Annotated in this window: 57 protein-coding genes and 1 pseudogene (2 of these 58 cut by a window edge); 34 read left to right on the top strand and 24 right to left on the bottom strand. The window is 63.7% G+C overall.

What is annotated here, in order from left to right; genetic code table 11:
* Positions 1-322, top strand: partial view of a very short patch repair endonuclease gene (locus tag FJ957_RS20815; protein WP_140834719.1) — the 3' portion only. It extends 134 nt beyond the left edge of the window; 322 of the gene's 456 nt are visible here — the last part of the coding sequence; its start codon lies beyond the left edge, outside the window; the stop codon is at positions 320-322.
* The gene (locus FJ957_RS20810; RefSeq protein ID WP_210243250.1) at positions 319-1,566 is read left to right on the top strand and encodes a type II restriction endonuclease; all 1,248 of its coding nucleotides are present in this window, start codon (positions 319-321) and stop codon (positions 1,564-1,566) included. Before FJ957_RS20815 ends, FJ957_RS20810 begins: the two co-directional genes overlap by 4 nt.
* 5 nt (positions 1,567-1,571) lie before the next feature.
* Here FJ957_RS20810 and FJ957_RS20805 read toward each other — a convergent pair whose 3' ends face one another.
* Positions 1,572-2,345: a hypothetical protein gene (locus FJ957_RS20805; protein ID WP_140834717.1), complete on the bottom strand. Its 774-nt coding sequence runs from the start codon at positions 2,343-2,345 to the stop codon at positions 1,572-1,574.
* Positions 2,346-3,094: 749 nt separating this feature from the next.
* Positions 3,095-4,447: a DNA (cytosine-5-)-methyltransferase gene (gene dcm / locus FJ957_RS20800; RefSeq protein ID WP_281407688.1), complete on the bottom strand. Its 1,353-nt coding sequence runs from the start codon at positions 4,445-4,447 to the stop codon at positions 3,095-3,097.
* 326 nt (positions 4,448-4,773) lie between these two features.
* Between dcm and FJ957_RS20795 the strand changes: the two genes are divergently transcribed.
* Both FJ957_RS20795 and FJ957_RS20790 read left to right on the top strand, forming a co-directional pair.
* Positions 4,774-5,202, top strand: coding sequence for a hypothetical protein (locus FJ957_RS20795; protein WP_140834713.1), 429 nt, complete (start codon positions 4,774-4,776; stop codon positions 5,200-5,202).
* A gap of 80 nt (positions 5,203-5,282) precedes the next feature.
* Entirely contained in the window at positions 5,283-5,987 is a 705-nt protein-coding gene (locus FJ957_RS20790) for an SOS response-associated peptidase (RefSeq protein WP_140834711.1), read from the top strand.
* On the opposite strand, the gene FJ957_RS20785 is transcribed toward FJ957_RS20790, so the two are convergent.
* Complete coding sequence (locus FJ957_RS20785; RefSeq protein ID WP_140834710.1) at positions 5,984-6,169, bottom strand: hypothetical protein; 186 nt, start codon at positions 6,167-6,169, stop codon at positions 5,984-5,986. The genes FJ957_RS20790 and FJ957_RS20785 overlap by 4 nt on opposite strands.
* A 239-nt stretch (positions 6,170-6,408) precedes the next feature.
* Here FJ957_RS20785 and FJ957_RS20780 point away from each other — a divergent pair, with 239 nt between their 5' ends.
* The 4 genes from FJ957_RS20780 to FJ957_RS20765 all read left to right on the top strand — a co-directional run bounded on the left by FJ957_RS20780 (position 6,409) and on the right by FJ957_RS20765 (position 7,824).
* Complete coding sequence (locus tag FJ957_RS20780) at positions 6,409-6,603, top strand: hypothetical protein (protein WP_140834708.1); 195 nt, start codon at positions 6,409-6,411, stop codon at positions 6,601-6,603.
* A gap of 37 nt (positions 6,604-6,640) precedes the next feature.
* Positions 6,641-6,781 (top strand): hypothetical protein, encoded by a 141-nt coding sequence (locus tag FJ957_RS20775; RefSeq protein ID WP_246685902.1) that lies wholly within the window; start codon positions 6,641-6,643, stop codon positions 6,779-6,781.
* A 23-nt stretch (positions 6,782-6,804) separates the two neighbouring features.
* Positions 6,805-7,098, top strand: coding sequence for a hypothetical protein (locus tag FJ957_RS20770; RefSeq protein ID WP_140834704.1), 294 nt, complete (start codon positions 6,805-6,807; stop codon positions 7,096-7,098).
* A 213-nt stretch (positions 7,099-7,311) separates the two neighbouring features.
* Positions 7,312-7,824 carry a GNAT family N-acetyltransferase gene (locus FJ957_RS20765; RefSeq protein ID WP_246685901.1) on the top strand — a complete coding sequence of 171 codons (513 nt, stop codon included), beginning with the start codon at positions 7,312-7,314 and terminating at the stop codon, positions 7,822-7,824.
* On the opposite strand, the gene FJ957_RS20760 is transcribed toward FJ957_RS20765, so the two are convergent.
* Entirely contained in the window at positions 7,816-8,850 is a 1,035-nt protein-coding gene (locus FJ957_RS20760) for an NAD(P)-dependent oxidoreductase (protein WP_181180646.1), read from the bottom strand. The genes FJ957_RS20765 and FJ957_RS20760 overlap by 9 nt on opposite strands.
* A gap of 148 nt (positions 8,851-8,998) precedes the next feature.
* Between FJ957_RS20760 and FJ957_RS20755 the strand changes: the two genes are divergently transcribed.
* On the top strand, positions 8,999-9,403 hold the full coding sequence (locus tag FJ957_RS20755; protein WP_140834700.1) for a GNAT family N-acetyltransferase: 405 nt from the start codon (positions 8,999-9,001) through the stop codon (positions 9,401-9,403).
* A 77-nt stretch (positions 9,404-9,480) separates the two neighbouring features.
* On the opposite strand, the gene FJ957_RS20750 is transcribed toward FJ957_RS20755, so the two are convergent.
* The gene (locus FJ957_RS20750; protein ID WP_140834698.1) at positions 9,481-12,168 is read right to left on the bottom strand and encodes a replication endonuclease; all 2,688 of its coding nucleotides are present in this window, start codon (positions 12,166-12,168) and stop codon (positions 9,481-9,483) included.
* Between the two features lie 900 nt (positions 12,169-13,068).
* On the opposite strand from FJ957_RS20750, the gene FJ957_RS20745 reads away from it, so the two are divergent.
* The 10 genes from FJ957_RS20745 (at position 13,069) to FJ957_RS20705 (ending at position 18,536) form a co-directional block, all read left to right on the top strand.
* Positions 13,069-13,278 (top strand): hypothetical protein, encoded by a 210-nt coding sequence (locus FJ957_RS20745; protein WP_140834697.1) that lies wholly within the window; start codon positions 13,069-13,071, stop codon positions 13,276-13,278.
* An 84-nt stretch (positions 13,279-13,362) separates the two neighbouring features.
* On the top strand, positions 13,363-13,884 hold the full coding sequence (locus tag FJ957_RS20740) for a hypothetical protein (protein WP_140834695.1): 522 nt from the start codon (positions 13,363-13,365) through the stop codon (positions 13,882-13,884).
* A gap of 131 nt (positions 13,885-14,015) precedes the next feature.
* Complete coding sequence (locus FJ957_RS20735; RefSeq protein WP_140834693.1) at positions 14,016-14,402, top strand: hypothetical protein; 387 nt, start codon at positions 14,016-14,018, stop codon at positions 14,400-14,402.
* 97 nt (positions 14,403-14,499) lie between these two features.
* Complete coding sequence (locus FJ957_RS20730) at positions 14,500-15,093, top strand: hypothetical protein (protein ID WP_140834691.1); 594 nt, start codon at positions 14,500-14,502, stop codon at positions 15,091-15,093.
* Between the two features lie 50 nt (positions 15,094-15,143).
* Entirely contained in the window at positions 15,144-15,470 is a 327-nt protein-coding gene (locus FJ957_RS20725) for a hypothetical protein (RefSeq protein WP_140834689.1), read from the top strand.
* Positions 15,471-15,712: 242 nt separating this feature from the next.
* A complete protein-coding gene (locus tag FJ957_RS31875; protein WP_181180645.1) occupies positions 15,713-15,874 on the top strand; it encodes a hypothetical protein in 162 nt (53 codons plus the stop codon).
* Positions 15,871-16,131: a hypothetical protein gene (locus FJ957_RS20720; protein ID WP_140834687.1), complete on the top strand. Its 261-nt coding sequence runs from the start codon at positions 15,871-15,873 to the stop codon at positions 16,129-16,131. Before FJ957_RS31875 ends, FJ957_RS20720 begins: the two co-directional genes overlap by 4 nt.
* 31 nt (positions 16,132-16,162) lie before the next feature.
* Positions 16,163-16,678: a hypothetical protein gene (locus tag FJ957_RS20715; protein WP_140834685.1), complete on the top strand. Its 516-nt coding sequence runs from the start codon at positions 16,163-16,165 to the stop codon at positions 16,676-16,678.
* 14 nt (positions 16,679-16,692) lie between these two features.
* Positions 16,693-16,914, top strand: a complete 222-nt coding sequence (locus tag FJ957_RS20710; protein ID WP_140834683.1) for a hypothetical protein — start codon at positions 16,693-16,695, stop codon at positions 16,912-16,914.
* Between the two features lie 1,289 nt (positions 16,915-18,203).
* Positions 18,204-18,536 carry a hypothetical protein gene (locus FJ957_RS20705; RefSeq protein ID WP_140834681.1) on the top strand — a complete coding sequence of 111 codons (333 nt, stop codon included), beginning with the start codon at positions 18,204-18,206 and terminating at the stop codon, positions 18,534-18,536.
* A 357-nt stretch (positions 18,537-18,893) separates the two neighbouring features.
* Here the strand turns inward: FJ957_RS20705 and FJ957_RS20700 are convergent, their stop codons facing one another.
* Both FJ957_RS20700 and traD read right to left on the bottom strand, forming a co-directional pair.
* Entirely contained in the window at positions 18,894-20,963 is a 2,070-nt protein-coding gene (locus FJ957_RS20700; protein WP_140834676.1) for a DotA/TraY family protein, read from the bottom strand.
* 4 nt (positions 20,964-20,967) lie between these two features.
* Entirely contained in the window at positions 20,968-21,279 is a 312-nt protein-coding gene (gene traD, locus FJ957_RS20695; protein WP_140834670.1) for a conjugal transfer protein TraD, read from the bottom strand.
* Between the two features lie 453 nt (positions 21,280-21,732).
* Between traD and FJ957_RS20690 the strand changes: the two genes are divergently transcribed.
* Genes FJ957_RS20690 through FJ957_RS20675 form a run of 4 tightly spaced genes read left to right on the top strand, consistent with a single transcriptional unit; the run spans position 21,733 to position 24,641 of the window.
* Positions 21,733-21,975 carry a hypothetical protein gene (locus FJ957_RS20690; RefSeq protein ID WP_140834665.1) on the top strand — a complete coding sequence of 81 codons (243 nt, stop codon included), beginning with the start codon at positions 21,733-21,735 and terminating at the stop codon, positions 21,973-21,975.
* The gene (locus FJ957_RS20685; protein ID WP_140834660.1) at positions 21,975-22,286 is read left to right on the top strand and encodes a hypothetical protein; all 312 of its coding nucleotides are present in this window, start codon (positions 21,975-21,977) and stop codon (positions 22,284-22,286) included. The genes FJ957_RS20690 and FJ957_RS20685 overlap by 1 nt, the downstream gene beginning before the upstream one ends.
* A 1-nt stretch (position 22,287) precedes the next feature.
* A complete protein-coding gene (locus tag FJ957_RS20680) occupies positions 22,288-24,177 on the top strand; it encodes a MobA/MobL family protein (RefSeq protein ID WP_140834655.1) in 1,890 nt (629 codons plus the stop codon).
* On the top strand, positions 24,174-24,641 hold the full coding sequence (locus FJ957_RS20675) for a hypothetical protein (RefSeq protein ID WP_140834650.1): 468 nt from the start codon (positions 24,174-24,176) through the stop codon (positions 24,639-24,641). Before FJ957_RS20680 ends, FJ957_RS20675 begins: the two co-directional genes overlap by 4 nt.
* Here the strand turns inward: FJ957_RS20675 and FJ957_RS20670 are convergent.
* On the bottom strand, positions 24,568-25,800 hold the full coding sequence (locus FJ957_RS20670) for a GGDEF domain-containing protein (protein ID WP_140834645.1): 1,233 nt from the start codon (positions 25,798-25,800) through the stop codon (positions 24,568-24,570). The two genes, FJ957_RS20675 and FJ957_RS20670, sit on opposite strands and share 74 nt — an antisense overlap.
* Before the next feature lie 203 nt (positions 25,801-26,003).
* Between FJ957_RS20670 and FJ957_RS20665 the strand changes: the two genes are divergently transcribed.
* Positions 26,004-26,561, top strand: a complete 558-nt coding sequence (locus FJ957_RS20665) for an AAA family ATPase (RefSeq protein ID WP_140834639.1) — start codon at positions 26,004-26,006, stop codon at positions 26,559-26,561.
* 92 nt (positions 26,562-26,653) lie between these two features.
* Here FJ957_RS20665 and FJ957_RS20660 read toward each other — a convergent pair.
* The 3 genes and pseudogenes from FJ957_RS20660 to FJ957_RS20650 all read right to left on the bottom strand — a co-directional run.
* A pseudogene (locus FJ957_RS20660) lies at positions 26,654-27,295 on the bottom strand (magnesium chelatase domain-containing protein); the annotation flags it as partial.
* 167 nt (positions 27,296-27,462) lie between these two features.
* Positions 27,463-29,118, bottom strand: a complete 1,656-nt coding sequence (locus tag FJ957_RS20655) for an ABC transporter substrate-binding protein (RefSeq protein ID WP_140834634.1) — start codon at positions 29,116-29,118, stop codon at positions 27,463-27,465.
* Complete coding sequence (locus tag FJ957_RS20650) at positions 29,118-30,050, bottom strand: nucleoside hydrolase (protein WP_246685907.1); 933 nt, start codon at positions 30,048-30,050, stop codon at positions 29,118-29,120. Before FJ957_RS20650 ends, FJ957_RS20655 begins: the two co-directional genes overlap by 1 nt.
* Before the next feature lie 225 nt (positions 30,051-30,275).
* Here FJ957_RS20650 and FJ957_RS20645 point away from each other — a divergent pair, with 225 nt between their 5' ends.
* The gene (locus tag FJ957_RS20645) at positions 30,276-31,283 is read left to right on the top strand and encodes a LacI family DNA-binding transcriptional regulator (RefSeq protein WP_140834630.1); all 1,008 of its coding nucleotides are present in this window, start codon (positions 30,276-30,278) and stop codon (positions 31,281-31,283) included.
* 218 nt (positions 31,284-31,501) lie between these two features.
* On the opposite strand, the gene FJ957_RS20640 is transcribed toward FJ957_RS20645, so the two are convergent.
* From FJ957_RS20640 to FJ957_RS20625, 4 genes are all read right to left on the bottom strand, one after another.
* Complete coding sequence (locus tag FJ957_RS20640; RefSeq protein WP_140834628.1) at positions 31,502-32,254, bottom strand: glycosyltransferase family 4 protein; 753 nt, start codon at positions 32,252-32,254, stop codon at positions 31,502-31,504.
* Positions 32,255-32,630: 376 nt separating this feature from the next.
* Positions 32,631-33,584: a glutathione synthase gene (gene gshB / locus FJ957_RS20635; RefSeq protein ID WP_140834626.1), complete on the bottom strand. Its 954-nt coding sequence runs from the start codon at positions 33,582-33,584 to the stop codon at positions 32,631-32,633.
* Positions 33,585-33,809: 225 nt separating this feature from the next.
* Positions 33,810-34,184, bottom strand: a complete 375-nt coding sequence (locus tag FJ957_RS20630; protein WP_140834624.1) for a GtrA family protein — start codon at positions 34,182-34,184, stop codon at positions 33,810-33,812.
* Positions 34,184-35,188 carry a glycosyltransferase gene (locus tag FJ957_RS20625; RefSeq protein ID WP_140834621.1) on the bottom strand — a complete coding sequence of 335 codons (1,005 nt, stop codon included), beginning with the start codon at positions 35,186-35,188 and terminating at the stop codon, positions 34,184-34,186. Before FJ957_RS20625 ends, FJ957_RS20630 begins: the two co-directional genes overlap by 1 nt.
* 126 nt (positions 35,189-35,314) lie before the next feature.
* On the opposite strand from FJ957_RS20625, the gene FJ957_RS20620 reads away from it, so the two are divergent.
* The 8 genes from FJ957_RS20620 (at position 35,315) to FJ957_RS20585 (ending at position 44,599) form a co-directional block, all read left to right on the top strand.
* Entirely contained in the window at positions 35,315-37,111 is a 1,797-nt protein-coding gene (locus FJ957_RS20620) for a GtrA family protein (protein ID WP_140834616.1), read from the top strand.
* A 256-nt stretch (positions 37,112-37,367) separates the two neighbouring features.
* On the top strand, positions 37,368-38,717 hold the full coding sequence (locus FJ957_RS20615) for an EAL domain-containing protein (RefSeq protein WP_140834816.1): 1,350 nt from the start codon (positions 37,368-37,370) through the stop codon (positions 38,715-38,717).
* Between the two features lie 152 nt (positions 38,718-38,869).
* Positions 38,870-39,637: an SDR family oxidoreductase gene (locus FJ957_RS20610; RefSeq protein WP_140834611.1), complete on the top strand. Its 768-nt coding sequence runs from the start codon at positions 38,870-38,872 to the stop codon at positions 39,635-39,637.
* Positions 39,634-40,566: a 2-dehydro-3-deoxygalactonokinase gene (locus FJ957_RS20605; RefSeq protein WP_246685900.1), complete on the top strand. Its 933-nt coding sequence runs from the start codon at positions 39,634-39,636 to the stop codon at positions 40,564-40,566. Before FJ957_RS20610 ends, FJ957_RS20605 begins: the two co-directional genes overlap by 4 nt.
* Positions 40,566-41,204, top strand: a complete 639-nt coding sequence (locus FJ957_RS20600; protein ID WP_140834600.1) for a 2-dehydro-3-deoxy-6-phosphogalactonate aldolase — start codon at positions 40,566-40,568, stop codon at positions 41,202-41,204. The genes FJ957_RS20605 and FJ957_RS20600 overlap by 1 nt, the downstream gene beginning before the upstream one ends.
* Positions 41,204-42,076 carry an SMP-30/gluconolactonase/LRE family protein gene (locus FJ957_RS20595; protein ID WP_140834597.1) on the top strand — a complete coding sequence of 291 codons (873 nt, stop codon included), beginning with the start codon at positions 41,204-41,206 and terminating at the stop codon, positions 42,074-42,076. Before FJ957_RS20600 ends, FJ957_RS20595 begins: the two co-directional genes overlap by 1 nt.
* 112 nt (positions 42,077-42,188) lie before the next feature.
* Complete coding sequence (locus FJ957_RS20590) at positions 42,189-43,247, top strand: D-alanine:D-lactate ligase-like protein (protein ID WP_140834595.1); 1,059 nt, start codon at positions 42,189-42,191, stop codon at positions 43,245-43,247.
* An 83-nt stretch (positions 43,248-43,330) separates the two neighbouring features.
* Entirely contained in the window at positions 43,331-44,599 is a 1,269-nt protein-coding gene (locus FJ957_RS20585) for a low temperature requirement protein A (protein WP_210243249.1), read from the top strand.
* A 107-nt stretch (positions 44,600-44,706) separates the two neighbouring features.
* Here FJ957_RS20585 and FJ957_RS20580 read toward each other — a convergent pair whose 3' ends face one another.
* From FJ957_RS20580 to FJ957_RS20540, 9 genes are all read right to left on the bottom strand, one after another.
* On the bottom strand, positions 44,707-44,994 hold the full coding sequence (locus tag FJ957_RS20580; RefSeq protein ID WP_040986451.1) for a DUF1330 domain-containing protein: 288 nt from the start codon (positions 44,992-44,994) through the stop codon (positions 44,707-44,709).
* A 229-nt stretch (positions 44,995-45,223) separates the two neighbouring features.
* Positions 45,224-45,907 carry an orotidine-5'-phosphate decarboxylase gene (gene pyrF / locus FJ957_RS20575; protein ID WP_246685906.1) on the bottom strand — a complete coding sequence of 228 codons (684 nt, stop codon included), beginning with the start codon at positions 45,905-45,907 and terminating at the stop codon, positions 45,224-45,226.
* 23 nt (positions 45,908-45,930) lie between these two features.
* Positions 45,931-46,527 carry an NADPH-dependent FMN reductase gene (locus FJ957_RS20570; protein ID WP_140834592.1) on the bottom strand — a complete coding sequence of 199 codons (597 nt, stop codon included), beginning with the start codon at positions 46,525-46,527 and terminating at the stop codon, positions 45,931-45,933.
* Positions 46,528-46,599: 72 nt separating this feature from the next.
* Positions 46,600-47,202, bottom strand: coding sequence for a phospholipid N-methyltransferase PmtA (gene pmtA / locus FJ957_RS20565; protein ID WP_140654565.1), 603 nt, complete (start codon positions 47,200-47,202; stop codon positions 46,600-46,602).
* Between the two features lie 164 nt (positions 47,203-47,366).
* Complete coding sequence (dnaJ, locus tag FJ957_RS20560; protein WP_140834590.1) at positions 47,367-48,497, bottom strand: molecular chaperone DnaJ; 1,131 nt, start codon at positions 48,495-48,497, stop codon at positions 47,367-47,369.
* 202 nt (positions 48,498-48,699) lie between these two features.
* Positions 48,700-50,616 (bottom strand): molecular chaperone DnaK, encoded by a 1,917-nt coding sequence (dnaK, locus tag FJ957_RS20555; RefSeq protein ID WP_140641989.1) that lies wholly within the window; start codon positions 50,614-50,616, stop codon positions 48,700-48,702.
* Positions 50,617-51,079: 463 nt separating this feature from the next.
* A complete protein-coding gene (locus FJ957_RS20550) occupies positions 51,080-52,048 on the bottom strand; it encodes a substrate-binding domain-containing protein (protein WP_140834587.1) in 969 nt (322 codons plus the stop codon).
* 18 nt (positions 52,049-52,066) lie between these two features.
* A complete protein-coding gene (locus tag FJ957_RS20545; protein WP_140641985.1) occupies positions 52,067-53,362 on the bottom strand; it encodes an ABC transporter permease in 1,296 nt (431 codons plus the stop codon).
* On the bottom strand, positions 53,359-54,939 hold the full coding sequence (locus FJ957_RS20540) for a sugar ABC transporter ATP-binding protein (RefSeq protein WP_140834585.1): 1,581 nt from the start codon (positions 54,937-54,939) through the stop codon (positions 53,359-53,361). Before FJ957_RS20540 ends, FJ957_RS20545 begins: the two co-directional genes overlap by 4 nt.
* A 219-nt stretch (positions 54,940-55,158) precedes the next feature.
* On the opposite strand from FJ957_RS20540, the gene FJ957_RS20535 reads away from it, so the two are divergent.
* Positions 55,159-55,182: the 5' end (the start) of a LacI family DNA-binding transcriptional regulator gene (locus FJ957_RS20535; RefSeq protein ID WP_140709223.1), read on the top strand. It continues 996 nt past the right edge of the window; only the first 24 of its 1,020 coding nucleotides appear in the window; the start codon lies at positions 55,159-55,161; its stop codon lies beyond the right edge, outside the window.

The following is a 55,182-nucleotide window of genomic DNA, read 5'->3' as shown; positions in this document are numbered from 1 at the left end:
GCTGCCGGGCAAGCCGGACATGGTGTTTCCACGCTATCGGGCGGTGCTCTTCGCTCACGGATGTTTCTGGCATGGCCACGACTGCCATCTCCATAGGCTGCCATCCACGAGGACGGAATTCTGGGCGGCGAAGGTAGAGCGGAACCGCCTTCTCGACGCGAGAGCGTTGGACGCGCTCGACGGGCTCGGCTGGCGGCGGGGGGTCGTCTGGGAGTGCAGCCTGAGGGGCCGGAGCCGTCTCGACCTTCAGGATGTCATTGCAACATGTTCCATGTGGCTGCGTTCCGACATCCCGCGCATGGAAATACGGGGACGGGAATGACGATCCGGCGGGGGCTCCTTTCCAACCATTTCGAGGGTGTGGCCGTGAAGCGGCTGGCGGCAGTGGATGCCAATCCCGAATCCTCGAATCAGCACGAAGTCACTGGGTCCGAACCTCTTGTCCGAATCCTCGGCCGGGACGACCGGAAGTTTCCGCGCGGCGGTGAGGACAACCGCTTCCCTGCGACGTACATCTGGCTCGCCGGCGAGCAGGAGGCTCTTTCCGAGGAAGGCTGGCTGTCCTGGTACGACTCGCGCCGAAACGATCCGAAGAGGAGCGCGGAATGGCGCCTGTACTACCAGGGCAATGCCGTGACCGCGATGATGACACCGGGCGACATCCTGTTTCTTGCCAGGAAGCCTGACGACCATCTCCTGTTCATCGTAACTCCGGATGGGGGAACGATCCGCAACCAGCTCCTGTGGCTCTTCGGACTGGACGAGCAGATCGGCCTGCGGTTCGAGTCGCAGGAGATCGGCAGGGACAACGATGCGGAGCTCGACTTCGCAGCCCGGTACATCCTGGATGAACTCGGTATCGAGCCCGCCGAGCCGGAAGCCGACAGGCTGGATGGCCTGATCGACAAGTTCGGCCTGAAGTTTCCCACGACAAGCGTTTTGTCGGGGCTGGCTCGAATGTCCCTTCCAGACGTGAACGCGAAGGACAGCCCCGACGAAGCGCTGGTTCTGTGGATGGAGCGTGAGGAGCAGCTTTTCCGCCGATTGGAACGCCGCATCGTGGCGGACAGGATCAGGGAGGGATTCGCCACGGCGGACGGGGCGGATGTCGACGGCTTCCTTGCGTTCTCCCTCAGCGTCCAGAACCGCCGCAAGGCGCGGGCGGGTGCGGCCTTGGAGCACCACCTGGCCGCCGTCTTCGAAGCCCACGACATCCGGTATGCGCGAGGGGCGGAGACCGAGAACCGCAATAGGCCGGATTTCCTGTTCCCTGGACAGGCCGAGTATCGTGACCAGGCATTCCCGCCCAGCCGCTTGACCATGCTGGGAGCGAAATCGACCTTGAAGGACCGCTGGCGGCAGGTCCTTTCAGAAGCCGTCCGGATCGACAGGAAGCATCTCCTCACTCTCGAACCTGGCATATCCGAGAACCAGACCGACGAAATGCGCGCCAAGCTGCTCCAGCTCGTGGTGCCGCGAAGGCTTCACCAGACTTACAGGCTGACGCAGCAGGCTTGGCTGATGGACGTTTCCGGGTTTCTCATTCTGGTTGCCGATCGACAGTAGTGGAATCAGAGAGCCATGCTTGACCGGCCGATGACCCGCTTAATGTCGGCTCCGAACTTGCTCAGGGAACGGTAGAGATCGGTGCCGTTGATGTTGACCGCGTGCTTTTCCGTCCCAGCGCCTTTTACGTGGCTCATGACGGCATCGTGTGTCTCGTCTGGCATGTAGATGGCCGAGAAGCCCATCCGTTTGTAGAGTGCCATTCGGCTTTCGGTCCAGAACTCGTCTGGCTCCTTGAAGAACCCGAAGCCGATTCCTTCAATTGCGTTAGAAGAATACAACAGTCGTTCCCGTGCCGCCTCGCTCTTGACGGAGACGACGAGATTCGTCGGCGCACACGGGATCAGGATGTCACCGAAGGCGCGCAGCGCGTTCATCTTGCCTTCGTTCAGCAGGACATGGCCGGGCATTGTCCAGACGGGCCATTTATCCGCGTCGAGTTCCATCGGTGGTATCCCGACGGAGCGCAGGACTTCGCTGCACAGGAATTCCATGATTGTGCCGCCGTCCCCTCCAGATTTCAGCGGCGGCGGATCGAATGGTGGACCCTTGTGGGGATGCTGAATGAGGAACGCGTCGTGGACGTTATTCGAGTCGATCCGGCTCTTCAGCGTTATCTCGCAGAAGTGGACCATCGCCCGCGCCGTGGCTGCGACATCGATCTGGTTGAACAGGCACGGACAGTGGTTCAGAAGGCGCCGTAGCAGTCCTGCATTAACCGGAGGGGTGCCCAGGTGGGCGGCCGGACTGGTCGGCGCCTTGTTGAAGGTCGCATCCATGAACGCGATCAGGGCAACCCTGTCTGTCGGCCGGACCCTCATTGTCGGGAGATTGACAACATCAGCCCATGTCCCAGGCGATGCGCGCATCGGGCAGTATGGATGGTGACAGTCCATGTAACCTCTTCGGTTCGATCTGGCACCATTAAGTGATTCATCCAGGCTGGGGTAGATCCTTTGCCAAGGCCGCCGATTCCCGGCGACCCAATGTCCGCGCCGATCCGAGAATCGCGCTCTATGACCCCTCCAGGCGCGACAGATTATTGCGCGAAGGCCAGAATCCACCAGATTCCGACCGTCAGGCATGCCCGCCTTTTTTCTTCAAAGGACCGCTCGTCGGATGCCCTCGGTCCCGCGTCCAGGCTTTCGCCGTCGCTATGCTGACGCTCCTGCGGGTGCACGGACGGGAGGGAACTGCCGCCCCCCTGTGAGCCATTCGGCTCAGCCGCCCATCTGGGTCGTTAACCGATTTCGCGGCCGCGAATTTACTCTGGCATCGTCCCGGCAATGTCGTCCTGCCGGACGTGCCGATGCCTCCGTTTTATACGCTGCTCTTTTGAGTAGGCGGGCAGGCAAAGAAAAACCCGCCACGGTGGGCGGGCCTTCCTCTTTTACGGTCATCGCGTCCCCGCTGTACCGTATCCCCATCGTGCTAGGTCGGCCTGCACAGGTCAAGCGACATCGCCCAGGCCTTCCTCTTTTTCATGTATCCCGGGGGAGCCGCGCAGCGGCGGGGGCTTGGCCCCTCTTTACGCTGCCACCGCCTTGACTCCCGCAGGAGGCACCGCTTCCACCTTCCTGCCTCGCTTCGGCTCCGCCTGCCATTCCCGATAAAGCCGCAGTGCCGCGCGAAGGTCCGAGCGAGTCCCTGTCGGCAGCGCGGCGAAGGCCTCTGCCGTATCGAGTGCCGCAAGCTCCGCCGCCGCATCCGCGAAGGTGCGCCCACCGAGCAGGCGCCGCGCGCGATTGACCCTGCTCTTGGCATTCCGGATAGCCTGCTTCGAGAAGCCCCGCGACCGACGCAGCCATTCTCCGAAACGCCCCTGAATCTCCGGAATGGATTCCCCGGCTTCGCGCGCCAGGATCACCCCGCCGATGGCCTCCGCCATCGGCGCGGGGACCGCGTTCGCGATCATCTGGTCGACATCTCGCACGGCAGCCGCCGACCAGTCCCAGCCAGTCGGGAAACCCTGAATCCTTGAAACCTGTTCTTGCGTCAGCACAGCCGCTGCCGTCGCGGGAACAGGATCCGCCGGGTGCGGGTTCGCGAGGTATTTCGGCCGTGGCCGTTCCCGCGTTGTCCGGATGACGGAGGGAGCGGGTTCGTCCAGTGTCCTCACCCCGCGCCCTTCGTAGTAGGGACGCGTGTAGAAGGCCCCGGCCTCGACCAAAGCCGCGTCGGCCGGGTGCGGCTGGTAGCTGCCGGGCATAGGACGCCTGGAAGACCCGCGCATCGTCGGCGCAGGCTCCGCCGTGCTCCACACGCCCCGCTTTCCTGGCATCCGAGGATGGACATAGAAGGCATTGCCCAGCGCATTGCCGAGCATGTCCCTGACCGTCATCGGCTGGCACGATCGAGCCGCCGCCAAGGCAGACTCAAGGAAGCCGTCGGCCTCACCGAGCCGCCCGATGACGAACAGCCGCTTGCGGTCTTGAGGGACACCGTAGAAGCTTGCGTTCAGCTTGGTTTCCGTGAGGCCATAACCCGCCTTCACCAGCATCGCACGGGCATCCGCCCACGCTTGCGAACGTGTCGCCAGCGGAACGTTTTCCATCAGGAACCATTTCGGCCTCGCGATGCAAACGAGCATCGCGAAGGCGCGGGTGAGGCCTGCCCGCTCACCTTCGATGCGCTCGCCGGCGGCGCTGAAATCCTGGCATGGCGGCCCGCCGACGATCAGGTCGGGCGCAAGCGCCGCCAGCGTCGGGCCGATGGCGAAAATGTCCTTGAGATCGGCTTGCCGGACGTATCCGCCGAGATTCGCGCGGTAGACATCCACGGCCCCCTGCCAAGAATCATAGGCCGCGACGACCTCGAAGCCCGCCCCTTTCAGGCCGAGCGACATGCCGCCCGCACCCGCGAAAAGTTCAACTGCCCGCACCCAAAAGCCCCTTCAACCGGAGATAGATTCTCAGTTACGGAATCGTCTCTTGACGGCGGGTTAAGATCAATCCTGACGCGGATGCTTGGCGTTTTCCCTCCAGGCAGGCTAATTTGCCTCGGGGGGAATTGCGCATGACGACATGTAACGTGTGTGGGGAAGAAATCGCAATTCGCTATAGCGGCGGACGGAAGATACCATTCCACGTAAGCGGCCGTTCGTGCTCGGGATATAGTTCCGGAACTAACCGGGCGGCCGTGAAGGCGTTCCAGACGGCTGTCTCTTACGTCAACCCGAACGCACATTGCCCAGTCTGTGGAGACCGTGTGTTTTATTACCAGAGTCCGTATGGCGGGCGGGTATTCTTCGACCACTTGGGCTGGCCATGGCCGAAACATCCGTGCACCGACAATCCTCGCTCACAGTCTGGGTCTGTGAAAACGATCGCCATCAGCGGTCATACCTCGTTTCGGAATCAGGAAGGGCAGCCGCTCGATCTATACGAACTGCTGTCGTTCACGGAAAAGGGCAACATCGTCCACATGCAGTTCGGCCGAATCGGTGAGAACCGCAGTTTCAGAGGTTCGGTCTCCATCGGTGAGTTGAGAACCTGGAACGTGACCGTCGTCGACCTCAGGACCGCTCCGTCATTCGTTGTCAGGTCCAGCGGGGAATTCCGGATTCTCGAATTCATTTCCGGCCGCAAGCAAGTGATCGACCAGATCGTAGTCCGGAAGCCTAAGCCTTCGGCCTAGACGGTTTCCTTTTGCGGCTGTTCCTCGCCTGCCTTGACCCATATGGTTGGCCCGCCCTGTATTCGCTTCGGAAAAGCCCCATGTGCAACCTCTACAACATCACGACCAGCCAGGATGCCATCCGCGAGTGGACCCGCGCCTTGCGGGACATCATGGGCAACCTGGAGCCCTCCCTTGATGTCTACCCCAACATGCCCGGCCCTGTGGTCCGCAACGCACCCGACGGGCAGCGCGAGCTTGCCAGGCTCCTATGGGGCATGCCCACGCCGGCGGAGCGCGTGAAGGGCAAGGCCGACTACGGCACGACCAACATCCGCAACCCGCTATATGGGCATTGGCAGCAATACGTTGGCGTGGAGAACCGCTGCGTGGTGCCCGTGACGAGCTTTGCGGAGCCGAGCCCCAAGCCTAATGACAAAGACCCCGAGACCGGCATTCAGCGGAACTATTGGTTTGCCCGAGGCGAGGATCGGCCGCTGTTCTTTTTCGCGGGCCTTTGGACGCCTTGGCAGGGAGTCCGCAGGGTCAAGGAAGGCCCCGGCGACTTCGAGCTTTACGGGTTCATGACGACCAAGCCGAATGCCATCATCGCGCCGATCCACGAGAAGGCGATGCCCGTGATCCTGACCACGCAAGAGGAAGTCGAGAGGTGGCTTACGGCACCGTGGTCCGAAGCGCGGCATATGCAGCGTACGGCCCCCGACGATGCCTTGGTCATTGTCGAGAAGCCCGCCACGCAGATCAAGTTCCGGCAGGAGTCGCCCGCTCAGGGATCGCTGTTCTAGTCGTCGCGCCAGACGGGGCTTTTCCGAACCTGTATCGTGACCAGGCGGCGCACGGTCATTCGCTCGCGTTCGGCAGCGACAGGCACGATGACATCGCATTCGATGTTGTCTTTTCGGCCACAGCGCTCGCACTTCATCGCGCGGCAAAGGCGGTTCACATCGACATCGCCGAAGAGCTTCATGAGGCCGCCGGGATCGTAATAGCGCCGTCCGTAGCGATCATGGCAATAGCCACAATCAACCCATACCAACTGCCCGTGCTGGACGGCGGAGCTAAGGGACCGGATGGTCGTTCGGCGCTTGGGTGGCTGCTCAGGCATGGGCTACAAATAGGAACTTATTCCTCGCTGAGCCAATTCACTCTTGACTCCTGCGTTCTGTTTTTGTTCACTGCCGCCTTCAACAGCTGGGAGTGATCGAAATGGATCGCATTGTCCGGTTCGACAGCCGCCAGGAGGCCGCCCTTCAAGCCACTGCCGACAGGTTCGTTGCCCTCCACAAGGGCGATGCGGTGAAGGCGCTGAAGGAAATGATCGTGCTCAACGGGCACCTCCAGCAGCGCCTCGATGCCTTGTCCAGTTCACGGCAGGTCCTTAGGAGGAAATCCGATGCATAAGAAACCGCCCTGTATGCCGACCGGAGTTTCAATCGGCATGCTGACCGATGGCGAGGGCAAGGTTGGCATCCTGACCTTCGAAACGCTCAAAGGGAACATCGAAATCGCTGTCAATCTCCAGGCTGTGGACGTCATCGCCAAGGCAGTCAACGCAATCGGCCAGGAACTGCGCAAATAGTGCCATCACGGGAAAGCACTTCGATGTCTCGCCATCAATTCGTGCAGGAGCTGGAGCGCGCCGCCGATCACATTGGGGATGCCTCGCGAGCCGACCTCCAGGTCCTGCTTCGCCGCGCCGCGCTGCTGCTCCGCAACCCCGGCGGGCTGAGCTTGGAACCGCGCACGGATGAAATCCTGGCCGCGCTGGCAGCTGAAATGGGCAAAGGGAAGCTCGATCTCGTGGAGACGATCCTGGACGACTGGCTTGTGGCGAATGCCTACCTGCCGGTGCCGCATGCGTTGGATGAAGAAGGCGCGGTTGAAGGCAGCGCCTAGCAGCTTTTTCGGCGACCTCGTGTCGATGGCTACCCGAAACCTCGCACGGATGACCCCTTAGAACGCGACAGATTATTGCGCGCAGGCCGGAATCGACCAGATTCCGACCCCTCACGCCTGCCCGCACCCTGAAACGCCCCCATGCCCGTAGTCAGAAAGATGTTCTTGACGAGCCGCGCATGCTATAATCGCGCGAACCCACGGGGGCGAGGGATGATTTCAGTTTCGCCGGCGCGTAGCGCCGAGGACTTTGAGGCCATGGCAGGGCTCTGCCGCAAGCTTGCGCAATGGGATGTCGACGCTTCCGCGCCCCATGGTGTCTCGGAGCAAGACGTCCGAACTCTCTTCCAGCCGGATACAAGCGGCCCTAGGCTGGCAATGCGGTTCGGCACACCGGATGCCGTGGCGTTCATTGCGCGATGGGAAGGCCTGTCGGCGGGCTGTCTCGCCTTCGACCTGTTCGGCGACGGCACGGCGGAGCTTCAGAAGTTCTTCGTCGACTCGGCTTTTCGTGGACAAGGCGTAGGTCGCGCGCTGATGGATGCCGTGTTGGCGGAGATCGGCAAGGGCTCCATCCGCACGGTGCTGATCCACACGACGTTTTACATGAAAAGCGCCGTTGCCGTGTACGAATCCTTCGGTTTCCGGCCTTGCCCGCCATTCCGCGAAACGCCGGAACATGTCAGGCATACGGATGTCTTCCTGTCGCGCGCGATATCAGGCTGATGAGCTGAGATGGTTCGCAAGCCATGCGTCTTCGGCTCCGTAATCGAAGGTGTCGTAGCCGTATCGGTTGAAGGCGGTGAATTGGTGCCTCCAGTCTTCTTTACTGGCTGTCTCCACGAGCCAGCGGCAGGCATCCGCGACTTGGTCCCTGTATTCGCCGCCATGCCATCCAAGCATCGTGGCCCGCGAGGTGTCCAAGACGTAGGGCCTTTCGACCGACCATGGCGTCGAGCCGACATATGAATGGCCGAATGGTCCGCCCTCGAAGGGAACCAGGTTGATCGGCTTGCCGATCGCCTTGCTGATCGCGTCGGCGATTTCCGCGACCGTCAGAGGGGTCGCGTCCGCCACGTTCAGGATGCGCTGCTCAGGGGATGTCATGCAGATTTCCGCGAGGTCGGCGATGCCGCGCGCGCTGCTCGTATGGAAGACGCTCCTGGCGCCGAGGCAAACAGGGATGCGGTCCCTTCCGTCCAGTGCCCGCTTTACGAACCACCATTCGCGCGGGTGTCTGGCAAGCGGGCCGTAGATCGCGCAAGGCCTGAGAATGGTGACGGGAAGGCCGGACGAGAGCAGGGCACGCTCCATGGCGACTTTTCGCGTCGAATACGTCTGTGGCCCTGCCTCTACGGTGCGGGTCTCCTCGCTGATAGGTCCGTCGAAAACCGGAAATCCAGTCTCTCCGGCTTCGTCCAGCGACCTGCCCTCGCTATCGGCATAGACGCTGGACGACGAAACCACGACCAGCGAGCCTACCCGCATGCCGGCCGCCAACAGGTCAATGGCCGGAACGTCATAGGCAGTGGGAACGAATGCGGCATCCATCGGAAATTCGAGGCCACGGATGACCCCTTCATAGCTGTCGTTCGTCCCCTCGGCAGGGCGGACGCCGCGCTTCTGCAGCCAGGCGGGCGGCATCCTATTGCCGCGCGCAGTGCCCCAAACCTGCCACCCGGTGTCGAGCAGCCGCCCCGCCACCGCCGCGCCGAGTTGGCCTGTTATACCGAATACCAGAGCCTTCTTCATGGGAGGCAGTCTAGACGACAGGCCGTGCGGTGTTCCACTGGGGTAGGAGCCTTTCCCGCTCTCGCTTTCGGAGCCCAATGTCAGCGTGTAGTCTCGCCGAGGCAGCGGTTTACGAGCTGCTTGGTATTCGCGGAAAGGAGGCAGCGGCATGTCAGGCCGATGGATAGAAAGCTTCGAAGGTTCCCGCCAGCGCGAGCTCTACGACCTCTACAGCAAGGAGTGGTGGACTAAGGGACGGGAATTCGAAGATGTCATTAGCATGGTCGAGCACTCCGATCTGGCGATTGGCCTTTGTTCGGACGATGGCCGACTGGTCGCGTTCGCCCGTGTCCTGACGGATTACACGTTCAAGGCAATGATCTTCGATGTCATCGTGCATTCCGAATTTCGTGGTCAGAGTCTCGGCCGCAAGATCGTCAATCGGATCATTGACCATGAGGCCCTGCGGCGGGTGCGTAGCTTCGAACTCTACTGTCCGGACAGCCTCGTTCCCTTCTACGGCAAGCTCGGGTTCGTGAAGGGGACAGCGAACCTCCTGTTTCGGGAGCGATAATAGGCTGACCCTCCCCGTCCTCCCTGTCGGAAGCACTGAATTTTCCCTCTCTATCGTCCCCGGAAGCGCCTCTAGCATCATCCCGGCGGCCCCGTATTGCCACGGGAAGCCCCGCAGGGGCTTTCCCTTGGGTCGGTTGGGATATCTGAAAGTCCCCCGTCCGAATCCTCAAAATCGGCCGTTTCGAAGACTTCCCCGTCCGAATCCATCCACGCCGATTCCGAAGACGGGCCTTCCTCGTAAAGAGCCTCGCAGGCGTCGCGGAGGTCTTCGCGCGCGGCGCGCCGTTCCGCCTCCGCCTGCATTTCCGCCTCTTGCTTCTTCCGCCTCTCCTCGACCATCGCGGCGGCCGTCGCCTTGTCGACAATGACCCACTCCTCGACCCGCAGGAGAATTTGGTCGTAAGGGGAGTCGGAAGGCCGCACGATGACCCACCCGCCGCTGTCATCGACGGTCAGGATCATCTCCCCTTCGCCCAGCGCCTCCGCCGCCGCCTTCCTTTCCCTCGCCGTGCCGGTGGCGACGACGACAGGCGCGGCTATGCCGACCGTCTCCCGCACCGTCTCGCCGTAGGCGTTGTCTCGCTCCTTTCGGAGTGGGATGGGCGGGAGCGGCAAGGCCTCCTCTGGAGAGAGGTCAAGGGCCTCGCGCAGCCATAGCTTTTCCGAGGCGTGGAGATCCCTGTCGGCCCACATTCCCGCCGCGATGCAGGCCTGATAGGCATGGGCCGCGATCTCGCCGTTCAGGCGGTCGATCTCCTTCGCCAGTTCCTCGATTCTGTCCCAAATCTCGACCGACCTGGACGGCTGCGCCTTCAGCGCCGCAAGCTCATCCCGCAGCCCCTCCCGCTTGTCCTCCGGGCCGCGCTCGACGCCCTGCCGAGGGCGGGTGCGGTTGCCGCCCGTCAGCCTGTCCATGACGGCCTGCGCCCGCATCATCTCCCTTACCGCGAGGCACATGCGTGCGTCGTCGGGGACTTCGCCCCGCTCCGCCGCCTTCCAGATCGAATCCCAGAGCTTGCCCGGCGACCGCTGGGAGTCCATGCCGATGAGGGTGTGCAGGCGGGCGTCGCGTTCGCTCGCCCAAACCGCATGGCGTTCCAGGTCCGTCGCTGGTGCGTCGTCGGCCGGGATGCCTCCCTCCGGCTCGTAGTCGTCGCCGTAGCCCATGGCGAGGCGCGACGAGTACCGGGAGGCGTATTTGACGATGGCTTCCGGGGTCTCCTCCCGACCGCGCTTGTCCTTCGGCGGCGCGTACCTCGAATCCGTGTCGCCGACGACATACGCGGAGCAACCCCTGTCCGACCGCTTCGTCTCCTCCTGCCGCTTCTCCTCGGGAGTCGAGGAGAAGCGGTCCCAAAAACCGTCCGCCACCGCGCGCGCCTCCGCCAGTGCCCGCGCCTCCGAGGCCGCGCGGATCGCGGCCTTCGTCGGCTCCGCCGTGTCCGGATCGAGGAGCGCAAGCGCCTCCGCCTCGCTCAACTGGCGGTCGTGCACGAAGACGAGGATATGCCGGTGGACCGTCCCATCCTGCTGCGCCTGTGCGTCCCAAAAGCCCCACGGCCGCAACCCGTTCTGGCGAAGGAGACTGACGGTCTGGTGATAAAGCTCCTGCATCCGCGTCATGGCTTCGTCGGGGCCGAGCATCGGATTCCATTTCTGGACTTCATGCCCGGCATTCGTGGGGTTGCAGTGATATTGTCCTTCAAGCGTCAGCGTGATCCAGATCGCTTTCGCCCCGATCGCCTTCGCCCGCGCGAGCAGCACGTCGCTGACAAGGCGTCGTTTCGCCGCCTCCCGCAGCAGCTTCTTCTTGTGCGCCACCAGCATGGGAATCTGGGCGGCCGGATCTTCCTTTTTGAGGATGACCAGCCGCCCCATGTTCTCCCGGCTGTCGCGCATGTCCGCGCGGTGACAGATGACGGAGTAGTCCGTGACGAAAAGCGGACGGCCCTCCCGCTCGCGTCCGCCGACCCCGCTCACCGCATAGCCGATATATGCCCGCGCCTTCTTCGCCGCCTTCTTCATTTTTCGCCGCCAGGTCTTCGCCTGCCGCCGTCGGCGGTGCTCTGGTTCTGGATGCGTCTCCGCCGGATGCTCCACCGCATACCGCGCAGCGGCCTTCTCCGCCCGCTCGGAAATCTCGGAGGGCGACAGGCCGATGGTCTCCAGGACATCCCAGCCGGCTTTTGCCAGGATCGCCGCGCCGCGCTCCTTCTTCCGGACGATGCTCATGTCCTTCACAAAGGGAGAGAATGCGGGCGGCAGCATCTTGAACACCGCCAGCGCCTTCCGCTCGGAATCCTGCCGCTCCGAAGGCGGCACGGTCCCCGCGCGGAAATGGCGCGGGTCTGGCCTGTGCCTCGCTTCCTCCGCGTCCAGGTCCGCGAAGTCGGCCGCGCGGACCTCCTCCGCCGTTGCCGTCTTCGGGCTGGGTCTGACCGTCTCCGCCGCTTGGAATGCGTCGGCCAGTTCCCGCGCGGCATCCTCCGCCGCCTTCCTTGCCGCCTCCGCCGCCGCGATCCAGCGCGGATGAGGATTCGCCGCGGCCTTTCTCGCTGCTTTGTCGGATTCCTTCGCCTGCCGACGGGCTGCTTCGAATTTTTTGCGAAGCCGCTCCCGCGTCAGCCCGTCGCCGACGCGCCCAAGGCGTGTAGCGTCGAAGCCGGAAAACCCGTTGAACTTCGGGCTTCCGTCAACATTTTTGGTTCGAAGGGTAAGCGGGGGCTGCTGGCTGGTCGGGGAGTATCCCGACCGGGGCGTCACCCGCTATTCGCGGGGGTCTTTACACGTGCATGAAGCTGAATCATCATCATCTTGCTTTTGTGAAAACCCCCTGAGGCTGCCAGGCCTGTGACGGGGGTTTTTTGCTGCTTGAACATCAAGGGTTGATCGGTCGGCCGAACGGGACAACCCCCTTTCGAAATCATTCCGCGTCCGTAACGATTACAGGAAGCTTCGTTTGATTTCTTCCGCTCCGCATCCCGCTTCCGCCGTATCCCGCCACGCCCTTTCATGACCGGAGCGGAGAACCCGGCAGGGGTCGGGGCTATAGCCCCTCAAGCAGAATTTTCCCCGCATTTCCGTGCCGGAAATGCTCCTCGCGGCCGGGCTGGTGCCCCTCCAAAATTCACCTTGCCCCCTGCCTGGCTCCCCGCCTTTTCTGGTCCAGGGCGCAGCGGCATACGACGGAAGGCAAAAACGGGAGGCGCTTTCCCTTTGCCTGACGGCGACGGGAACAGACAGGAAGTGCAAGAGGGGCGAACGGCTCCGCCGGATGGCAGGGCCTCTGGCCTCGTTTTCCCTCTCGACGCCCGCGATTTCCTCCGTCACCATTTTTGTCACCCGGCCCCCGTGCCGGTCATCTGCAGGCCCCTGCGCGAATCCTTGCCGCGCTGCCCGTCGAATCCTACAGCACCGCCCGCGAGTCCTTCCACTCAAGGATTCGCCCAAGGATTCGAGATAAGTACAAATCCAAGCATCAAGGATTCGACATAAGCATTGTTGACAGGAAGTCCGGTATCGTCGGCAACATTCGGCAACAAAAAATAAACAATGTTGGTCTGATTCCAAAAAATAGCTGTTGCGCTACTCCAGATCGCACTTCAATATAAATGGAGAGGCGGCGGGGTGACCCCCAACGTTTCCAGAAAAGGAGTTGAAGACATGCGTTTCTACAGGTTCGATATCGACGGCCGGAATTTCATCCTCAGCGAAGGCCCTGACCTCCGCGTCAACGGCAGGGCCGTGACGGAGTGGGAAGTCCGCGAGGACCATGGCGACCACTATCGCCAGTTCGGCAATGCCCACCTGCCGCGCCGCGCGACCAAGGTGCAGATGCGCACCCACATCGCGGAATACTACGCAGTGGCCTAAGGGCCGCTCCCCGCCGGATAGGCGGCTCAGAAATCTATTGTGTAATCCGCCGAGCAGGCGGCCCGGCAAACAGGAGTTGAAGACATGAAGGTTTTAGTGCGTGCGCCCGGTGGCAAGGGCGACTGTGTGGTTGAGATCGAGGACGCTTTGCTGTCGGATCGCGCGAAGCGCTTGCTCGGTCTGCTGGAGTATAGCTTGACGGGCCGAGGCGGAAGCGACGACCTCGTCCCTTGTATCGTCCGACGCATCCGGGCCGTCACTTTTTCCCAGGCGCTTGATCTGCTGGGACACCCCCGGGACCTGGGCGAAACGGTCGCAAGCAGTCTGGCCGCTTCCGCCGAGGCAGGTGGCATCGTCGTCTGCGAGGATGATTTCCCGGCCTTTTATCCGAGCCAGAACATCGCGGCGCGCATCAACGCCATCGCGGCGCTCGACGGTATCGGAGTCCGGCCGGAGCGCTGGGCGCAGCCGAGGTCGATTGCATGGTTGGGCGAGGATATCGGGTTCGATACGCCCGACGGACAACGCGAACAGGCCGAGCGCTGGAAGCACTTAATTCATTCAGCAGCACGCGAGATCGCCATGAAGGCTGCGCGGGCGGCCTGACCGGAAACCGGGGCACCCGCCCCGGCCTTCCCCCGAACCGCCGACAGCGACGGTTCCGGCGAGGGCCGAAAGCCCGGCGATGATTCCCCTTGAGGGTAGGGCATCCCGCCCAAGTCAACAGGAGAGACCAGATGAGAGTTTCCAAGACCGACCACCTGCCAGGCATCCCAGGCAAGTTCGAGTGCTACACGGTCGAGAACTGCCGTATTCGCCACGATGCCGTTCCCGCGACGGACGAGCTTGGCGCCTACGAAGGCACCGAGTGGTTTTTCAAAGAGGCCCGCGACCGCGACACGGGCATGTTCGACGCATACGCCTGGGTATGGCTGCGGAAGGCATCGGGCGAGGTCCAGTTGACCGAAATCGTCCTGTCCGAGGTCTACGGGCTGGATCGCGCCAACCCGATTTTTGACAAGCGCCTTTTCAGCTTGGTCCGCTGGGCCCGTGAGGAAGTTGAGGCGCGTCTGAGAGATGACCCTGAACTCTACGGGATCGAGGCGGTCGCGATTGCCGCCTGACACGGAAGCCGGGGCAGCAGCCCCGGCCTTCCCCGGAGCCGTCGACAGCGACGGTTCCAGAGAGGGCCGAAAGCCCGATAGCAGAGGAGTGACGACAGTGACGGCGACAGCAGCAGAGACTTGGACGGTTCTGAATTTCGAGGGCATCCCCCTCGCCGAAGGCCTGCCTTCCTGGCAGGCGGCGGTTCACCAGATCCTGACCGACGATGGCCACTACTACGAAATCCGCGCTGAGGAAGGTGGCGGATGGCGTCTGTGGCTGTCCGACAGCAGCCGCCACAGCGTCGGCAGCCGTCGCATGGTCGAAAGCGCCTTTTTCAGCGCCAAGAACGACGAGGACGAGGTGACGACGGAAATTTTCGCCGAGGTCAAGAAACAGGCGGCGCGCGACTGGGAGCACGGCAGCACCTTCCGCATCCTGACCGATGCCGAGCGCTCAGCCGACCTCGCCGAGGATGAAGGCGAAGCGTGGTTCGCGTTCTATCCCTTCGGCCGCCCCGGTGATGCCGCATATGGCTGGGGCACCCGTGCCGAGGCCGAGCGCTATCAGGCATTCGAAAATCGCGGCCGCAGCCCAGACGAGGGCGAATGGTACCTCATGGATCGAGTGGCCGATGACGATGCTGCCGACTTCGACGGCTTCAACATCGGCGACTTCTTCGCGGGCAATCCAGAAGACGAAGCGGCCTGACCAGGGAAACCGGGACCACGGCCCCGGCCGGAAGAGAAAGGGGAACGACGATGAGCGAACTTTTTGAAATCGGCCAGCGCGAGCGCGAACTTTTCGCCGAGCTTCATGCCGCAGAGGTAGAGAGCAAGGAGGCGGGGAGGAATCTGCTCGCGAAAATCTGGGTCTACGGCCCTGAGCGTAGCAATATTGAGGACGAGGCGCGCGACAGATTCTTTGAGGCGGAGCAAAGGGAGATGATGGCACGGCGGGCATGGGCCGAGGCCTATAAGGCCTTTGGTGCCTCCGCTGCCGGTCTGGCGAAAGCTCGCTATTTCGCCCGCCTCAAGGCCGACCCCATCGCCCGCGCGTCCCCGCCGGCCGTCGAGGAGGTCGCCTGATGTCCGCGCAAGCAACCGAAGCCCCCGCCCGCCGGCGAGGCCGTCCCCGTCGTCTTGGATCTCCCGAGGCCGCCGCTGCCGATCGCGTTCGCCGACGCAGGGAGTATGCGGACCTCCGGACAAAGTTGGCCCTTCCGTCGCAGGAGCTTGCGGACCTCCTTGGTCTCGCCTCCGGCACCGTCCGCGCGCTGCCTCATTGGACATCGGCCAGCGCGGCCCCGACCGAGCGGACCCTAGGCATCATGCGCAGGGAACTCCTCCGCCGCACCCGAGCCCGTATCAATGAGCTTCGGACATGGCGGGAAATCGAACTTGCGACCGTCGAACGCGAGCTTGCCGAACACATGGCCTTGTGCCGCGCCGCCGAGCCGGAAGGCCTCGAAACCGAGGAGGAAGCGGCATGATCCCAGCCCACTGGACCGACACCTACGCCAACGGCCAGCCCTGGGCGATCATCGACGGCACTCCGATTTATCGGGTCTGGACGCAGGGCGGGAGGATCCCGCTGCACTACTGGAGGTCTTTGGTACCCCGCACGATGGACTACGGTAACCATCCCGATTTCGATCTCCGGAATCTGCCCGGATACCACGCAGGAATGAGCGACGACGAGATTGAGGAGATCATCCGCGCCGCTCTTGAAGCGGACATCCTCCCCTGAAAAGTGACTCACAACCACAGGAGACTACCCCATGGACAACATCATCCGCTTCCCCGTCATCCCCCGCCCGCAGCGTGGCCCCGCGTCGCCGCTGCCTACCTTCCTGCATTGCTGGGCTTCGTTCATCGCCGTCATCGAGGCGGAAGAGGACGAAGCGCTGCCGATCCGTGGGCGGGCCGCCGACGAAGGCCCGCAATTCGAATTTGACGGCCACTATGTCCTGTCCGCCGATGTCGAGGAGTGGAGTCTCGCCATTCTCTGGATGTCCCCAAGTCTCATGCAGATCGTCGGCGCAGTCCTCGCCGAGGCCCTTGCGGCGGAGGATGGCATTGGCCGCTTCAATTCCGACCGCTGGGATGCCTTCCGGAAGGAGGTCGTGCGCGCGACGGGCATGGAATGGGATCGGAAGCCTGGCGATAAAGGCGTGAGGAGCACGATCCTTGAAGCTGCCCGCCGCGACGGCATCGACTTCGAAGCCGAGCATATCGTCGACAGCCTGCTCGTTCAGAGCAGGATGGCCGACCGCCTCCGAAGTGAAACCGCCTGACAGGAGCCGCCGCCATGCCTATCACCGCAACCGCCTGGACCGTCCTCCTCGCCCTTGGCGTCGCGCTCGCCGGTCTTGGCTACGAATACGGCCGCCGCCCCATCTACGATGATCCCGCGCACTGGACGAACACCATGGCCCATTCCGCGATGGTCATCGGCAGGCTGCTCACCCTGCTCGCCGTCCTGCTTTTCGTCGGCGGCGAGAGTGTCGCTCAGGGCGGGCTTCGCCTCTGAAAACCGTAACTGAGAAATCGGTTACGCCTCCTTCCCAACAAAGAAGAAGGCGGCCCGGGAGGAGGGCCGCCTTCTTTTGCCTGCCGAGATAGAGGGGCATCAAGCAGGCAGTCCCATCCTATCGCCTCTTGTGCCGAAGGAAAGCCCCGCGATCCGCCCAAGAAAGGGAGCGTCCAGGGGGTGCCGAACGCTCCCTTTACCTGTTGACCGCTCTACCCTTCAGCCTGGCAGGCATGAGCAGCCTACAACGTCAGCGGCCGTTGTCCATGCACCAAGAAAGGGTGGCCATCGGCGCCTTTGTGCCTTCCGTCCCCGTGATCCCCAGCCGTTCCGTTTTCGCTCGCTCCGCGTTGAACCGACCGTGCCGGGCCTACGTAAATTCTGGTATCCCCAAGTGCTAGAACTCCGCCCACGGTTCCGGGCGTGTGTGCCAATGGTCGGCCTCTGGGGTGCGGCTTTCGGACGACGTTCCTGTGGCTCCGCCATCCTCACCAGACGTTCTGGAACCGTCCGTGCCTTCCTGTCCGCTGCCGTTGTCGGCGATGACGGTCGGCGGTGCCAGACATCTGGAGCCGAGCCGGAACGATAGGTGGCTTGTTGCCCGAATGTGCTTCCGATGCGGTCAGGACACCAGCGCGAGGATGCTGCTGATGGGAATCGGCACCAGGCGAATGTACTTTCCGCCCGATGAGCATGGTATGCTTGGTGGCCGAATTATGAGGTAACAAAGTGGCCCCACCAAGCGCGGAGATGATTGTCAAATCGGTGGCTCTCTCGATCTTTGCCATTGTCGTTATCATTGCTCTCAGCGCTTGGATCAGCCGACCATCGGCCTCGAAGAAGGGCTCGGTCCAGTTTGCGCCCTTCATTATGATAGCCTATTTCTGCCTTGCATTAAGCTTCGGTGTCCCCATTGCGACCTTGGCCAAAAGCGTTGGAGGGCCGACGCTGGGAAGGGTTTTCGGCCCCCTGGGTTTTCTCAGCGGGATTTGGTTCGCTGCAATCGTCATCCAGGTTGCGCAGAACGTTGGCTACCGATTGGTTGGCGCTCCCACCCAAAAGATTCAGTGGTATAGAAGTTGGAAGAAACAATCGAAGCGCAACAAGTCCGCTAGGGCCAGAGTGAAGCGTGGGCGGTAAAATAGAGGTTGATCAGAATTAGACAGAGGTTTTCGAGCGCTTGCCAGGCTCGCTGAGCACGTATACGCCTAGATCGTTAGGCCGTGCACTCATAAATGCAGAATGACCGAGATGGGTGTAACAAGGACATCCACCTCTAGGGATGAAAAATGGTCGATCCGCTATTTCTTACCGTGGTTGCTCCAATTGTTCTGTTCGTTGGCTCCGCTGTGGGCCTGCGGTTCGGGCTCCCTCTTTCGCTCGCCGTTTCATTTGATGCCGTTGTTCTCGTGGTGGCCGGGTGTTTCCTTCATCAAGGCGTTCAGCAGAGCTGCCTCATTGCTGAAAGCGAGTGCATCGGCGCGACAGCTACTGCATACATCGTCTCCGGCTTCTGGTTTATGGCCGTTGTGACCTTGATCGTCAGCGCTGCCCGGAATGTGAAGAACCAGCGTAGGGACGCAGCACACAAACATTCAGGCGCGAGAAATTCGGAACCGTAGATGGCGATGAACCTGAAAACCTGGGCTCTTGCCTCGCGGACGGATAAAATGCTGCCTACAGATGTCCGTCTGGATGTCTTCGCCCGCAAGTGGGCCGTGGCTCACTTCGTTGCGCCCGCACCAACCCCTTGCAGGCAGCCGTCCCGGACGGGCAGGAAGTGGGCAGATTTTAACGCTGGTCCAGGAGGCTCAAAATGCGTGGTTTTGCTACTGTCGCCCTCGTGTGCGGGCTTCTGAATTTCGCCGGATACGGCGCCGCTCTCGCTTATGTCGGCATCCGCTACGCCCTTGGGATGTAGTCCCCGGCTTCGTTCCAGAACTCAAAGGAAAGGCCCCCTTCCCGGGGCCTTTTCCATGTCAGGACTTCCGCGCCGTGACCCCGCCGACATTGGCCTTGCCTTTGCCGCCGCTGTCCTTTCCATCGTCCTTTTTCGGTCGGGGAATCGAGGGAAGCCCCGGCATGCCCCTGCCAAGGGTTGCCGCCAGCGCGCCGGCCGTCGCCACGAAAAGGCTCTTGTCGCTGAAACCATGGGAAGGCCCTCCGAACCATGCCATCACGCGGTCGGGGATGTGGAAGATTTGCCCGAAAATATGCGTGACGAGATACATCGACAGGAAGGTGATGAGGACGTACCCGACGATGAGCGCCGAAGGCCCGATGAGGTGGCCGCCCGTCTGCCCGTAGAATGCCGTCCCCCACATGATGTCCAGCCCGCCGACGATGAGTGGCAGGAGCACGAAAGCCGCCTCGAAAGCGAGCAGGCCGAGGACAGGCATCAGGAAGACCTGAAAGAGCAACATCGCGCCCATTTTCGACTGCTGTGCAAGAAGCTCCTCGCCGTCCATGCGGATAAAGCCGAAGGCCCACACGACGAGCGAGATAGCCGCCTCCAGGACCGCCAGAAGCCACAGCGACATGAAGACCCACACATAGATGAAGGGCAGGATCGGCAGCACGTAAGCCCGAACCGCCCCGATGATCCACAGCGTCCCGAGGATCGGCGCCGCCCAGCCCATTGCCCACCAGGCCGCGCCGTCCGCGCCGACCGCCTTGCCGACCGCTGTATTCGCGAGCGCGATCGGGACGAACGCCGCCGTGACGCCAGCCTCTGCGATGCCCATGAAAACATGCCCGCTCGAAATCTGGTCGCCGATCGGGTCCGACTTGAGCATCTTCTGGACGGTCGAATCCCCCGGATCTCCCTTCGCAACCGTCCACTCGCCGAGATCGCGGAAGACGGGCGACACGATGCGGGCGAGGATGCCCGCCGACTGGTCGCCGCCGGCGGCGAAGTCGTTCGCCGAAACCTGAATCTCCGCCTCCTCTCCGGAGATGAGGTTGCGCAGCGTGGCGAGCGTTCCCGCCATCAGTGCCGTATCGCTCCCGCTGCCGTCGTCCAGTCGGATGCCGACGCGCTCATGTCGCGCGCCCGAGAGCGCGGACACTTCCTGCGACCGCTGGGAGATGTTCATCCACCACATTCCGGCCGTGGCGACGCCCTGTTGCCGGGCGGCATCGACCAGCCTTTCCCGCCGAACGGCCCCGTCCTTGTCCAGGCCCATCTCTTTCGCCGTCGCCGCCGCTATCGCGTCGTCATAGGCCTTGCCGAGGCTCCGCACCGCGTCCGACAGGCGCGGCAAGCTGCCGTCCCGAATCCCGTTCAGTGCCGCTTGTGCGCTGAACGGCTGCGCCTTCCGGAACTTCTCCGCAACCTGTTGCGCGGGCGCGCGGACTGCCGCGACGATCGCCGAGGCTGCCGCCGCCCTGTCCGCCGTGAACCCCGGCTTGTCGGCGAGGACGGGCATGGAAATCTTTCCGCAGTCAGGTCCATAGTACCATTCGGTTCTTTCGTTCGTCGTGACCGGATTCCACCAGCCCGACGTGTCGCCCTTCCGCTCTCCCTTCGCCGAAGGCACGGGCGCGCGATCGATGCCCCACGGCTCCGCCAGGGCATTGTGAGCGGCGGCGCAGACTTCCGATTCCAGGAAGTCCATGACGAGCCTCGACCCGCCCGATGACATGGGCGCAATCTTGACCTCCTTGCCCGCCGCGTAGTCCACGAAGCTCACCCAGTTGGCGTCAGCCAGGTTGATGGCAGCGCGCCCGACGACATCGCGCAGGACGTAGTGCGCCGACGAGAAGCTGGCGGCGATTGGGACGAGGAGTCCAAAGCCGAGGACGAGGCGCAGCGGCGCCCAGATCTGATGATGCCTGTCGCCGAGGACCTTGCCGCTGTACGCGCTGGAAACGATGGCGGTGATGATGTGCCATCCGAGGAACAGCGCCCCGGCAAAGGTGAGCGTGGACGAGAACACGGCCATGGCGAAGCCCCACGGACTCGAAGCGTCCGAAGGGAGCAGCGCGTTGAGCCATGCCCAAAGGATGTTGTGCTCGGTAGGCGTCGCAAGGAGATCGGCGGGGCTCATTTTCTCACTCCCTCAAACCGGATTCCGGCGCTGCCGAATCCGCCGCTTCCGGAACCGCGAGCGCGGTCCCCACGAATAGCTTTTTGTCCCGCTCCGCGACGTGAGCGCGCACCAGCCCGGCGACGAAATTCGCCGCAACGTCGCCCGCCTCGACCGCCGCCAGGACCACGCCTCCGAGCACGATTTTTTTCCGCGTGTCGTCGCGCCGCTGTGCGTCTTTCTCCTTCGCGCGAAGCCTCGCCAGGTCGCTGTCCAGCTTCGCTTTCTTCTGGAGCAGCCCGCGCTCCCGCTCCCGAATTTTTCCAAAGTCCAGCATCCGTTTTCCTCCCTTTTGCGAACCCGCCGGCGGATTTCCGAAGCCGCTCCGCCTGAATTCGCAGGCCAAAAATGTTGAGGCTTGTAGGCGTAGCCAGCGAAACCCCGACCTCGAAAAATCGACGTCGATTCAAAGGTTTGTCGGCCCTCTTGCGCTTGTCAAATGTCCGCCCAAACATCGGAGGCAGGAAGGCCACACCAAGGCTCCCTGCTAAGGGCGCGCCTATGTGTTCTGCGAACACAGCGCGCCCTACGGGCGGGGAGACGAGGACGAGGAGGAGGACGACATGGACCCCCAAACGCTAACTGCCGCAAACTCGCTGTTGCTTACAGTCGCCATCGTTTTCGGCGGGGCAGCGCTGCTCCTCGCCGAGTCCGTTTTCATGTCTTGGGCGCTTCGTCGGGTTCGTATCCGTCGACCAGATTCGCGCATCCACGCAGGAGATGAATCCCGATGACCGACGCGCCGATTTTCTCGATCTGCCTCCAATGGCAGCGCCTTCCCGGCTCGCCGCTTCTGGCAGTCCGCGCGGACGGAGTCGCCGACGCGCAGGTGCGCCACTACGGACGCCGCGCAGGCCTCCATCGCGTTGCGATCGATGACGAGATTCCCGCCATGGTCGGGACGACAGAGCAACGCGACGCGCTGCTCTGCGAACTCGAAAATGCCGGGTACGAAATCGAGGAGCACATGTAATGACGACCGCCGAAAACGACAACGATGCCGTTGCAGCACTCGACGTCGCTGACCTGTTCGCCGACCCGCCACCGGAACGGAAACTGACGCTCCTCGGCATTTCCCTCGGCGAAGATCCTTTTGCGACCACGAGGCTGGAAGACGGAGAGAACCCGATCGGCGGAGCTTCCTGCCTCGCCCGCTACGAGCGCGCCAGCGCGGCTTACATCGCCGCCTGTCACGGCTTCGAGCAGGACGACGACGAGCAGGAAATCCTCCGTCTGATCGCCGCTTACTGGCTTCGCAAGTCCCGCGCTTTCTGGCTTGCCTGACATGACCAGCAGCCTCCCACCGACCGATGCCCTCTTTCACGTTGACGCGAAAATCTTCCAGCGTTCGGCGGGGCGCAGCGCGGTCGCGGCGGCGGCATACCGCAGCGCCAGTTGCCTCACCGACGAGCGTATCGGCGAGACGTTCGACTACCGCAAAAAGGTCGCGCGCGAAGCTTTCATCCTCGCCCCGGCCGACGCTCCGGAATGGACCCGCGACCGAGGCGAACTGTGGAACCGCGTAGAGGTTGGTGAGCGTCGAAAAGATGCCCAGGTTGCCCGCGAGGTGGAGGTTTCCATCCCGCGCGACCTTCCCGAATCCGGCTGGCGCCCATTCGCCGAATCCGTTTGCGCCCACTACGTCGCCGCCGGCGCGATCGTGGACATCGGCATTCATTGCCCGGCTGATGTGTACGGGGAGCCGCAGCCGCATTTCCACGCCATGCTCACCCTTCGCGCGCTGGACGAGTCCACGCCCTCCGGCTTCGCCAGGACGAAGAACCGGGCCGTCGAATCCACGTTCACCTCTGGAGGCAGCTACGGCGGCGAACGTGGCGCTGCCCTTGTCGCCGAGCGCGAGCGCATCGCCGGAATCATGAACGAGTTCCTTGCCCGTGCCGGATCAAACCGTCGGGCATCGCACCTGTCGAACGCTGTCCGAGGCCTTGACCGCGAGGCCGAGCCGACCATGGGCGAGGAGCGGACCAAAATCATGAAAAAGCGGAAGCGCCACGACCGCCGCAGCGCCCTTGTTTCAAGCATCCGAAAGACCAGGATTCAGGAAAACGAACTTGCCAGCATTGAGGAGGAAATCATGGCAACCAGCCCCACCCACCAGGCCCGCAATGGCATCCGTCCACGCTCCCGCGTGGATTTCAAGACGAAGCTTTTCCGGCAGCGTTTCCCCGACTTGAGCCATGCCGAGGACTGGGTGAAAAATTTCCATTTCATCGACACCGCGACACCTGGCCTGACGAAGATCGCGACCCGCGACGGCGGCCACGTCGAAATCCGTGGCCGCATGGCGAAAGTCTTCGGCGCGCGCGGCATTGCCGACAACTTCGTGGCCGAACTCGATGGCATGGCGGAACTGGACGACATAGAGCGGTTGGAAGAACTCAAATCGCTCCGTCGTAAGGGCAACGGCGCGAGGCCTCGCCGCAACCCCGACGAAGTGCCGCAGCTTCCTCCGGATCGCGTCGGATCTCTCGCCGATCGCTGGCGCTCCCGTGGCTTTACCAAGATCACGGAGGCCCCCGATGGCGTTTGGATCGAGATCGGAAAATGCCGTCTCCAGGATCTCGGCGACGAGCTCCGCATCCATGGCCAGGCCGCATCGGATGCCGCTGTCCGCGCTATGATTTCCAAGGCCGTGGACGAGTGGGATTCGTCTTTGGAGGTTTTCGGCGAACGCGCGTTCAAGGATCAGACATGGCTGGAGGCCCAGCGCCAAGGCGTCGCGGTCTACGACGCGGACACCGGTCAACCCTACGAGCCGTCCGAGGAGGTCCGTCGCGCGTTCGAGGGCGACCAGTACCGCATCCGGAGCGAGCACGATGAGATCAACGCCATCAAGTCGCACCGCGCGATGGCCGCCCTTGTGCTGGAAGCCGCCGCCGGCGATACTGCCGCCCTGACGAAGCTCAAGGCCAACGATCGCGATCTCGCCGACTTCATCGTCTTGCACCTGGACGACGAGCAGCGCGGCCGACTGGTCGGAAAGCCCGAGGCCGACGTCGTGGCCGCCTTGCCTGAGTTCCGCGTTTTCGGCCGATATGCCCGCGCCGCCGAGGACGAGAAGCGCAAGCGCGAAGGCCTCGCGACACCCGCCGACGACTTCGAAGCCCCGCCGCCCGTCCCCGGCGACGACTACGAGGTGAGGAGGCCGCGTTGATCGAGCAGGACGAAGCTCACGCGCTTCGGCGATACGTCAGGAACCGGACGGCAGGCCGCCCGGCTCCTGAATACGCGCGCTTCGATCCTGTCATTCAAGGCTGGCTGGAATCCAACGAAACCGAGGCGGCAGGCCGCTGTGACGGGAGAGCCTTCCGCCAGGTCCGCCGTCCCGGCCTTCCTTGGTGCGAATGGCTGGGCCTCGACACCAGGATAGCTGAGGACCATGCCCTACAAGCGTTTTTCGAGCTTCGCGCGAAGGAGGGGCACGACTGGCTGCGGCTCTTGAAAGAGGTCGCCCGCAACCGTCAGGCGGCCCTCCGCGATTGGCGTCGCGAGGGCTTTGGTATCCTGTCCCGGCTCCGCGCGCAGGAAGCTCTTCGGCCGGATGTCAGGCTACACTCGACCCTCGCCGACGAATTTCGGATGCCAGGCCGGGGGATGCGCAGCCTTCGAAAATCGTAAGGCCGGGGTCCGCCGTCTCGACCTTGTTCCGCCCCGAGCGCTTTGCTCTGTAGAGCGCGCCGTCCGCGCGCTCGATCAGGAGGTCGATGCTTTCGCCGCCGATGGATTCAGCCACGCCGATGCTGGTAGTGACGACGTGCGAGGACTGCATGCCTTCATGTTCGCAGGCCGCAAAGACGGTCCGCAGCCCTTCGGCGAATGTCCTTCCTGTGCCGAGGTTTGTTGCGGGAAGAAGGGCGACGAACTCCTCTCCGCCAAGGCGGCCTATGGTGCAGCCCGTTTCCTCGGCCGCATGCCGCAGAATATCCGCAAGCCCCCGGATCACCGTGTCGCCGACCCGATGTCCATAGCCATCGTTGACCTTTTTGAAATGGTCGATATCGAGGATCAAGAGCGTTGCCGGAAGGGAGGGGCTGGCGTTCCGGATCGTCTCCTCAGCGGCAATGAAGAAGCCGCGTCGGTTTGGGGCGCCTGTCAGCGGATCAGTCAGGGATTGCGTCGAGAGTTCCTTCATCAGATCCGTCGCGATGCGCAATAGGAATAGAATCGCCATCAAGAACCAGGACAGCATCGCGAAGACCTTGAACGAGACAACCCATAGCGAGCCTGTTACCTGGGCCTCGGTCTGCAGCGGCCCTTCGTAGATGTACGAGACCACGGGGCGGGCTATCAATGTGACGGCCGACAGGGCGAACGTGATCGCTATCATATGGTCGATCTGGTCTGGGCGCACCGCCTTTCGGGTTCCTCGTGCCGCGATCAGGAACATGAGGGCGGCACCGAGGCTGGATGTCGTGCCGCGCCCGAAGATGCTCGGATCCACGAAGACGAACCAGACATCACCGGCGACCACGGCGAGATAAATCGGAACGGTCAAGCGGTCCGAGGCCTTGCCAGTGTAGAGCATGAGGCTGCCGCGAACTGCGAAGAAGGCGACCCCGACAAGGAACACATTTGCGAGGAAAGAGAACGGAGAAGGATTGGCTACGAATACTCTGCTAAAGTCGAGCGTCGAGCCTGCTGTTGCACACGCATAGGCGATCGACCAATTGGCGACTTGAGTGGTTTCTTTCTTGCGCTGCCACAGGAAGAAGAAGGTGACGGATAGCGTCACCGAGATGAGCGGCAGGATCGCCGACAGTAGATAGGATTTGTCCATTTCACCCCCCGCCGACTCCCTTACGTCAGCAGGGACTAATTTCAGGTAAAGACTGCTTCGTTACATGAGGATGGGCTAAACATCAGCGAGTACAATCCGCCAGACATTAGAGTCGTCTAAAGGTCTGTGATGCAATGCGGGAAAGCTGTCATACCCGTGCTACACCCAGCGTGATAACCGCGCGAACCAAGCGGAGTGTTGCGATGGGGCAGGTCATTTTTCTTCATGGTGCATCAAGCAGCGGAAAATCCACGATCGCCAAGGCGCTTCAAGCCCGTATCGAAAAGCCATTTTGGCATATCTCGATAGATCACCTTCGTGACACGGGCATCCTACCGATGGATCGTTTCCGGAGCGGTGAGTTCGCCTGGGCGGATGCGAGACAAGCCTTTTTCGATGGCTTCCACGCTTCCTTGGCCGCCTACGCGGATGCGGGCAACAACCTCATTCTGGAGCATATTCTGGATACGGAGGGCTGGCTGGGCATGCTGTGCCAGCTTCTTGAACGCCACGATGTTTTCTTCGTCGCCGTGCATTGTCCGCTTGACGTGCTGATTGAACGCGAGAAGCGTCGCGGCGACAGGCCAGAAGGCAGCGCAAAGCGCGACTTTGAAACCATTCATGTCGGCACGCTCTACGACCTTGAGCTGGATACTGGCGATGGCGTGGATGCCAACGTCGATAGGCTCCTTGCTGCTTGGCGATCCGACAAACGCGTCTCGAGTTTTCATTCTCACAAGATTCGGTCGAAGGTCGGCTAAGGGTTGGCACAAGTCATCCCGGCCGGATGTCACCGGATCAGTGGACGACTGAATCCGCTGGCTGCAAGTGCCGATTTAATGTAGCACAACGTCAAGAGGTTGTGTCCGCCGGCGGCAGCCACTTCCAGCGCCCGCTTGGCGCTCTCCTGGCCCTTGATGTCGGCGAGGTCCGGCAGGTCGCGCGCCGCAAGCTTTATGCCGGCCTCGGGCCGCGACAGCACCTGCGTGCCGCGGAAATGGTTCGCCACCGCGATCAGGCTGCGTGGCGCGAGGATGTCGAAATCCTCGCCGGCCCACGCCGCTTCCGGCCCGCAGGCGAAGGGGCAGATCAGGCCCTTGCCTTCGGCATTGGCGCCGATCGCCGCCGGCAGCGCGCCCGCCACGCCGGCGATCGTGCCGTCGAGCGACAATTCGCCAAGCACCACATAACCGGCAAGCATGTCGCCCGGTATGGCGCCGAGCGCCGCCATCAGGCCAAGCGCGATCGGCAGGTCGTAATGGCTGCCTTCCTTGGGAAGATCGGCCGGCGCGAGGTTCACCGTCACCTTCTTCGACGGCATCGACAGGCCAGATGCGTGCAACGCCGCCTGCACGCGCTCGCGGCTTTCGGCCACCGCCTTGTCCGGCAGGCCGACGATCTGCATGCCGACCTTGCCCGGCCCGACCATCACCTGGACATCGACCGGCACGGCCTCGATGCCCTGGAAAGCGACCGTGCGAACCCGCGCCACCATGTTTCCCGCCCCCGGATCCGGCCTCGTGCGCGGCGCTGCGATCAGCCCGCCCGAGACCTCACGCCAGACAACCACAGATTTGCGGCGGAGGCAAGAACATTACAAGAACATCGGTTTTGGCCGCGGCAACGGCGCGTGACCAAACCGATATATTGACGCTTCCTTGCCTAGCGGTCCAGCCACACCTTCTCGAAATGCTGCTCGAGATTTGGATGCGCCGGATTGTCCTTCACCGCCGCCACCGAATGGGTGAACAGCGAGCGCCAGTAAGGCTGGATGAGGATGCCGGAATCCTGGAGGATCTGCTCGACATCCTTCATGATCTCCTTGCGCTTTTCGACGTCCGGCACGGCAAGCGCCTCGCCGAGCTTCTTGTCGAACGCGGGATTGGCGTAGCCGGATTCGTTCCAGGCTTCGCCGCTGCGATAGGCGAGCGCGAGGTTCTGGACGCCCAGCGGCCGCATGCCCCACGACGTCATCGAGAAGGGATATTTGGTCCAGTTGTCCCAGAAGGTCGAGCCTGGCAGCACGGTGCGCTTCACCTTGAAGCCGGCCTCGCGCAGCTGCGCGGCGATGGCGTCGCCGGTGCTGCGGTGCCAGTCCTCGTCGCCGGTGATCAGCTCGTGCTCGAAATCGAGCTGCCCCGCCTCCGCCATCAGCTTCTTGGCGCCTTCGAGGTCGCGCGTCTTCTTCGGCAGCGCGTAATATTCCGGGTGCAGCGGGCTGACATGGTGGTTCTCGGCGACCGTGCCCTTGCCGCCATAGCCGAGCGTCAGCACGGCCTGATTGTCGGTCGCCAGCTGCAGGGCGCGGCGCACGCGTACGTCGTCATAGGGCTTGCTGGTCACATTGGTGCGGGCAAGGATCGTCGCCGCCGTCACCACTTCCGACTTCACCAGTCCCAGGCCGTCCATAATCGCGACATAGTCGGCGGTGGTCTCGAAATTGGTGTCTATCTCGCCGGCTTCGAAGGCGCTCACCCAGGCGGCCGGATCGGTGCCGTAGTCGATGAACTCGATGCCGTCGAGATAGGCCTCGCCGCCCCACCACTTGCCGTTCTGGCGCCGTTTGACGACGGCCTTGGTGCCGACGTCGTAGGAGACCAGCTCGAAAGCGCCGGTGCCGACCGGATGCGCGATGAGATTGGCGCCGGCCTTCTCATAGCCGCGATGCACGATCAGCGCGGAATATTCCGTCATCGACGGAATGATCGAGATGTCGGACGAGGACAGTTTCAGCACCACCGTGTGGTCGTCGGTCCTGGTGATGGCGCCGTCGCGCGCCTTGCCCGTCTTGGCGTCGATCAGCGCGGTCATGCGGCCGGCCATGGAATTGCCTTCGGCCGCCTTGTCGCACCAGCGCTCGAGGTTGAAGATCACGTCCTCGGCGGTGAAGTCGTTGCCATTGTTCCAGGTCACGCCACGCCTCAGATTGAGCGTGTATTCGGTGGCGTCGTCGTTGACCTTCCAGCTTTCCAGCAGCGAAGGCTTGAACGTGTAGTCGGTGTCGTAGCGCACCAGCGTGTCGAGGAACTGGCGCGCGATATTGGCCATTTCCGGCCAGTCATAGGCGCGCGGGTCCTTCTGCTCCTTGACGAAGGTGGAAACGCGCAGCACGCCGCCCTTCTTCGGCTCGGCGGCTCGCGCCGGCGTCGGCGCGGCGAGCCCGATCAGGCCATAGGCGGCCACCGCCGACGCGCCGAAAATGCTTGCCATCGCCAGGAATTCACGCCGGTGGAGGCGTGCGCCCCGGACCTCCGCCGCCAGACCCTCGACCAGCGCATGATGGCGGTCGAATTCGCAATGCTCGCAATCCTGTCCCATTATTTCCCAGCTCCGAATAGATCGACGAACCAGTTCCAGAAGCCGTCGGTGTCGATATCGACGGCCACCCGCGCGTTTGGCGGCCTCTTTGAAACATTGTTGAAGTCGGCGATGGTCATGCCGCGGGTTACCTCGCCGCCGGTCTCCAGATGCACGTAGTAGTTCTCGAACGTGAACAGCGACGGTTTTACGATCGCGGCGAGCGCGATCACGTCGTGGAGGTTGGGATCGTCGGCACCGAACTCGTCCTTGCGCCGCATCATGAAGTCCAGCACCCGCGCCACCACATCCGCCTGCGGACCTGATGCGGCTCTTATCCGGTCGAACACATGGCGCGGCAGCTCAGGCTTCAACGTGACGTCGAGACCGACCATCGTCAGCGCGCAGCCGGCTTCGAAGACGATGCGTGCGGCTTCGGGATCGCAATAGAGATTGAACTCCGAGGCCAAGGTCATGTTGCCGCCGCGGATGGCGCCGCCCATGATGGTGATGCGTTTGATCAGCGACGGCAGCCCGGGGTGTTCCGTCAGTGCGGTGGCGATATTGGTCAGCGGCCCGACGGCGAGAATCTCGAGCCTGCCCGGCTGCCGCTTCGCCGCCTCGTGGATCAATTCCGTCACGCCGGCCCCGGCAAAGCCGCGCCGCGCGGCGGGCAGCGCCACGTCGCCCAGCCCGGTCGCGCCGTGGCTGACGGCGGTTGACAGCGGCCTGGCGAGCGGGCGTGAAGCGCCGATATGCACGGGCGCGTCGCAGCCGAGAAAATCCATCAGGTCGAGCGTGTTCCTGGCCGTCTTCTCGATCTCGACATTGCCGCAGACGGCACCGATCCCGATCAGCTCGATCGTGTCCGTGCAAAGCGTCGCCGCCGCGATGCAGACGGCGTCGTCCGTGCCGGTGTCGACATCCATCACCAGCGGGATCCTGGAAAGCATGGTCACGTCGCGATCCCTCCCGTTGCCGGGCTTGCACCGTAGGACGGCGGAACGAGCATTATGATCGGAAAGTCCCACTTATCGACATAGTTAAACGTTTGCCTAAAGCAGGGCTGACCAGTTGTCAACACGTTCTACCTGCCGGAGCGCCTCCTCGCCGCCTGGGTCTGTCGACTTTGCCGACGTAAGAGGTTAGGGGATCAGGCCGACGATGCTTGGCAAGCAATGCGAGGACATGTGGCGGCGACCATCAAGGATATTGCGAGAGGTGCCGGCGTATCGATCGCCACGGTCTCCAAGGTCCTCAACCGCAAGGACGCCTTCATCAGCGAGGAAACGCGCAGCCGCATCTGGTCGCTGGCGCGGGAGCTCAACTACACGCCGAACTCCATCGCCCGCTCGCTGGTCACCCGTCGCTCGCAGGTCCTCGGCATCATCGTTCCGGATATTCTCAACCCTTATTTCACCGAGCTGGTTCGCGCCTGCGACGACGCTGCCCGGCTGCGCGGCTATACGACGATCCTGTGCAACTCGGATGGCATTCCGGATAAGGAGGAAGCGCATCTGGCCTTCCTTGCCGGCCATGGCGTGGACGGCATCGTGCTGGCGGCGAGCGGCGTGATCCCGAATGCCGGCCTCCTCCGAGGGCTGAACATCCCGTTCGTGTCGATGGACCGCGAGGTCCCGGAGCTCGATTGCCTGGCGGCGACCGTCGACACCGACTATCGCAACGGCGCCTTTCAATCGGCCGGCTACCTGATCGCCAAGGGCCACACGCGCATCGCATTCCTTTGCGGATCGGCGGAAAGCTCGAACACCGGGATCAGGCTGGCCGGGTTCGAGGAGGCGCATCGCCAGGCCGGCATTGACGTCGATCGAAACCTCGTCCGCTGTGGCGAGTTCCAGCACAGCTTTGGGCGCCAGGCGACGCGGGAGCTGCTGGAAAGCACGCGGTTTTCGGCCATCTGCTGCATGAGCGACATGCTGGCCATCGGCGCCACGGTTGCGCTCCGCGAAAAGGGGCTTGTTGTCCCCGACGACTGCGCCGTCATGGGCTTCGACAACATCTATCTGGCGCCGCTGCTGGAATGCCCGCTGTCGACGATCGACCGCCGCATCTTCGAAGCAGGCACCATCGCCATCGACGCGCTGATCGACTTCCTCGAAGGGCCCGACCGGCGCCGCGCGGCGATCGTGATGGAGCCCAGCGTGGTCGAGCGCAAGACGGCGTAATTGGCAATGGGACGACGCCCGGAGCGCTACCTAGCCGGCCGCCCCCTCGCTTCGCAATGGGCTGCCAGCAGGCCGAGGACGATCGGCAGGTCGTAATGGCTGCGTTCCTTGGTGCAAAGGCGGAACATGGTTAAGACAAAATGAAAACGGCTATCGCCGCGTGCTCTCGACCCGTTGAAAAGGCGAGCAGTCCACCGGCAATCCGAGGCTGTTGCCGTCTAAGCGGTGATGAAGGCATCGACCGTACCTGAAAGCGATCGATCGATTGCGATGTCGGGTGGAAGCCACTCCATGACAGGATATCGGAAAGGCCAAGGCATGGCGATCCGGCGCAAAGAGCCGCTTTCCAGAAAAATCTCATTTACAAGGTCTATGAACCGCCCGCGGTCTCGTTCAACTCGTTTCAGGGTTTGCGAACGAATATAAGCCCGGGGGATTCGTCGCTCCTTCAGCGCTGAGACAGCGGCCGCGATGGATCGAGGATCGGGTGGAACTGTAAGCGAATAATCGTCATCCAGATAAAGGTCTCGGCCACCATGGTTCGGGGTCGTGACAACAGGTAGCCCCGCGAGAAGATATTCTGTGCTGGCGAACATCGGTCCCTCCATTTCAGAGAGACAAATTCCCACGGCTGCACGATTCAGATGCATGTTCACGTGAGCCGGCGCCAATCGGACAGGCTTGCCGGTGCTGTCAAACTCATTGATAAACACGTGACCCGGCGCGAACTCCTTGTGCCGATTTATTCGCGCCCTTTCCGACTCCGTCGTAGATGACCCGACTAAATCACGATAAAAGACAAATGCGCAGCGCTCGATGCCAAGAGACAAGTCGTGGCGTTTCCACGAAGCCAGTTGCGCATTGTAGATTGCATCAAATTCTACAGGGACATTGTTGAGGGGCTTGAATATGAATTCGGAGGTTGTTGAAGTCTTGTTGTGCAGGACGGCCGCCTCACCGGCCTGGTTCAAGAGATCAGCCTCGGCTTGTGTGTTGGATAGGAAGACTAGCGAGTGACGGGGGTTCCTAAGTCTATGCAGAACGGCATAGGTCCGGATCGTTTTGACGCTGGAATTGTTTTCGATGGACCAGGTTGGCGAGATGAGAAACCAGGCACGGTGGCTGCGTGGAAGGAGAGGCATGTGACTTGCCAATCCCAGGGGCGTACCGGACATTCCCGAATAGGATATGAACGGATCGTCCGACAGCAAACTTGCCTGAAGAGCAGGTTGCGACTTCGCGGAAGGGTGCCCTTTCCGGAGATAGCGGCGATGACGCAACATTGCTCCGACAATCTCGAATAGGGTAGGAGGGCGATACCCGTGCTGTAGAGTCAGCATGCGGCAATTACGCGGCCGACTTCAGCCGCTTCTCCTCCACGCAATCCCAGAAAAGGGCAGCTATATCGGCGCCGCCGAAACGCTGCACCTCGCGCACGCCGGTCGGCGAGGTCACGTTGATCTCGGTCATGTAGTCGCCGATCACGTCGATGCCGACCAGGATGAAGCCGCGTTCCCTGAGCGCCGGCCCGATGCGGGCGCAGATCTCGCGCTCGCGTTCCGTCAGCTCGGTTTTTTCGGCGCGGCCGCCGACATGCATGTTGGAGCGTGAATCGTGATCGGCCGGCACGCGGTTGATGGCGCCGACCGGCTCGCCGTCGATCAGGATGATGCGCTTGTCGCCCTTGCGCACGTCCTTGAGATAGCGCTGCACGATATAGGGCTCGCGGAACAGCTGGCCGAACATCTCGAGCAGCGAGGCGAGATTGCGGTCGGCTTCAAGCAGATGGAAGATGCCGGCGCCGCCATTGCCGTAGAGCGGCTTGACGATGATGTCGCCGAATTGCTTGCGGAAGGCGGCCACCTCCATCGGATCCTTGGTGATCAGCGTTTCCGGCATCAGGTCCGGGAATTCGGTGACGAAGATCTTTTCCGGGCTGTTGCGCACCCAGGCCGGGTCGTTGACCACCAGCGTCTTCGGATGGATGCGCTCCAGTATGTGCGTGGTGGTGATGTAGTTCATGTCGAAGGGCGGGTCCTGCCTCAGCAGCACCACGTCCATCTCGGAAAGGTCGGTGCGCACCTTCTCGCCCAGCGCGTAGTGGTTGCCCTTCTCGTCGCGCACCTGCATCTCCTCGATGCGCGCGAACACCTTGCCGCCCAGCATCGACAGCCGGTCGGGCGTGTAGTGGAAAAGCTTGTGGCCGCGCCGCTGCGCCTCCAGCGACAGCGCGAAGCTGGTGTCGCCGGCGATCGACACGGTGGAGACATGGTCCATCTGGACGGCGATCTTCAGCGGCATTTGCGGTCTCCGGGGAATTCAGACGCCCGATATAAGGAAATCGGCGGCGCCTGCCAATCGTGCTCGCTTGGTGCAGACGCTCAGAGACCCGTTTCGAAATTCGCTCTGGCGAGTCATATGGTGGTGGTTTCGAGAACCGGAGCGGAGCGGACGTTTGGCTCCGTGAGCACCGGAAGCGCAGAAACCGCCATCAGATGGCCGCCAGAGTAGAATTTCCAAACGGTCTCAGCGGTCGAAGACCAGCCTGGAATAGCCGAGGAAGGACAGCGCCATCGCGACGACCGAGGCGACGCCAAGGGCCGCCAGCGGCGTCAGGGCAGGCAGTGCGAAGAGCAGCGCGCAATAAACCAGGTAGTTGACGATGCCGGTGGCGATGCCGACGCCGCCATAGCGCGCGCCTTCCTGCGCCAAGCCTCGGCTCGACGGCGAGAAGGTCAAATGGCGGTTCATCTGCCAGGTGACGCAGAGCGCGAAGCCGATCGACAGCACGCGCGCCGCCATCGGGCCGAGCGGCGTCGTGGCAAGCAGCAGCCAGAGCGCCGCGGCGTCGGCGACGAAACCGATGCCGCCGGTAAAGGCGAAGCGGAGGAGGCGGCCCACTATGCCGCCCGCGAGGCCTTGCCCGGCTCGCTCTTCGGTGAGGCCTGCCCGGATATCCCGCGCTCGGCCCGGCCGGAGGAAATCGACAGGTAGAAGATGCGCTTCTGCTCGGCCCGGCCGCGCGACACCGAATCGAGGATCAGCCCGGTCATCATCGAAAGCATGGCCAGAAGCAGCATGCCGATCGACAGCACCCAGGTCGGCATGCGCGGCACCAGTCCCGTCTCCGCGAATTCGACCAGAACGGGTATCATTAGGCCGATGCTGGCCGCCAGGAAGAACAGCGCGAACGTGCCGAAGAAGCGCAGCGGCTGCGTCTCCTTCACCAGCATGGCGAACATCCACAGGATCCTGGCGCCGTCGCGGAAGGTCGACAGTTTCGACGACGAGCCTTCAGGGCGGCGGCCGTAATCGAGCGCCATCTCGCTCACCGGCAGCTTGAGCTGCGAGGCATGCACCGACATCTCGGTCTCGATCTCGAAGCCGCCGGAAACGGCGGGGAAACTCTTGACGAAGCGGCGCGAAAACACCCGGTAGCCGGAGAAGATGTCGGTGAAGTCGGTCCCGAACAGGCCCTTGTAAAGGCGGTTGAAGACGCGGTTGCCGAAGGCGTGGCCGTTGCGGCCGGCATCGTCGGTGACGCCGCGCCTGGTGCCCACCACCATGTCGGAGCGCTCCGTCTGCAGCACATTGATCAGCTGCGGCGCATCTTCCGGCGCGTAGGTGCCGTCGCCGTCGGCCATCACATAGATGTCCGCGTCGATGTCGGCGAACATGCGCCGCACCACATTGCCCTTGCCCTGGCGCGGCTCGCGCACGACGGTGGCGCCGGCCGCGCGAGCTTTCAGCGCCGTGAGGTCCTTGGAATTGTTGTCGTAGACATAGATCGCGGCCGAAGGCAGCGTATCGCGGAACCGCAGCACGACCTCGCCGATCGTCAGCTCCTCATTGTAGCAAGGCAGGAGCACGGCAATAACCGGCTCGTGGCGGACTGCATGCGGCATGTCTGTCTCCGGACGCTCGACCAGCCTCCGGCCGTCCCTGTGCCGGCCCCTCGAGCCGTTTTACTATTTATTGAAGCCGTTAAGGCTAGGTTTAAAACCGATCCTCTCCCTTTAAAGGCCACCGCAATGGGCACAGCCGAGACCGGCGCCGCCACCTGGAAGTCCGATCTGATGCTGGCGCTGCTGGCGGCCCTGCTCGCCTTCGCCGTCGATGCGTGGGCCGGCTTTGGCCAGCTGACCGATGCCGGCGGCGACAACGACAATCTGCTGCGCCTCGTCGAGGTCCGCGACCTGCTGGCCGGCCAGGGCTGGTTCGACCTGCACCAGTACCGGATGGGGCTGGAAGGCGGCTTCGTCATGCACTGGTCGCGGCTGGTCGATGCGCCGATCGCCGCCATCGCGCTTGCCGCCTCGGGGCTCACCGGCAGCAGGCCGCTTGGCGAGGACGTGGCGCAGGTGCTGTGGCCGGCGCTGCTGCTTTGGTCGACCTTGTTCTTCACCGCCCGCGCCGCGCGCAGCTTCGGCGGCGGTGGCGCGGTGCTGCCCGCCATCCTGATTGGCGCGGCCGGCTATTATTTCATCGGCATCTACGACCCCGGCGCGCTCGATCATCACAATGTCCAGCTGATGCTCACCATGGCGAGCCTCGCTTTGCTGCTTGAGGCGCCCGCGCGGCGCTGGGCCGCGCTGTTTTCCGGCCTCTGCGCCGCGCTGACGCTCGCCGTCGGCATGGAAACCGTGCCCTACGTCGCCACCATCGGCCTTTGCGTGTCGCTGCTGTTCGTCGCCGATCCGGGCGGCGAGCGGGCGATCGCCCGGGATTTCGGCCTCGGCTTCGCCGGCGTCGCGGCGCTTGTCTTCCTGGTCACCATCCGTCCGTCTGATTGGGGCGCGGCGCAGTGCGATGCCTTCTCGGTGGCGCAGTTCGTCGTCGCGGCCATTGCCGGCATCGGCTTGGCGGCAATCGCCTCCGCCGAACCCGCCGCAGGCAACTGGCAGCGCAGGCTGGCGTCGCTTGCCGCGCTGGGGGTCGTGCTCGGCGTGGTCGTGGCGGTGCTGTTTCCGCAATGCCTCTCGGCGCCCTACGCCTCGCTCGATCCGCGCCTCAAGGAATTGTGGCTCGACCATATCGACGAGGCCCAGTCGCTGTTCACCCTGCTTGTCCGCGATCCGGCGCGTGTCGCGGCGCGTTACGCCACGCCGCTGGTCGCGATCGTCCTGATGGCGCTGCGTTTGCGCCGCGGCGGCTGGCGGCGGCAGGACAGCCTCGTCGCGGCACTGCTCGCCGTCGCTTTCGCGGTCGGCGCCTGGCAGGTGCGCGGCACCACCTTCTCGATCGCCTTCGCGGTCGTCCCGCTGTCGGCCTGGATCGCCAAATGGCGGGCGCGGGCCGAAACCAGTTCCTCGCTCGGCGTGGCGCTGCGCCTTGCGGCCGTCTGGCTGGTCTCGATCAATCCGGTATGGACGGGCGTCGCCGCGGCCGCCTCGGTCGCGTTCGAAAAAGGCCAGGCCGTCGCTGACGGCACCACGACGGACAAGACCTGCGAGAAGAAGGCCACCTTCGCGCCGCTTGGCGCCATGGCCGATACCACCGTGCTCACGATTTCCAATCTTGGAGCGCCGGTTCTCGTCTATAGCGACCATCGCGTCTTCGCCGGTCCCTATCACCGCAATGTCGCCGGCAATCTCCTGGCGCTGGACGCCTTTCTCGGCTCGGCCGACAACGCGCGCGCGATCATCGAGGCGCACCGCGTCGGCCTCGTCGCCATCTGCCCCGGCAATGTCGAGACCCTGATCCTGACCCGGAAAGCCCCGCAGGGCTTCCTTGCCGGCCTGCTGCGCGGTTCCGTGCCGGACTGGCTCGAGCCGGCCAGCGGGAAAGGCAGTCCGATCGAGCTCTACCGCGTAAAGCAAGCCGGCTAAAGCAATGTCCCGAAAGGTGCGAAGCGGCCGTCCGTTCGCCTCAAACGGGAGCATCCCGGAAAAGGTCGTTCGACATTTCTATTAGAAAGTACGCATAAACGAATATTTGGGCTGGATTACCGCTTTTTGCCCGAAGCTGAACAACCGCCGGCGAAGCAAGCAACGTTTGCACGACGGAAAATCGATTTTCCGATACTTTTCCTAAACGCTTTGCTGTCAGTCTGGCCGAAAATACCGACATCAGAACAGAGGCATGATGCAAACGACGTTTGGCACCGGTCAGCCAGGCAAGGAAAATACGGATCTGGCCTTCACGGATTCGTTGACCGGGCTCGGCAACCATCGTCGCTTCTTCGACAAGGTCGATCGCCTGATCAGCGACCGCGCCGACGATCCCGCGCCGTTCACCGTCGGCATCCTCGACCTCGACGGCTTCAAGCCGATCAACGACCTGTTCGGCCACAAGGCCGGCGACGACATCCTGATCCAGGTGGCGATGCGGCTGCGCGCCTCGATGGATGGCTACTCCACCGTCTGCCGCATCGGCGCCGACGAGTTCGCCTACCTCTACCCGATGGTGTTCTCGGAGGAACAGGCGGCCGAGAGGTCGCGCATGCTGATCGAGATTCTGTCGGCGCCCTATGATGTCGGCGAACGCACCGCCAGGCTTTCGGCCTCGGTCGGCTGCTCGCTGTTCTATTCCGGCGACGAGACCACCGAGATCCTCATCAACAAGGCCGAGACCGCGCTCTATCATGCCAAGCGCTCGGGCCGCGGCCGCGTCGTCGTCTACACCCGGGAGATGGAAGAGGCGGCCAAGCGCGTCACCCGCATCGAGCAGGCGTTGCGCCGCGCCGTCTCGGCCGGCGAGGTCGAACCGCATTTCCAGCCGATCGTCGACTTGAACAGCCGCCGCACCATCGGCTTCGAGACGCTGGCGCGCTGGACCGACCGCGACCTCGGCGTCGTGCCGCCTTCCGTCTTCATCCCGATCGCCGAGGAACGCGGCATCATCGGCCCGCTGTCGCAGCTGGTGCTGCGCAAGGCGACCGAGGCGGCGCGCAGCTGGCCGAAGGAATTGTTCCTGTCCTTCAACCTGTCGCCGTCGCAGCTCGTCGACCAGAACACCGGCCTGCATATCCTGGCCATCCTCGACCGCACCGGCTTCGATCCGCGCCGGCTGGAGATCGAGATCACCGAGACCGGCCTGATGAACGATCCGGCCTCGGCCGAGAAGATCGTCGAGGATCTGCGCCGCGTCGGCATCCGTGTCTCGCTCGACGATTTCGGCACCGGCCAGTCGTCGCTCGGCCGCTTGCGCGAGTTCCATTTCGACAAGCTCAAGATCGATCGCGCCTTCGTCTCCTCCATCCTCGACGACCGCCCGTCCGAGCACATCATCCGCGCCATTCTTGCCATGTGCGAGGGGCTCGGCATGGATGTCGTCGCCGAAGGCATCGAGGACGAGGCGCAGGCCGATCGCCTCGTCCAGTTCGGCTGCGCCGGCGGGCAGGGCTATCTGTTCGGCAAGCCGGCCGACGCCGACGCCACGCTCGGCTATCTGCGCGATTCCTATCGCGGCGCGTTGCACGCCAAGGCGATCTGACCCCGGCTTTCCGGCCGTTCGCAAGACCGGCGGCCGCCGCTCCGGCACGGCGCTGATCATTTGTCCGACATTTGGGCCGGAAATCCGATGTTCCCGCTTGCTCCCGCGCTTTGTCTGGCTAGGATGCGCGCCGGCCAAAGGGAGAAGCGATCATGATGCCATCGGCGCGTTTCGCCGACCTCGACGGCGCCTCGGTGCTGATCACCGGCGGCGGCTCCGGCATCGGCGCCGCGTTGACGGAAGGCTTCATGCGGCAGAACGCGAAAGTCGCCTTCATCGATATCGCCGACAAGCCAAGCACTGCCCTTGCCGACCGGCTGGAAAAGGAGCTTGGCCGCCGCCCGCTCTATCTCAAGGCCGACCTGCGCGACATCGAGGCGCTGCGCGCCGCCGCAGCCAGGGCGGCTGAAGCGCATGGCGACGTGACGACGCTGGTCAACAATGCCGCGCTCGACGAGCGCCATGCCGTGGAAGACGTCACGGTCGAGTTCTGGGATAACAACCTCGCCGTCAATCTGCGGCCGCATTTCTTCACCGCGCAGGCCGTGGCGCCCGGCATGAAGCGCGCCGGCGGCGGCTCGATCATCAACTTCACCTCCACCTCCTATCTGATCAACCACCCCGACATGCCCGCCTACACCGCGGCCAAGGCAGGCATACTCGGCCTGACCAAGGGCCTTGCCGGCAAGCTCGGCGGCGACCGCATCCGCGTCAACGCGGTGGCGCCGGGCTGGGTCATCACCGAGCGGCAGCGCGAGCTTTGGGTCACCGATGAGGGGCTTGCCGCCCATGTCGCCAAGCAATGCATCAAGCAAGTGATGCAGCCCGACGACATGGTGGGCACGGTGCTGTTCCTGGCGTCGGATGCCTCGCGCATGCTGACCGCGCAGATGTTGATCGTCGACGGAGGCTTCCTGTGAGCCCGGCGCCCGCCGTCGCCGCGTTCGACTGGGGCACGACAAGGCTGAGGGCCTGGCTGCTCGACGCCTCGGGCAAGGTTCTTGCCGAGCGGCGCGGCGACGACGGGCTGATCACCGCCCGCGACAAAGGTTTTGCCAACGTGCTGGAAGGCCATCTTGGCGCTATCGGCGCACCGGACACGTTGCCTGTCATCATCTGCGGCATGGCCGGTTCCCGGCAAGGCTGGATCGAGGCGCCCTACGTCACCGTGCCGGCGCCGATCGGCGCCATCCTGCGCGGCGCCACCCGCATCGAGGGCTCGAGCCGCGATATCCGCATCGTGCCAGGCCTCGCGCAGCGCCTGGCCGAAGCACCGGATGTCATGCGCGGCGAGGAAACCCAGCTTGCCGGCGCCGGTTTGCCGGCAAAGGGACGCCATCTCGTCTGCATGCCCGGCACGCATTCCAAATGGGTCGCGGTCGAGGATGGCGCCGTCGAAGGTTTTGGCACCTGGCCGACCGGCGAATTGTTCTCTGTATTGGCCACGCACTCGATCCTGAAACATTCGCTGGGCGAGCATCCCGCTCCGGTCGCCGCGGACAGCCCATTCTTTCGTCAGTGGTGCGAGCGGGCCTTGGGCGAGGGTGGTGACGTCACCTCGAAACTGTTTGCCATCCGCGCCGCCGGACTTTTGCAGGATCTGCGGCCCGCCGATGCGGCGGCATGCCTGTCCGGACTTCTGATCGGCGGCGAGATCGCCTCGGCAAGGCGCCGCTATGGCGCGAGCGATGCGCCGGTGGCGCTGGTCGCCTCCGGCGCGCTGGCTACGCTTTATGGCGCCGCGCTCGGCCTTGCCGGCCTTGCTTTTCGCACTGTCGACGCCGATGAAGCTGTGCGCGTCGGTCTCTTCGAGGCCGCGCGCGAGAACGGCATGATTGGAGGCGCTTGATGAGCCAGACCGCACCCTTCCCGAAGCTGAAACGCGGCCTTGTCGCCATCTTGCGCGGCTTGAAGCCTTCCGAAGCCCTGGCGATCGGACGGGCGATCCATGATGCCGGCATCGAGGCGATCGAAGTGCCGCTCAATTCGCCGGAGCCGTTCGTCTCCATCGCCGATCTGGTCAAGGCGCTCCCGCAGACCGCGCTGATCGGTGCCGGCACGGTGCTGGCGGCGACGGACGTCGATGCTTTGCACAAGGCTGGCGGACGCCTGCTGGTCAGCCCCAACATCGATGCCGAGGTCATGGGCCGCGCCATGCATCATGGCATGGTGACGATGCCAGGCGTGTTCACGCCCACCGAGGCTTTCCAGGCGATCCGGCTTGGCGCCTCGGCGCTGAAATTCTTCCCCGCCAGCGTGCTTGGATCGAGCGGCATCGCGGCGATCCGCGCCGTGCTGCCGGCAACGACGCTGGTCGGCGCCGTCGGCGGCGTTTCCGACAAGGATTTTGCCGGCTACAAGGCGGTCGGCGTCAGCGTCTTCGGCCTGGGGTCGAGCCTCTACAAGCCGGGCGCGACGGTCGAGGATGTGGCGCAGCGCGCCCGCGCCGCGGTCGCCGCCTGGGATGAAGCTTTCGGAGTGGCGTGATGGACGGCGTTTCGGTTTTTTCCGACCATATCTGCGAGCTCGGCGAAGGCCCGAGCTACGATCCCGCCACCGACACGCTGTTCTGGTTCGACATCGTCAACGGCAAGCTTCTGGAAAAGCCGCTCGCCGGCGCGCTGAAGGTGCATGATCTCGGCGTCATGGCCAGCGCCATCGCCGTCATCGACGACGATCGCCAGCTCATCGCCACCGAGGTCGGCCTGCAGGTTCGGGACGTCAAGACCGGCAGGCTGACGCTGCACACGCCGATCGAGGCCGACAACCCGCTGACGCGCTCCAACGATTCCCGCGTTCATCCCTGCGGCGCCTTCTGGACCGGCACGATGGGCAAGGACGAGGAGAAGGGCGCCGGCTCGATCTACTGGTTCTTCAAGGGCGAGCTGCACCGGCTGTTTTCGGGCATCACAGTCTCGAATTCCATCTGCTTCTCAGAGGACGGCAAAATCGCCTACTACACCGACACCGCGACCGGGCTTCTGATGCGCGTCGCCTGCGATCCGGCGACCGGCCTGCCGGCCGGTGAAGTGAAAGTGTTCGTCGACCATCGATCCTCGAAAGGCTATGTCGACGGTTCGGTCGTCGACCGCGACGGCGTGCTTTGGAACGCCGTCTGGGGCGGCAGGGCGGTGAAGGCCTATGCGCCGGACGGCACGTTGCTGCGCGAGATCGCCATGCCGGTGACGCAGGCGTCCTGCCCGGCCTTTGTCGGCCAGAAAGCCGACCGGTTGGCGGTGACCTCGGCCTGGAAAGGCAAGGACGAGAAGCAGCGCGCGCTCGATCCGCAGGCCGGCATGACCTTCCTGCTCGACATTCCGGTCAAAGGCCGCTTCGAGCCGCGGGTGCTGATCGCCTGAGCGGAACGGCGCGGCGCTGTCGCGCAACCGTCTGGCCCGGTCGGTTTCCCGCAAGCCAATCATGGGCGCCATGCGATGGTGACGGCTGGCGTCCATCCAGAGCAGTCCATCCATGCCGCGTAGCAATCCCAAGCTGATCCTCGTCCATGAGCCCGAGAAGGCTTGCTTCGACCGGTTGGTCGCAGACGGCCATGCGCCGGACCGCGCCGCCGAGATATCGTCTTACCTGGCGCAGTCGACCGATCTCGCGCCCGATTTGGATGCGCTGGCCGCCGCCTGCGACAAGCGCGGCTTCGCCTTCGTACCGGTGGAACTGGATGCCGCCGCAAACGCCCTTGCCGAGGCCCGCCCGGACATCGCGCTGGTCTGGACGCTGACCGACGGCATCGCCTATTTCCGTGGCGGCGCCGCGCCCGCGCTCGCCCGCCTCAACGGCCTGCGCACCATCGGCGCCGACGATTCGCTGTTCGCGCTTTGCCAGGACAAGTTCCGCTGCGGCGCCGTGCTTGGCGCGCTCGGTCTTCCGGCGCCGCAAGCGGGCCTTGCCCGACACGGCGAATGGCTTGTCGAGCCGCCGACGTCGCCTGCCGGCTGGTTCGTGAAACCCAACCGGCTCGGCGCCAAGATCGGCATCTGGCCGGATTCCCGCGTCACCGATCTCGGCCATGCGCTGGAGCTTAGCCGGCGTGTCTTTTCCCATTATCGCGACGACGTCGTCGTCCAGCCCTATGTCGCCGGCCGCAACGTGCGCGCGAGCTTCCTCGGGTTGAAACCCGAAACCGGCATCGAGGCTTTGGGCATCTTCTTCGTCGATTCCGGCGGCGACTTCCTGACCATGGCCGACTCGATGGCGCTCTACGGCGAAACCGGCCAGGCCGCGAAGGATGCAGGCACCTACGCCGAGCCGGAGCTCGAGCCCGTCGCCTCGAGCCAGCCGGCGGCCGACCGGAAGATCCGCGCCATTGCCCAAAAACTGATAAGCGGCCTTGCCCTGCGGGATGTCTTTTCCGTCGATTTCAGGGTCGAGGCCGACGACACCGTGCATCTCATCGAGTTCGAGGTGTGCCCCGGCCTGCCCTGTTTCGATTTTCGCGACTATTGCCGCAGGCAGTGGGGCCTGAGCCTCGCCGATGCAATGGCGGAGACGGCGGCCAACCGGCTCTTTGGTTGAGACAGGCTCTCGGCGCGATAGCCGCGCCTTGACGCTTCATTCGTCGCCTCTACTGTCGCGGCTGTGTCAACGAGAGCCGCGCAATGAACACAACGCCCGTCAGCGTTCAAAGTCTCCACCATCATTTGAAGCGCATGAGCGGCCGCGACCCGCATGAGGAGCATCGCGTCGCCACGCCGCTCGAGCTGCTCTTCGACCTGACTTTCGTCACCGCTTTCGGCCTCGCCTCCTCGCAACTGGCGCATGCCCTGGCCGAGGGCCACTACGCGGCCGGGCTGCTCGGCTTCGGCTTCGCCAGCTTCGCCATCTGTTGGGCCTGGATCAATTTCTCCTGGTTCTCCTCGGCCTATGACACCGACGACTGGGTCTTCCGGCTCATCACCATGGTGCAGATGATCGGCGTGCTGGTGCTGGCCATCGGCCTGCCGCGCATGTTCGCCTCGATCGAGCATGGCGAGCATCTCGACAATTCCGTCATGGTGCTGGGCTACGTCATCATGCGCGTCGCCATGATCTTCCAGTGGCTGCGCGCGGCAAGGCAGGATCCCGCGCGGCGCGGCATCTGCCTCATCTATGTCACGGCCATCGCCATCGCCCAGGTCGGCTGGGTGGTGCAGATCCTGGTCGATTTCTCGATCGAGACCAGCGCCGTGCTCGCCGTCGTCCTGCTGCTGGTCGAGCTTGTCGGGCCCGTGCTCGCCGAGCGCAGGAATGGCGGCACGCCCTGGCATGCGCATCACATGGCCGAACGCTACAGCCTGTTCGCCATCATCGCGCTCGGCGAAGGGGTTGTCGGTACGTTGGCCTCGTTGTCGGCCGTCGTCGAGGAGCAGGGCTGGAACCTCGATGCCGCGCTTGTCGGCGTAGCAGGCACCGGTCTCACCTTCGGTATGTGGTGGTGCTACTACATGCTGCCGTCGGCACCGATCCTGCATGCGCACCGCGACCGCTCATTCGTCTGGGGCTACGGCCAGATGCTGATCGTGGCCGCGATCGTCGCCACCGGCGCCGGCCTGCATGTCGCGGCCTATTTCATCGAGCACAAGGCGCATATCGGGCCGCTGGCGACGCTGCTCTCAACCGCGATCCCGCTCGCCATCTTCCTCGGCGGGATCTATGCGCTCTACTATTATCTCGTGCGGCGCTTCGATCCGTTCCACATCTGGCTGCTGCTGGCCACGGCGGCGGTCGTGGCGCTTGCCGTCATCGCCGCCATTGCCGGCGTCGACATGGCGGCCTGCCTGATCATCCTGACGCTGGCGCCGGCGGTCACCGTCGTCGGCTATGAAATCCATGGCCACCGGCATGAGGCGGAATCGCTCGCCATCGACGAGCGGCACACGCTGCACTGACGGGTCTAATGCATGTCGCGCAAAAGTGGCCTCGGTTTTGCGACAACGACATGCATCAAGCAACGGCCTAAAGCGCGTCGCGTGAATCCGTTTCCGCGCGACGCGCTTTAGATGCCCTCGACCAGCACGATCTCGCCGTCGGCCACTTTCTGGCGGATGGCGACGGCGCGCTGGTATTCCGGCGAGTGGTAGCAGTCATGCGCCGCCGCAAGCGATTCGAACTCGATGATGACGTTGCGGGCCCGGCCCGGCCCTTCGGCCTTTTCGTGCTCGCCGCCGCGCGCCAGGAACTTCGCGCCGAAGCGGTCGAAGGCGAGCTTCGCGGCGGCGACATAGTCCTTGTAGCCCTCGGCGTCGCGCACATCGACACGGGCGATCCAATATCCCTTAGGCATTCTCTTTCTCCTGTCTGTTTTCGCGAACGAGGACCAGTTCCGAAAGTCGCTCCGGCGAGCCAGCTGGTGGTGTTTCGAGAACCGGCTTTCGCCGGCCGTAACCTTCATGGAACGGAGACTTATGGGGGCTTCGGCCGGCGAAGGCCGGAGCGTACTTAAAGTACGTGAGCACCGGAAGCGCAGAAAACGCCGCCAGATGACCGCTGGAGTAGAATTTCGAAACTGGTCCTCAGGCGGATTGCATTTCGGCGAGAATTGCCTCGGCCGCCGCGCGCCGGTCCGGCGCCGCGACGATCGGCCGGCCGACGACCAGGTGGCTGGCGCCGTTGCGGATCGCCTGCGCCGGCGTCACCACGCGTTTCTGGTCGCCATGGTCGCTGCCGGCCGGCCGGATGCCCGGCGTCACCACCGCCAGGTCGGGTCCGACGATCCGGCGCACCGCTTCAGCTTCCTCCGCCGAGCAGACGATGCCACCCATGCCGGCGTGCAGCGCCTGTTCGGAGCGCCTGAGCACCAGCGTGTGCGGGTCGTATTCATAGCCGGCGTCGATCACGTCCTGCTCGTCCATCGAGGTCAGCACCGTCACGCCGAGCAGGCACAGATCGCTGCCCTTGGCCGCCTCGACCGCTGCTTTCATGGCCCTGGGGTAGGCATGCAGCGTCAGCATCGTCATGCCCATCCTGACGATGTTTTCGACGCCCTTGGCGACCGTGTTGTCGATGTCGAGCAGCTTCATGTCGAGGAACACCTTGGTGCCGCCGCTGGCGAGTTCCCGCGCGAAGTCCAATCCGCCGGCGAAGGCGAGTTGGTAGCCGATCTTGTAGAAGGAAACGGTGCCTTCGAGCTCGCGCACCGCTCTCTCGGCCTCCTTCGGCGTCGCCAGGTCGAGCCCGACGATCAGCCGCTCCCGCATCGTGCCGGCCTCCGCGAAATTGATCACACCTCGATCCTGGTCGACAGCATGCGCGAGGTTTCGATCAGTGTACGGCATAGGCGCTCCATCGATTGATGTAGTCTGGCGTCCCTGAACTGTCCGTCCTCGGCGAACGCCGTGTCGGCCTCGGAGACCGAGCATTCCGGCGTGATCACCTCCATCTGGCAACGCACCAGCACAGCGCGCAGATGATTGATGCAGCGTATGCCGGCGAATTTGCCCTCCGACGACGAGCAGAGCCCTGCGGGCTTGCCGGCAAGTGGCCTGAACGCGCGGCTGCCGTCGCGCCGTATCCGGCTCACCCAGTCGATGCTGTTCTTGAGCAGCGGCGGGATCGAGCCGTTATATTCGGGCGTCGCGATCAGCAAGCCGTCATGCGCCGCGATCTGGCGGCCGAGCTTGATGGCATTCTCGGGGAGGCCTTTTTCCTTTTCCAGGTCCTCGTCCATGATCGGCAGCGGATAATCGCCAAGCGAGATGCGCGTCACCTCGGCGCCCTGCATGGCCAGTTCCTTCTGCGCCGCATCGGCGGTCCGGCCGCTGAAGGCGCCGGTCCGGACCGAGCCGGCGAAGACGAGGATTCTTGGGATCACGGGCATTGCTTCGCAAAAGGCAGTAGGGAATAGGCATTAGGCATTAGGAGAGTGGTTTCCTGACTATTCCCTACTGCCTTATCCCTCCCTTCGGTAGATCCAAAGCTGCGTCGGCGGGATGTTGCGGATGATGAAATCGAAATGCTTGACCGTGTAGTTGCCGCGGCCGGGCGGGATCGGCGACAGCGGGCCATAGGTCAGCTGCACGATCGGCCTGCCGGCGGGAATGCGGTCGAGCAGGCTTTCGATATAGGCGATGCGCTGGGCGACCGGGAAGTTGAGCAGCGGCACGCCGGAAACAACCGAATCGAACACCATGTCGCGCTTGTCGCCGAGCGTGGCATTGAGATTGAAGGCGTCGCCCTCGATCACGTTGACGCCCGGGTAGAGTCCGCGCAGATGGCGCACGAAGTCGGTCGAATATTCGACCGCGTAGAGGTTTTCGGGCTTCACGCCCTGGGCCAGGATGGCGCGGGTGATGACCCCGGTGCCGGGGCCGACCTCGAGCACCGGCAAGCCCGATCTCGGATTGACGATTGACGCCATCTTGCGGGCAGTGATGGAACTGGTGGGAACGATCGAGCCGACGGTTTTCGGCTTGTCGATCCAGCCTTTGAAGAACTTCAGCTCGTCGTCGAATTTTTCCGCCAGCGCTTTGCGCAACCCGGGACTACGTGCCATGCGAGCTCTCCTCAATGCTCACCCCCGATCCGCTACTTAGCAGTTGGGTGGGACAAGGCAAGGCGTCAACCTGGCATAAGGTGTTGACGATGCTTGGGAAGCCGAACGCAAGTCGCTCAAAACTGCGAAGCGGTTTTGCGACAACGACTTGCGTCAACAAGACCTCAGCCTTCGCCGAACGACTCGAAGAAGTCCTTCATGCGGGCGAAAAAGCCGCTCGACTGGGGCGAATTGTCCTTCGAGGAGAGTTGCTCGAACTCTTCCAGCAATTCGCGCTGGCGGCGCGTCAGGTTCTGCGGCGTCTCGACCGCCGTCTGGATGTAGAGGTCGCCGACATTGGGCTGGCGCAGCACCGGCATGCCCTTGCCCTTCAATCGGAACTGGCGGCCGTTCTGCGTGCCTTCCGTCACCTTGACCTTGGTCTGCGTGCCATCGAGCGTGGTGACCTCGAAGGAGCCGCCAAGCGCTGCCGTCGTCATCGAGATCGGCACCTTGCAGTAGAGATCGGCGCCGTCGCGCTGGAAGAATTCGTGCGGCTTGACGGCGAGGAAGATGTAGAGGTCGCCGGACGGTCCGCCGCGCAGGCCGGCTTCGCCCTCATTGGCCAGCCGGATGCGGGTGCCGTCCTCGATGCCGGCCGGGATGTTGACCGACAGCGAGCGCTCCTCCGTGACGCGGCCCTGTCCGGCGCATTTCGGGCAGGGGTCCTTGATCGTCTGGCCGCGGCCCTGGCATTGCGGGCAGGTGCGTTCGATCGAGAAGAAGCCTTGCGTGGCGCGCACCTTGCCGTGGCCGTGGCACATCGAACAGGTCACCGGCTGCGTGCCGGGCTTGGCGCCGCTGCCGGAGCATTCCGAGCACGAGATTGAAGCCGGCACCCGGATCTGCGCCGTCTTGCCGCAAAAGGCTTCTTCCAGCGTGATTTCCATGTTGTAGCGCAGGTCGGCACCGCGTTCGCGGCCGCCGGAGGAGCGGCGCTGGCGGCCGCCCATCATGTCGCCGAAGATATCCTCGAAGATGTCGGCGAAGCCGCCGGCGCCGAAACCGTGTGCGGCTCCGTTCATGCCGCCCTGCTCGAAGGCGGCATGGCCGAAACGGTCATAGGCGGCGCGCTTCTGCGGGTCCTTCAGCGTCTCGTAGGCTTCGTTGATTTCCTTGAACTTGTGCTCGCAGGCACCGTCACCCGGGTTGCGGTCGGGGTGGAACTGCATGGCGAGCTTACGGAAAGCGCTCTTGAGTTCCTTGTCGTCGGCGCCTTTTTGCACGCCCAGCGTTTCGTAGAAATCAGCTTTCATTTTTTCCCGCTGTCCGGATGCTCAATGTCTTCAAGCATTGTTGGCGACGTTTGCCGGCACGTTCTTGGATTTAGGAGCGATGTTTCCCGGATGCTAGTACCAGGCCGGCGCCGCTCCGGGTTTTTCTGTCACTTTTTCGACTGGGGTTGCAAAAAAGCCCGGCCTTGCGCCGGGCTTTTAGCATGATCCGCCGTCAGCCGGCTCAGGCCGACTTCTTCTTGTCGTCGTCTTCGTCGATTTCCTCGAAGTCGGCGTCGACCACGTCCGAATCCTTGGCGGCATCCGCCTTGGCGTCGGCTTCGGCCGCTTCCTTCTGCGAGGCCTCGTACATGGCCTGGCCGAGCTTCATCGAAGCTTCGGCAAGCGACTGCGACTTGGCCTCGATATCGGCCGGGTCGTCGCCTTCGGCCGCGGCCTTCAGCGCGGCGATGGCGTCGGCGATCGCGGTGCGGTCAGCCTCCGAGACCTTGTCGCCATAATCCTTGAGCGACTTCTCGGAAGAATGCACCAGCGCTTCGGCCTGGTTGCGCGCCTCGACGAGGGCACGGCGCTTCTTGTCCGCGTCGGCATTGGCCTCGGCGTCCTTCACCATCTTCTCGATGTCGGCGTCGGACAGGCCGCCCGAAGCCTGGATGCGGATCTGGTGCTCCTTGCCGGTGCCCTTGTCCTTGGCCGAGACGTTGACGATGCCGTTGGCGTCGATGTCGAAAGTGACCTCGATCTGCGGCACGCCGCGCGGAGCCGGCGGGATGCCGACCAGGTCGAACTGACCGAGCATCTTGTTGTCGGCCGCCATTTCGCGCTCGCCCTGGAAGACCCGGATCGTCACCGCCGACTGCGAATCCTCGGCGGTCGAGAAGGTCTGGCTCTTCTTGGTCGGGATCGTGGTGTTGCGCTCGATCAGCCTGGTGAACACGCCACCCAGCGTCTCGATGCCCAGCGACAGCGGCGTCACGTCGAGCAGCAGAACGTCCTTGACGTCGCCCTGCAGCACGCCGGCCTGGATGGCCGCGCCGAGAGCGACGACCTCGTCCGGGTTGACGCCCTTATGCGGCTCCTTGCCGAAGAACTGCTTCACGATCTCCTGGATCTTGGGCATGCGGGTCATGCCGCCGACCAGCACCACTTCGTCGATCTCGCCGGCCTTCAGGCCGGCATCCTTGAGCGCCGCCTTGCAGGGCTCGATCGTGCGCTGCACGAGGTCCTCGACCAGGCTTTCGAACTTCGCCCGGGTGAGCTTCATCGTCAGGTGCTTCGGGCCGCTGGCGTCAGCGGTGATGAAGGGCAGGTTGATTTCGGTCTGCGTCGTCGACGACAGCTCGATCTTGGCCTTTTCCGCGGCTTCCTTGAGGCGCTGCAGGGCAAGCTTGTCGTTCTTCAGGTCGATGCCCTGTTCCTTCTTGAACTCGGCCGCCAGATACTCGACGAGCCGCATGTCGAAGTCCTCGCCGCCAAGGAAGGTGTCGCCGTTGGTCGACTTCACCTCGAACACGCCATCGCCGATTTCCAGCACGGAAATATCGAAGGTGCCGCCGCCAAGGTCATAGACGGCGATGGTCTTGCCGTCCTTTTTCTCCAGGCCATAGGCGAGCGCCGCGGCCGTCGGCTCGTTGATGATGCGCAGCACCTCGAGGCCGGCGATCCTGCCGGCGTCCTTGGTCGCCTGGCGCTGGGCGTCGTTGAAATAGGCCGGAACGGTGATGACCGCCTTCTCGACCTTCTCGCCGAGATAGGCTTCCGCCGTCTCCTTCATCTTCTGCAGGATCATGGCCGAGATCTGGCTGGGCGACTGCTTCTTGCCGCCGGCCTCGACCCACGCGTCGCCATTGTCGCCCTTGACGATCTTGTAGGGGACAAGCTTCTTGTCCTTTTCCGTCACCGGGTCGTCATAGCGGCGGCCGATCAGGCGCTTGACCGCGAAGATGGTGTTTTCCGGATTGGTGACCGCCTGGCGCTTGGCCGGCTGGCCGACGAGACGTTCGCCGTCATTCGAGATGGCGACGATGGAAGGCGTCGTGCGCGCGCCCTCAGCGTTCTCGATCACCTTGGGGTCCTTGCCATCCATGATGGCGATACAGGAATTGGTAGTGCCGAGATCGATACCGATAACTTTTGCCATTGTTCTAGTCTCTCCTCTAAGCAGGCTCTCAGGACCCTTCAAAAGGCGTTCCGACGAAAGCCCCTGTTCACAAGAAATCCCATCGCGGTCCCCGCTTTTCGAGGCCGGACGGCTGGCGCGTATATAAGAACAGGCGACACAAGGCGCAAGCATTCTGCGCAAGGTGTCCGTCGCCTCGACGCGGGCCGGAAGGCGAGCTGCCGCGCCTTGCGGCAGGACCGGCGCGAGATCGCGCTATCACGTTGTTCCGGATCGCTTTTTTGAAACAGGCGCGGTCGACGACGCGCGGATAGGCCTTCCGGGCAGGGCAAGGCCTGCCCTGGCGGGCGTGACTTTCGGTCGCGAAAGAGCCCGAAATCCGCGTTGCCGCCACGGGTTCGGCACCTGGCGACGAGATTTGAAGAGCGCCCGGCGCCCTGGCAAAAGCCCTGCCGGGCGCGTGGCCCGGCAGGGTATCCCGGGCTTAGAGCCCGTTGTCCTTGAGAATCTTGGCGGCATTGTCCTTGGTGACCTTTTCCGTCGGCAGCGTGATGGTCTTCTCGACCTTCTCGCCGTTCAGGAACTTGACCGCCTGCCGCAGGCCCTCGGCGCCCGGCGTGACATAGGTGAAGGTCGCCGTCAGTTCGCCCTTGTTCACCATCTGCACGCCTTCGTTGGGCAGGCCGTCGATGCCGATGAACTTGATGTCCTTTTCGCGCCCGACGTCCTTGGCCGCGAGATAGGCACCATAGGCCATCGGGTCGTTGTGGCCGTAGACGAGGTCGATCTTCTCGTTGGTCTTCAGCGCGTTGGCCATGATGTTGTAGGCCTGGTCCTGCTTCCAGTCGCCCGACTGCTGGTCGAGCAGGTACTTGATGCCCGGCTCCTTGTCGGTGAACTCATGGAAGCCGTCATGGCGGTCATGCGCCGGCTGCGTGCCCATGCCGCCCCAGATCTCGACGACGTTGCCGGCCGCCTTGCCCTTGCCGCCCAGGAGCTCGACGGCATATTCGCCCGCGGCGCGGCCGATCAGCGCGTTGTCGCCGCCGACGAACTGCGTGTAGTCCTTGGTGTCGACATTGCGGTCGAGCACGAAGACCGGGATCTTGGCGTCGATCGCCTGCTGCACCACGCCGGTCAGACCGGCCGATTCCTTCGGCGACACCAGCAGCGCGTCGACTTCCTGGCGGATCAGGTTCTCGACATCGGCGACCTGCTTTTCGGTCTTGTCCTCGCCGTCGGTGATGATCAGTTCGACGTCCGGGTGCTTGGCGGCCTCGGCGATGATGTCCTTGTTGAACTGGGCGCGCCAGGGCTCGATGGTCGTCACCTGCGAGAAGCCGATCTTCCACTTCTTGTCCTGGGCAAAGGCATGGTTGCCGGACAAGATTGCAGTGGTCGTCAGAAGTGCCGCCGCGAAAGTGGCGAGCTTCAGCATATCACGTCGTTTCATGGTCCTGTTTCCTCCGGATTATAGAGACGAGGTCTCCTGTGACGGTCGCTTGGCCGCGGCCGTTTCCTTTTGCGCCGCCCGTCCGTTGGGCAGGCGCAGATAGCTGAGAAGGTCGCCGGCGTTGCGCTCCTGCACGAGCACAGTGCCGATGATGATCGCTCCCTTCAGCACCAGCTGAAGGTTGGAATTGATGTTGTGCAGCTGCAGGATGTTGGACAGCAGCCCGAAGATCAGCACGCCGCAGAAGGTGCCGATCAGGCTGCCGCGCCCGCCCATCAGGCTGGTGCCGCCGATGACCACGGCGGCGATGGCGTCGAGCTCGAGCCCCGCGCCGGCATCGGGCTTGCCTTGCCGGTATTGCGCGACGTAGAGCACCGCCGCGATGCCGGCGAGCAGGCCGGACACCGCATAAGTGGCGATCTTGACGCGCCCGGCGGCGATGCCCGAAAGCCGCGCGGCCTCCTCATTGCCGCCGATGGCGTAGACATAGCGACCGAAGGGCGTGAAGCGCAGCACCGCGCCGTAGATCACGATCGCGCCGAGGAAGAACAGGCCCGGCATCGGAACGACGCCGAACACCAGCGAACGCAGGATCTCGAATTCGGCGGTGGCGTTGGAGCCGGTGTAGACCGGCAGCACCGCATTGTTCTGGCCGGCGGTCAGCCTGGCGATGCCGAGCGCCGTCACCATCATCGCCAGCGTGACGATGAAGGGCTGCAGCCGCCCGGCGACGATGATGAAGCCGTTGATGGTGCCGAACAGAAGGCCGACGCAAGGCGCCACCAGAAGCACGCCGAGCACACCGAACTTGGTCTCGACCTGCGGCAGCAGGTACCACAGCGAAAGGCAGCATAGGATGACGCCGACCACGCCCGGGATGACCAGCCCGCGCGCCTTGTCCAGCCGCACCTCGCGGCCGGCTTCGGCGCCGGCGCGGGATTTCTCGATGTTGAGCAGGATGAAGCGGGTGACGAGCGCGCCGAGGCACAAGGCGACCAGCGCGGTTGTCGGCACGCCGAGCGCCGCCGACGGCGTGACGCCCGGCACCGTCAGCAGCATGGCGCAGACGACCGAGCAGATCGCCATCAGCGAGCCGACGGAAAGATCGATGCCGCCGGTCAGGATCACCGCCGTCATGCCGGTGGCGATGAGGCCGGTGGTCGACACCTGGCGCAGCACGTCGAGCAGGTTGCCGTAGGACAAAAAGATGTTGTTGCCCTTGGAACTGATCGGCGAGCCGAACACGCCGATCAGGAAGATGGCGATCAGCCCCCAGTAAAGCTTGGTGCGGGAGAGAAGGCTGATGAGGTTCATGCGGCGGGCCTCGCGGTCCTTCTTGGTGCGGCAAGCCGCATGATCGCCTCTTCGCTGGCGTCCGCGCGGGACAGGATGCCGCGCTGGCGGCCTTCCGCCATGACCAGGATGCGGTCGGCGAGATGCAGAAGCTCGGGCAGTTCGGAGCTGATCACGGCAATCGCCAAACCGTCGCCGGCGAGCTTGAAGATGAGGTCGTAGATTTCGCGCTTGGCGCCGACATCGATGCCGCGCGTCGGCTCGTCGAGCAGAAGCACGCGCGGCCGCGTCGCCAGCCATTTGCCGATCACCACCTTCTGTTGGTTGCCGCCCGACAGCGTGCCGGCGGCCTGCTCGATGCTTTCGCAGCGTATGCCGAGCGCGCCGACCGCCTCTCGCGCAAGGCCTTGTTCGCCGGAGCGCGAGCGCAAGCCGAAGCGCGCCAGCGCGCCGACCAGGGGCAGGGCGACATTGTCGGTGATCGAGGCCTGAAGATGCAGGCCTTGCGTCTTGCGATCCTCGGTCACCAGGGCGATGCCGAGCCGGCGGGCCTCGCGCGGCGAGCCGATCTCGACCGGTGCGCCGTCGAGCCGGATCTCGCCGCCGGTGCGGCCGCCGCTGGAGCCGAAGATCGCTTCCAGGATCTCGGTGCGGCCGGAACCCAGCAGCCCGCCGATGCCGAGGATCTCGCCGGCTGCAAGGTCGAAGCCGACGCCGTCGATGACCGTGCGCCAGCCATGCCGGTCGGGCTTCGACAGCGACAGGTCCCTGACCGAGAGCACCACCTTGTCGCCGGGGCCGCGCTCATGATCGGAGGAAGCGAGGAGGTCGCGCCCGACCATGGCGGAGATGATGGCGTCTTCGCCCAGCCCCGCCATGTCGTCAGTCATCACATGGCGCCCGTCGCGCAGCACCGTCACCCGGCTGGCCAGGTGCATCACCTCGTCGATGCGGTGCGAGATATAGACGATCGCGACGCCGCTCGCCGCAAGCTGGCCGATGATGCGGAACAGCCGCTCGCACTCGGCCGGCGACAGCGCCGAGGTCGGCTCGTCCATGATCAGGATGCGTGCCGATTTCGACAGCGCCTTGGCGATCTCCACCAGTTGCTGCTCGCCAACCCTGAGCGTGCCGACCCGCGCTTCCGGATCGAGCTCGATGCCCAGCCGCCGCAGCAGCGCGCTGGCTGCGCGGCTGCTCGCCTTGCGGTCGACGACCAGCCCGGCGATCAGCTTTTCGCGGCCGAGGAAGATGTTGTCGGCGACACTGAGCTCGGGGACGAGGTTGAGCTCCTGGTGGATGATGGCGATGCCGGCGTCCTCGGCGTCGCGGACACCGGTGAAACGCACCGGCGGGCCATCGATAGCCACGGCGCCTTCGTAATCGGTATAGACGCCGGAGAGGATCTTCATCAGCGTCGACTTGCCGGCGCCGTTCTCGCCCATCAGCGCGTGCACCTCGCCGGGCCTGAGGTCCAGGCTCACATCGGACAGCGCGGCGATGCCGCCAAATCGCTTGGAAATGCCGGTCGCGCTCAGGACGACGGCGGGACCGTCGGCGGTCGCGTTGCCAGTCGTGATGGAATCAGCGCGCTGCATGGCAAAAGGACGGCCTCCCTCCGTCGTCTTCGACTGTCCGAACGCTAATCTAAACGTTTCGAATGTGTCAAGCGCCTATCTCCTCACCGGGGATTGATGCATTTCAATTCTTGCGAAAAACGCCGGGTTTACGTAGGTTTAGCCAAATAGGGGCGGCTAAACGTTTCGAAAATGACGGTGTCAGGGCGGAAAAAACAGCGGAAATCCACAGCGCCGACCATGCTGCATGTGGCGGAAGCGGCG

The sequence above is a fragment of the Mesorhizobium sp. B2-4-6 genome, assembly GCF_006442775.1.
Taxonomy (GTDB): domain Bacteria; phylum Pseudomonadota; class Alphaproteobacteria; order Rhizobiales; family Rhizobiaceae; genus Mesorhizobium.
The sequence above is the reverse complement of the archived record's forward strand: the minus strand, read 5'-3'. Positions and strand labels throughout refer to the sequence as shown.

What these genes read in the sequence shown, in the direction of transcription:
- FJ957_RS20755 (WP_140834700.1), top strand. Translation starts at nt 8,999, where the DNA reads ATGTCAGGCCGATGGATAGAAAGCTTCGAAGGTTCCCGCCAGCGCGAG.
- FJ957_RS20710 (WP_140834683.1), top strand. Translation starts at nt 16,693, where the DNA reads ATGCCTATCACCGCAACCGCCTGGACCGTCCTCCTCGCCCTTGGCGTC.
- FJ957_RS20680 (WP_140834655.1), top strand. Translation starts at nt 22,288, where the DNA reads ATGACCAGCAGCCTCCCACCGACCGATGCCCTCTTTCACGTTGACGCG.
- FJ957_RS31875 (WP_181180645.1), top strand. Translation starts at nt 15,713, where the DNA reads ATGCGCAGGGAACTCCTCCGCCGCACCCGAGCCCGTATCAATGAGCTT.
- dnaJ (WP_140834590.1), bottom strand. Translation starts at nt 48,497, where the DNA reads ATGAAAGCTGATTTCTACGAAACGCTGGGCGTGCAAAAAGGCGCCGAC.
- FJ957_RS20570 (WP_140834592.1), bottom strand. Translation starts at nt 46,527, where the DNA reads ATGCCCGTGATCCCAAGAATCCTCGTCTTCGCCGGCTCGGTCCGGACC.
- FJ957_RS20580 (WP_040986451.1), bottom strand. Translation starts at nt 44,994, where the DNA reads ATGCCTAAGGGATATTGGATCGCCCGTGTCGATGTGCGCGACGCCGAG.
- FJ957_RS20540 (WP_140834585.1), bottom strand. Translation starts at nt 54,939, where the DNA reads ATGCAGCGCGCTGATTCCATCACGACTGGCAACGCGACCGCCGACGGT.
- FJ957_RS20790 (WP_140834711.1), top strand. Translation starts at nt 5,283, where the DNA reads ATGTGCAACCTCTACAACATCACGACCAGCCAGGATGCCATCCGCGAG.
- FJ957_RS20780 (WP_140834708.1), top strand. Translation starts at nt 6,409, where the DNA reads ATGGATCGCATTGTCCGGTTCGACAGCCGCCAGGAGGCCGCCCTTCAA.
- FJ957_RS20685 (WP_140834660.1), top strand. Translation starts at nt 21,975, where the DNA reads ATGACGACCGCCGAAAACGACAACGATGCCGTTGCAGCACTCGACGTC.
- FJ957_RS20690 (WP_140834665.1), top strand. Translation starts at nt 21,733, where the DNA reads ATGACCGACGCGCCGATTTTCTCGATCTGCCTCCAATGGCAGCGCCTT.
- FJ957_RS20620 (WP_140834616.1), top strand. Translation starts at nt 35,315, where the DNA reads ATGGGCACAGCCGAGACCGGCGCCGCCACCTGGAAGTCCGATCTGATG.
- FJ957_RS20765 (WP_246685901.1), top strand. Translation starts at nt 7,312, where the DNA reads ATGATTTCAGTTTCGCCGGCGCGTAGCGCCGAGGACTTTGAGGCCATG.
- FJ957_RS20655 (WP_140834634.1), bottom strand. Translation starts at nt 29,118, where the DNA reads ATGGGACAGGATTGCGAGCATTGCGAATTCGACCGCCATCATGCGCTG.
- FJ957_RS20610 (WP_140834611.1), top strand. Translation starts at nt 38,870, where the DNA reads ATGATGCCATCGGCGCGTTTCGCCGACCTCGACGGCGCCTCGGTGCTG.
- FJ957_RS20805 (WP_140834717.1), bottom strand. Translation starts at nt 2,345, where the DNA reads ATGGATGCGACCTTCAACAAGGCGCCGACCAGTCCGGCCGCCCACCTG.
- FJ957_RS20810 (WP_210243250.1), top strand. Translation starts at nt 319, where the DNA reads ATGACGATCCGGCGGGGGCTCCTTTCCAACCATTTCGAGGGTGTGGCC.
- traD (WP_140834670.1), bottom strand. Translation starts at nt 21,279, where the DNA reads ATGCTGGACTTTGGAAAAATTCGGGAGCGGGAGCGCGGGCTGCTCCAG.
- FJ957_RS20585 (WP_210243249.1), top strand. Translation starts at nt 43,331, where the DNA reads ATGAACACAACGCCCGTCAGCGTTCAAAGTCTCCACCATCATTTGAAG.
- FJ957_RS20720 (WP_140834687.1), top strand. Translation starts at nt 15,871, where the DNA reads ATGATCCCAGCCCACTGGACCGACACCTACGCCAACGGCCAGCCCTGG.
- FJ957_RS20775 (WP_246685902.1), top strand. Translation starts at nt 6,641, where the DNA reads ATGCTGACCGATGGCGAGGGCAAGGTTGGCATCCTGACCTTCGAAACG.
- gshB (WP_140834626.1), bottom strand. Translation starts at nt 33,584, where the DNA reads ATGCCGCTGAAGATCGCCGTCCAGATGGACCATGTCTCCACCGTGTCG.
- FJ957_RS20550 (WP_140834587.1), bottom strand. Translation starts at nt 52,048, where the DNA reads ATGAAACGACGTGATATGCTGAAGCTCGCCACTTTCGCGGCGGCACTT.
- FJ957_RS20735 (WP_140834693.1), top strand. Translation starts at nt 14,016, where the DNA reads ATGAGAGTTTCCAAGACCGACCACCTGCCAGGCATCCCAGGCAAGTTC.
- FJ957_RS20615 (WP_140834816.1), top strand. Translation starts at nt 37,368, where the DNA reads ATGCAAACGACGTTTGGCACCGGTCAGCCAGGCAAGGAAAATACGGAT.
- FJ957_RS20625 (WP_140834621.1), bottom strand. Translation starts at nt 35,188, where the DNA reads ATGCCGCATGCAGTCCGCCACGAGCCGGTTATTGCCGTGCTCCTGCCT.
- FJ957_RS20665 (WP_140834639.1), top strand. Translation starts at nt 26,004, where the DNA reads ATGGGGCAGGTCATTTTTCTTCATGGTGCATCAAGCAGCGGAAAATCC.
- dnaK (WP_140641989.1), bottom strand. Translation starts at nt 50,616, where the DNA reads ATGGCAAAAGTTATCGGTATCGATCTCGGCACTACCAATTCCTGTATC.
- FJ957_RS20590 (WP_140834595.1), top strand. Translation starts at nt 42,189, where the DNA reads ATGCCGCGTAGCAATCCCAAGCTGATCCTCGTCCATGAGCCCGAGAAG.
- FJ957_RS20740 (WP_140834695.1), top strand. Translation starts at nt 13,363, where the DNA reads ATGAAGGTTTTAGTGCGTGCGCCCGGTGGCAAGGGCGACTGTGTGGTT.
- FJ957_RS20725 (WP_140834689.1), top strand. Translation starts at nt 15,144, where the DNA reads ATGAGCGAACTTTTTGAAATCGGCCAGCGCGAGCGCGAACTTTTCGCC.
- FJ957_RS20595 (WP_140834597.1), top strand. Translation starts at nt 41,204, where the DNA reads ATGGACGGCGTTTCGGTTTTTTCCGACCATATCTGCGAGCTCGGCGAA.
- FJ957_RS20700 (WP_140834676.1), bottom strand. Translation starts at nt 20,963, where the DNA reads ATGAGCCCCGCCGATCTCCTTGCGACGCCTACCGAGCACAACATCCTT.
- FJ957_RS20670 (WP_140834645.1), bottom strand. Translation starts at nt 25,800, where the DNA reads ATGGACAAATCCTATCTACTGTCGGCGATCCTGCCGCTCATCTCGGTG.
- FJ957_RS20785 (WP_140834710.1), bottom strand. Translation starts at nt 6,169, where the DNA reads ATGAAGCTCTTCGGCGATGTCGATGTGAACCGCCTTTGCCGCGCGATG.
- FJ957_RS20715 (WP_140834685.1), top strand. Translation starts at nt 16,163, where the DNA reads ATGGACAACATCATCCGCTTCCCCGTCATCCCCCGCCCGCAGCGTGGC.
- FJ957_RS20760 (WP_181180646.1), bottom strand. Translation starts at nt 8,850, where the DNA reads ATGAAGAAGGCTCTGGTATTCGGTATAACAGGCCAACTCGGCGCGGCG.
- pyrF (WP_246685906.1), bottom strand. Translation starts at nt 45,907, where the DNA reads ATGCGGGAGCGGCTGATCGTCGGGCTCGACCTGGCGACGCCGAAGGAG.
- FJ957_RS20745 (WP_140834697.1), top strand. Translation starts at nt 13,069, where the DNA reads ATGCGTTTCTACAGGTTCGATATCGACGGCCGGAATTTCATCCTCAGC.
- FJ957_RS20650 (WP_246685907.1), bottom strand. Translation starts at nt 30,050, where the DNA reads ATGCTTTCCAGGATCCCGCTGGTGATGGATGTCGACACCGGCACGGAC.
- FJ957_RS20600 (WP_140834600.1), top strand. Translation starts at nt 40,566, where the DNA reads ATGAGCCAGACCGCACCCTTCCCGAAGCTGAAACGCGGCCTTGTCGCC.
- FJ957_RS20645 (WP_140834630.1), top strand. Translation starts at nt 30,276, where the DNA reads ATGCGAGGACATGTGGCGGCGACCATCAAGGATATTGCGAGAGGTGCC.
- FJ957_RS20705 (WP_140834681.1), top strand. Translation starts at nt 18,204, where the DNA reads ATGGTCGATCCGCTATTTCTTACCGTGGTTGCTCCAATTGTTCTGTTC.
- FJ957_RS20545 (WP_140641985.1), bottom strand. Translation starts at nt 53,362, where the DNA reads ATGAACCTCATCAGCCTTCTCTCCCGCACCAAGCTTTACTGGGGGCTG.
- FJ957_RS20770 (WP_140834704.1), top strand. Translation starts at nt 6,805, where the DNA reads ATGTCTCGCCATCAATTCGTGCAGGAGCTGGAGCGCGCCGCCGATCAC.
- pmtA (WP_140654565.1), bottom strand. Translation starts at nt 47,202, where the DNA reads ATGGCACGTAGTCCCGGGTTGCGCAAAGCGCTGGCGGAAAAATTCGAC.